Source organism: Variovorax sp. efr-133-TYG-130 (genome assembly GCF_030208835.1).
In the GTDB taxonomy this organism is placed as follows: Bacteria; Pseudomonadota; Gammaproteobacteria; order Burkholderiales; family Burkholderiaceae_C; genus Variovorax.
This window is the reverse complement of record NZ_JARVTD010000012.1, coordinates 110,104-166,373: the sequence shown is the minus strand read 5'-3', so window position 1 is coordinate 166,373 and position 56,270 is coordinate 110,104. Positions and strand designations below refer to the sequence as shown.

At 67.6% G+C, this 56,270-nt stretch carries 49 protein-coding genes, 1 pseudogene and 1 riboswitch (2 of these 51 only partly in view); of the genes and pseudogenes, 23 read left to right on the top strand and 27 right to left on the bottom strand.

All coding sequences use genetic code 11. The annotated features are described in order from the left end of the window. Positions 1 to 810: the 5' portion of an alpha/beta hydrolase gene (locus QRN67_RS16230; protein ID WP_285412626.1), read on the bottom strand. Its footprint begins 195 nt before the window's first position; only the first 810 of its 1,005 coding nucleotides appear in the window; its start codon is at positions 808 to 810; the stop codon falls past the left edge of the window. Positions 811 to 821: 11 nt separating this feature from the next. Beyond that, the gene (locus QRN67_RS16225; protein ID WP_285412625.1) at positions 822 to 1,145 is read right to left on the bottom strand and encodes a hypothetical protein; all 324 of its coding nucleotides are present in this window, start codon (positions 1,143 to 1,145) and stop codon (positions 822 to 824) included. Positions 1,146 to 1,211: 66 nt separating this feature from the next. Between QRN67_RS16225 and QRN67_RS16220 the strand changes: the two genes are divergently transcribed. After that, positions 1,212 to 2,150: a LysR family transcriptional regulator gene (locus QRN67_RS16220; RefSeq protein WP_285412624.1), complete on the top strand. Its 939-nt coding sequence runs from the start codon at positions 1,212 to 1,214 to the stop codon at positions 2,148 to 2,150. 229 nt (positions 2,151 to 2,379) lie between these two features. Here the strand turns inward: QRN67_RS16220 and QRN67_RS16215 are convergent, their stop codons facing one another. The 5 genes from QRN67_RS16215 to QRN67_RS16195 form a co-directional block, all read right to left on the bottom strand. After that, positions 2,380 to 3,696 carry a voltage-gated chloride channel family protein gene (locus QRN67_RS16215; RefSeq protein WP_285412623.1) on the bottom strand — a complete coding sequence of 439 codons (1,317 nt, stop codon included), beginning with the start codon at positions 3,694 to 3,696 and terminating at the stop codon, positions 2,380 to 2,382. Positions 3,697 to 3,782: 86 nt separating this feature from the next. Further along, a riboswitch (Fluoride riboswitch) is annotated at positions 3,783 to 3,854 on the bottom strand. Between the two features lie 69 nt (positions 3,855 to 3,923). Next, positions 3,924 to 4,352: a universal stress protein gene (locus QRN67_RS16210; RefSeq protein WP_285412621.1), complete on the bottom strand. Its 429-nt coding sequence runs from the start codon at positions 4,350 to 4,352 to the stop codon at positions 3,924 to 3,926. A 177-nt stretch (positions 4,353 to 4,529) separates the two neighbouring features. Further along, positions 4,530 to 7,151 (bottom strand): cation-translocating P-type ATPase, encoded by a 2,622-nt coding sequence (locus QRN67_RS16205; RefSeq protein WP_285412620.1) that lies wholly within the window; start codon positions 7,149 to 7,151, stop codon positions 4,530 to 4,532. Further along, a complete protein-coding gene (locus QRN67_RS16200; protein ID WP_285412618.1) occupies positions 7,151 to 7,579 on the bottom strand; it encodes a universal stress protein in 429 nt (142 codons plus the stop codon). Before QRN67_RS16200 ends, QRN67_RS16205 begins: the two co-directional genes overlap by 1 nt. 62 nt (positions 7,580 to 7,641) lie before the next feature. Continuing rightward, entirely contained in the window at positions 7,642 to 7,962 is a 321-nt protein-coding gene (locus tag QRN67_RS16195) for a hypothetical protein (protein ID WP_155742661.1), read from the bottom strand. Between the two features lie 293 nt (positions 7,963 to 8,255). Between QRN67_RS16195 and QRN67_RS16190 the strand changes: the two are divergent. Both QRN67_RS16190 and QRN67_RS16185 read left to right on the top strand, forming a co-directional pair. Beyond that, positions 8,256 to 8,396, top strand: a pseudogene (locus tag QRN67_RS16190) (twin-arginine translocation pathway signal protein); the annotation flags it as partial. 115 nt (positions 8,397 to 8,511) lie between these two features. Then, a complete protein-coding gene (locus QRN67_RS16185) occupies positions 8,512 to 11,715 on the top strand; it encodes an EAL domain-containing protein (RefSeq protein WP_285412614.1) in 3,204 nt (1,067 codons plus the stop codon). A gap of 10 nt (positions 11,716 to 11,725) precedes the next feature. On the opposite strand, the gene QRN67_RS16180 is transcribed toward QRN67_RS16185, so the two are convergent. The 6 genes from QRN67_RS16180 to QRN67_RS16155 all read right to left on the bottom strand — a co-directional run bounded on the left by QRN67_RS16180 (position 11,726) and on the right by QRN67_RS16155 (position 18,295). After that, positions 11,726 to 12,061 (bottom strand): hypothetical protein, encoded by a 336-nt coding sequence (locus QRN67_RS16180; RefSeq protein ID WP_081271038.1) that lies wholly within the window; start codon positions 12,059 to 12,061, stop codon positions 11,726 to 11,728. A 159-nt stretch (positions 12,062 to 12,220) separates the two neighbouring features. Beyond that, on the bottom strand, positions 12,221 to 13,519 hold the full coding sequence (locus QRN67_RS16175; protein ID WP_285412612.1) for a cation:proton antiporter: 1,299 nt from the start codon (positions 13,517 to 13,519) through the stop codon (positions 12,221 to 12,223). A 34-nt stretch (positions 13,520 to 13,553) separates the two neighbouring features. Next, positions 13,554 to 15,869: a xanthine dehydrogenase family protein molybdopterin-binding subunit gene (locus QRN67_RS16170; RefSeq protein WP_081271036.1), complete on the bottom strand. Its 2,316-nt coding sequence runs from the start codon at positions 15,867 to 15,869 to the stop codon at positions 13,554 to 13,556. Beyond that, positions 15,866 to 16,855 (bottom strand): FAD binding domain-containing protein, encoded by a 990-nt coding sequence (locus QRN67_RS16165; protein WP_285412611.1) that lies wholly within the window; start codon positions 16,853 to 16,855, stop codon positions 15,866 to 15,868. Before QRN67_RS16165 ends, QRN67_RS16170 begins: the two co-directional genes overlap by 4 nt. After that, positions 16,852 to 17,358 (bottom strand): 2Fe-2S iron-sulfur cluster-binding protein, encoded by a 507-nt coding sequence (locus QRN67_RS16160; RefSeq protein ID WP_081271034.1) that lies wholly within the window; start codon positions 17,356 to 17,358, stop codon positions 16,852 to 16,854. The genes QRN67_RS16165 and QRN67_RS16160 overlap by 4 nt, the downstream gene beginning before the upstream one ends. A gap of 154 nt (positions 17,359 to 17,512) precedes the next feature. After that, positions 17,513 to 18,295 (bottom strand): exodeoxyribonuclease III, encoded by a 783-nt coding sequence (locus QRN67_RS16155; RefSeq protein WP_081271033.1) that lies wholly within the window; start codon positions 18,293 to 18,295, stop codon positions 17,513 to 17,515. A gap of 217 nt (positions 18,296 to 18,512) precedes the next feature. Between QRN67_RS16155 and QRN67_RS16150 the strand changes: the two genes are divergently transcribed. From QRN67_RS16150 to QRN67_RS16120, 7 genes are all read left to right on the top strand, one after another. Further along, positions 18,513 to 20,816 (top strand): FdhF/YdeP family oxidoreductase, encoded by a 2,304-nt coding sequence (locus QRN67_RS16150; protein ID WP_081271032.1) that lies wholly within the window; start codon positions 18,513 to 18,515, stop codon positions 20,814 to 20,816. Positions 20,817 to 20,947: 131 nt separating this feature from the next. Then, a complete protein-coding gene (locus QRN67_RS16145) occupies positions 20,948 to 21,436 on the top strand; it encodes a hemerythrin domain-containing protein (protein WP_285412607.1) in 489 nt (162 codons plus the stop codon). Between the two features lie 98 nt (positions 21,437 to 21,534). After that, positions 21,535 to 22,044 (top strand): low affinity iron permease family protein, encoded by a 510-nt coding sequence (locus tag QRN67_RS16140; protein WP_155742663.1) that lies wholly within the window; start codon positions 21,535 to 21,537, stop codon positions 22,042 to 22,044. After that, a complete protein-coding gene (locus tag QRN67_RS16135) occupies positions 22,041 to 22,442 on the top strand; it encodes a response regulator (protein ID WP_081271029.1) in 402 nt (133 codons plus the stop codon). The genes QRN67_RS16140 and QRN67_RS16135 overlap by 4 nt, the downstream gene beginning before the upstream one ends. Before the next feature lie 7 nt (positions 22,443 to 22,449). Next, on the top strand, positions 22,450 to 25,062 hold the full coding sequence (locus QRN67_RS16130; RefSeq protein ID WP_285412606.1) for an excinuclease ABC subunit UvrA: 2,613 nt from the start codon (positions 22,450 to 22,452) through the stop codon (positions 25,060 to 25,062). 115 nt (positions 25,063 to 25,177) lie between these two features. Further along, positions 25,178 to 26,050 carry a glucose 1-dehydrogenase gene (locus QRN67_RS16125; RefSeq protein WP_106937920.1) on the top strand — a complete coding sequence of 291 codons (873 nt, stop codon included), beginning with the start codon at positions 25,178 to 25,180 and terminating at the stop codon, positions 26,048 to 26,050. 179 nt (positions 26,051 to 26,229) lie between these two features. Beyond that, positions 26,230 to 26,640, top strand: coding sequence for a hypothetical protein (locus tag QRN67_RS16120; RefSeq protein ID WP_081271026.1), 411 nt, complete (start codon positions 26,230 to 26,232; stop codon positions 26,638 to 26,640). A gap of 133 nt (positions 26,641 to 26,773) precedes the next feature. Here the strand turns inward: QRN67_RS16120 and QRN67_RS16115 are convergent, their stop codons facing one another. From QRN67_RS16115 to QRN67_RS16095, 5 genes are all read right to left on the bottom strand, one after another. Continuing rightward, on the bottom strand, positions 26,774 to 27,847 hold the full coding sequence (locus tag QRN67_RS16115) for an extracellular catalytic domain type 1 short-chain-length polyhydroxyalkanoate depolymerase (RefSeq protein ID WP_285412602.1): 1,074 nt from the start codon (positions 27,845 to 27,847) through the stop codon (positions 26,774 to 26,776). Between the two features lie 28 nt (positions 27,848 to 27,875). Beyond that, positions 27,876 to 28,301 (bottom strand): ribbon-helix-helix domain-containing protein, encoded by a 426-nt coding sequence (locus QRN67_RS16110; protein WP_285412600.1) that lies wholly within the window; start codon positions 28,299 to 28,301, stop codon positions 27,876 to 27,878. Between the two features lie 69 nt (positions 28,302 to 28,370). Next, positions 28,371 to 28,787, bottom strand: a complete 417-nt coding sequence (locus tag QRN67_RS16105; RefSeq protein ID WP_285412598.1) for a hypothetical protein — start codon at positions 28,785 to 28,787, stop codon at positions 28,371 to 28,373. 53 nt (positions 28,788 to 28,840) lie between these two features. Further along, entirely contained in the window at positions 28,841 to 29,215 is a 375-nt protein-coding gene (locus QRN67_RS16100) for a response regulator (RefSeq protein WP_285412596.1), read from the bottom strand. Positions 29,216 to 29,364: 149 nt separating this feature from the next. Then, positions 29,365 to 30,093: a glycosyltransferase family 2 protein gene (locus QRN67_RS16095; RefSeq protein ID WP_285412594.1), complete on the bottom strand. Its 729-nt coding sequence runs from the start codon at positions 30,091 to 30,093 to the stop codon at positions 29,365 to 29,367. 251 nt (positions 30,094 to 30,344) lie between these two features. On the opposite strand from QRN67_RS16095, the gene QRN67_RS16090 reads away from it, so the two are divergent. Further along, positions 30,345 to 30,668: a hypothetical protein gene (locus QRN67_RS16090; protein WP_285412592.1), complete on the top strand. Its 324-nt coding sequence runs from the start codon at positions 30,345 to 30,347 to the stop codon at positions 30,666 to 30,668. Positions 30,669 to 30,705: 37 nt separating this feature from the next. Here QRN67_RS16090 and QRN67_RS16085 read toward each other — a convergent pair whose 3' ends face one another. Then, positions 30,706 to 31,602 carry a LysR family transcriptional regulator gene (locus tag QRN67_RS16085; RefSeq protein WP_285412590.1) on the bottom strand — a complete coding sequence of 299 codons (897 nt, stop codon included), beginning with the start codon at positions 31,600 to 31,602 and terminating at the stop codon, positions 30,706 to 30,708. A 99-nt stretch (positions 31,603 to 31,701) separates the two neighbouring features. Here QRN67_RS16085 and QRN67_RS16080 point away from each other — a divergent pair, with 99 nt between their 5' ends. Both QRN67_RS16080 and QRN67_RS16075 read left to right on the top strand, forming a co-directional pair. Then, entirely contained in the window at positions 31,702 to 32,568 is an 867-nt protein-coding gene (locus QRN67_RS16080) for an SDR family oxidoreductase (RefSeq protein WP_285412588.1), read from the top strand. Positions 32,569 to 32,614: 46 nt separating this feature from the next. Next, the gene (locus tag QRN67_RS16075) at positions 32,615 to 33,322 is read left to right on the top strand and encodes an NAD(P)-dependent oxidoreductase (protein WP_285412586.1); all 708 of its coding nucleotides are present in this window, start codon (positions 32,615 to 32,617) and stop codon (positions 33,320 to 33,322) included. Positions 33,323 to 33,333: 11 nt separating this feature from the next. On the opposite strand, the gene QRN67_RS16070 is transcribed toward QRN67_RS16075, so the two are convergent. The 4 genes from QRN67_RS16070 to QRN67_RS16055 form a co-directional block, all read right to left on the bottom strand. Next, positions 33,334 to 35,082: a RecQ family ATP-dependent DNA helicase gene (locus QRN67_RS16070; RefSeq protein ID WP_285412584.1), complete on the bottom strand. Its 1,749-nt coding sequence runs from the start codon at positions 35,080 to 35,082 to the stop codon at positions 33,334 to 33,336. Beyond that, positions 35,082 to 35,414, bottom strand: a complete 333-nt coding sequence (locus QRN67_RS16065; RefSeq protein WP_081271019.1) for a hypothetical protein — start codon at positions 35,412 to 35,414, stop codon at positions 35,082 to 35,084. The genes QRN67_RS16070 and QRN67_RS16065 overlap by 1 nt, the downstream gene beginning before the upstream one ends. A 2-nt stretch (positions 35,415 to 35,416) precedes the next feature. Beyond that, complete coding sequence (locus tag QRN67_RS16060) at positions 35,417 to 35,863, bottom strand: DUF2934 domain-containing protein (RefSeq protein ID WP_285412581.1); 447 nt, start codon at positions 35,861 to 35,863, stop codon at positions 35,417 to 35,419. 182 nt (positions 35,864 to 36,045) lie between these two features. Further along, positions 36,046 to 37,218, bottom strand: coding sequence for a PAS domain-containing sensor histidine kinase (locus QRN67_RS16055; RefSeq protein WP_285412579.1), 1,173 nt, complete (start codon positions 37,216 to 37,218; stop codon positions 36,046 to 36,048). 125 nt (positions 37,219 to 37,343) lie between these two features. Here QRN67_RS16055 and QRN67_RS16050 point away from each other — a divergent pair, with 125 nt between their 5' ends. Continuing rightward, positions 37,344 to 39,782 (top strand): catalase, encoded by a 2,439-nt coding sequence (locus QRN67_RS16050; protein ID WP_285412578.1) that lies wholly within the window; start codon positions 37,344 to 37,346, stop codon positions 39,780 to 39,782. Positions 39,783 to 39,795: 13 nt separating this feature from the next. Here QRN67_RS16050 and QRN67_RS16045 read toward each other — a convergent pair whose 3' ends face one another. Next, positions 39,796 to 40,149 (bottom strand): hypothetical protein, encoded by a 354-nt coding sequence (locus QRN67_RS16045; RefSeq protein ID WP_285412576.1) that lies wholly within the window; start codon positions 40,147 to 40,149, stop codon positions 39,796 to 39,798. A gap of 167 nt (positions 40,150 to 40,316) precedes the next feature. Between QRN67_RS16045 and glgX the strand changes: the two genes are divergently transcribed. Beyond that, on the top strand, positions 40,317 to 42,461 hold the full coding sequence (gene glgX, locus QRN67_RS16040) for a glycogen debranching protein GlgX (protein ID WP_285412575.1): 2,145 nt from the start codon (positions 40,317 to 40,319) through the stop codon (positions 42,459 to 42,461). 5 nt (positions 42,462 to 42,466) lie between these two features. On the opposite strand, the gene QRN67_RS16035 is transcribed toward glgX, so the two are convergent. Beyond that, the gene (locus QRN67_RS16035) at positions 42,467 to 44,596 is read right to left on the bottom strand and encodes an ATP-binding protein (RefSeq protein WP_285412573.1); all 2,130 of its coding nucleotides are present in this window, start codon (positions 44,594 to 44,596) and stop codon (positions 42,467 to 42,469) included. A gap of 197 nt (positions 44,597 to 44,793) precedes the next feature. Here QRN67_RS16035 and QRN67_RS16030 point away from each other — a divergent pair, with 197 nt between their 5' ends. The 6 genes from QRN67_RS16030 (at position 44,794) to QRN67_RS16005 (ending at position 51,211) form a co-directional block, all read left to right on the top strand. After that, positions 44,794 to 46,485, top strand: a complete 1,692-nt coding sequence (locus tag QRN67_RS16030; RefSeq protein WP_285412572.1) for a lactonase family protein — start codon at positions 44,794 to 44,796, stop codon at positions 46,483 to 46,485. A 217-nt stretch (positions 46,486 to 46,702) separates the two neighbouring features. Beyond that, a complete protein-coding gene (locus QRN67_RS16025) occupies positions 46,703 to 46,894 on the top strand; it encodes a CsbD family protein (protein WP_081271009.1) in 192 nt (63 codons plus the stop codon). Positions 46,895 to 46,948: 54 nt separating this feature from the next. Next, positions 46,949 to 47,197 (top strand): CsbD family protein, encoded by a 249-nt coding sequence (locus QRN67_RS16020; RefSeq protein WP_285412570.1) that lies wholly within the window; start codon positions 46,949 to 46,951, stop codon positions 47,195 to 47,197. A gap of 29 nt (positions 47,198 to 47,226) precedes the next feature. Continuing rightward, positions 47,227 to 48,207, top strand: coding sequence for a hypothetical protein (locus QRN67_RS16015; protein ID WP_285412569.1), 981 nt, complete (start codon positions 47,227 to 47,229; stop codon positions 48,205 to 48,207). An 84-nt stretch (positions 48,208 to 48,291) separates the two neighbouring features. Then, positions 48,292 to 49,767: a helix-turn-helix transcriptional regulator gene (locus QRN67_RS16010; protein ID WP_285412568.1), complete on the top strand. Its 1,476-nt coding sequence runs from the start codon at positions 48,292 to 48,294 to the stop codon at positions 49,765 to 49,767. Positions 49,768 to 49,873: 106 nt separating this feature from the next. Further along, complete coding sequence (locus QRN67_RS16005; protein WP_285412566.1) at positions 49,874 to 51,211, top strand: methyl-accepting chemotaxis protein; 1,338 nt, start codon at positions 49,874 to 49,876, stop codon at positions 51,209 to 51,211. A 7-nt stretch (positions 51,212 to 51,218) separates the two neighbouring features. Here the strand turns inward: QRN67_RS16005 and ggt are convergent, their stop codons facing one another. Continuing rightward, positions 51,219 to 52,835 carry a gamma-glutamyltransferase gene (gene ggt, locus QRN67_RS16000; RefSeq protein WP_285412564.1) on the bottom strand — a complete coding sequence of 539 codons (1,617 nt, stop codon included), beginning with the start codon at positions 52,833 to 52,835 and terminating at the stop codon, positions 51,219 to 51,221. 17 nt (positions 52,836 to 52,852) lie between these two features. Continuing rightward, positions 52,853 to 53,839, bottom strand: a complete 987-nt coding sequence (locus QRN67_RS15995; RefSeq protein WP_106937901.1) for a Bug family tripartite tricarboxylate transporter substrate binding protein — start codon at positions 53,837 to 53,839, stop codon at positions 52,853 to 52,855. Positions 53,840 to 53,941: 102 nt separating this feature from the next. Between QRN67_RS15995 and QRN67_RS15990 the strand changes: the two genes are divergently transcribed. Both QRN67_RS15990 and QRN67_RS15985 read left to right on the top strand, forming a co-directional pair. Next, entirely contained in the window at positions 53,942 to 54,910 is a 969-nt protein-coding gene (locus QRN67_RS15990; protein WP_285412562.1) for a LysR family transcriptional regulator, read from the top strand. A gap of 321 nt (positions 54,911 to 55,231) precedes the next feature. Beyond that, positions 55,232 to 56,270, top strand: the 5' portion of a protein-coding gene (locus QRN67_RS15985; RefSeq protein ID WP_285412561.1) for an aminotransferase-like domain-containing protein. Its footprint extends 431 nt past the window's final position; the window shows 1,039 of its 1,470 coding nt (coding positions 1-1,039); the start codon lies at positions 55,232 to 55,234; the stop codon falls past the right edge of the window.

Genomic DNA, 56,270 nt, shown 5'->3' with positions numbered 1-56,270 from the left:
CGTCCAGACCGGATGGTCGGTGATGTGATCACCCCATAGGATCAGGTGAGGCGTCAGCCCGACCTGTGCCGACTGCAAAGCCTGAGAGAGCGAGACGCGGGGCGCGCCGGACGGCTCGAGCGCGACCACTGCGGCGAAGCTCTGCGGATGTCGGCGCGCGGCTTCCAGCGCGAACCCCCCGCCTTGACTGTGGCCTACGACGACGCAGGTTCCAACATGGGCCAGCAGTGCATCGTAGGCGCGCAATGTGATGTCTTCATGCCCTGCCCAACGCGGCACCCACTGCGATGCAAACGCGTCGAAAGCTTCGACTGGAAACTGTTGGTGCGCGTACGTGGTTCTTCGTTTTCCGTCGCTGTCGTAGCTGCCTGGGGGGCCCATGCGGAACATGTCCCATCCCTCGTTCAATGTGCGAAAAAGCGGCGCCTCGGCATAGATCTCCGGCCAGCGTGACCAGGAAGCGCGCCCGCGTTCGACAGCGTCGCAGACATAGACATCAAAGCCCGCGTGAAGGAATTCAGTGAGCCAACCGTGGCGGCCGTCTGGCGTACTCTCCCAGTTCGCGCCTGTCATGCCGCCGCCATGCCACAGCAGCACCGGCCAACGATGTCGCGGCTCAGCCTGCAGATAGGCCTGGACGTACATCTGGCCGGTCACGTGGTCGCCATTCGGATCGACGGCGCGTGCTGCCCCGTTCTGAGCGAAGCGGCGCATCTCCACAGGCAAATCGCGCAGGCTGCATACGCTTCCCCCTACATGGAAGCTACGGATGCTTCGAAGGCGCAGCGTGTGGTCTTGATCGTATGACATCGCGCCCGATCTCAATTGCGAGCAAACAGCGTCGCCTGATCGATTGCGAAGCAGCGAATGCGCGGCGTCGCGCCAAGCAAACGCCTGCACATCCGGTCAAGCGCGTCCATGAAGACGTCCATGACAGGGGCACTGCGATCATGCCTCGCGCGGTAGTGCACCTCGACGAGCACGGGGGCACCCCGCAGCATCAACGAATCGCCGTGCAGGGTCAGCTGGACTGCGTCGCTGCGCGCATCCATGCAGTTGACGCAGAGGGATTCGACTTCTTCGGCCATGGCAGCGCACGCTGCCGGCGAAGGTAGTTGGGCGAGGAATATTTTGATGATGGGCATGGTGTGAATTCGATTGTGCGAAGGGCTTGCTATTCGGCAAAATGCTCTTTTCTCCACAATCAATGCATGGCACGCATAAATTGCCGTACCGACGATCTGCGGGCCCTGCTGGCGCTGAGCACGACGCACAGCTTCGTGCGCGCGGCAGAGTTGCTTCACATCACTCAATCGGCGTTCAGCCGGCGCGTTGCGCAGCTCGAAGCGGCGGTGGGCGGGTCACTGGTGGAGCGCTCGACGCGACGGGTGACGCTGTCGCCGCTTGGACTGGATCTCGTGCGCGAGGCCGGCCCACTTCTGAGCGGCCTGGACGACGCTGTGGAGGAGGCCGGTCGTCGCGCGCGTGGCGAGGCCGGTCGCATCGTCGTGGCCTGCCTGACGACGGTGGCCTATGCTTTGCTGCCGATGGTCCTGGCCGAATTCCGCAAGCGCTATCCGCAGGTGAGGCTGCAATTGCGCGACGACACAGGCCAGCGTGTCACCGCATCGGTCTTGCAGCATGAGGCAGAGTTCGGGATCAGCGTGCTGGGCGACCCTACCGCGGATCTTTATGTGGAGCACGTGGCTGACGACCCTTATGTGATCGCTTTTCGAACTGGCCATCCACTGTCTTGCATGCGCGAGGTCGAATGGTCCGACCTCGCGCAATGGCGTCCAGTCTCACTGCGATCCACAAGTGCCAATCGCCAGCAAATCGACGATGCCCTGATGGCCGCCGGCATCGCGCTGCCGTGGTTCGACGAGGTGGAGCATCTTTCATCCATGCTGGGTCTTCTGCGCAGCGGCATATCCATTGCCGTTCTGCCGCGGCTGGCGCTGGACGCGGGAGGCGCAGAGTTGCAGACCCGCCCCCTGGTTCAACCGGACATCGTGCGGCGCATCGGCCTCGTTCGACGGACAGACGCGCATCTGTCCTTGCCTGCACAAGCGTTGTGGGACATGCTGTTCACGGCATTTCGAGAACTCGAAACCACGGTGCTTGACTCCGACACGCCGCGGGGCGGGTGACCGGACCACCCTCGCGAGTCATATGCTCGTCGGGATTGCTCGTGCATCGGGGTCTCCAGTCGACTTTTCCTGTGTTTCGGTTTGTCGGAGAGAAGCTTTGCCTCGATGCCGCGCATGGCACCGGCTGCCGCACGGATCGCATGATTTCCGTGTATCTATATGGCGGCCTTGCCCAGCGCGGAACTGGCCGCTTCCGTGAGCGATCAGGTCGTGCGTGCGTGCGCTGGCATCACTTCTTCTCCCCCGCGGCCGCCTTCTCGTCACTCGCCTGCCTGCGGAACTGGGCGATGTCGGCAATCCGCAGTTCCTCGGGCAAAGATCGGCGGTGCTTGCTGTGGCCGACGCGCTGGGCGTGATAGATGCCGGTGTGGCCCGAGACCAGGTAGCTTGCGATGCACGCGATGGCAGCGAGCGGGCCGACAGCTGGCCCGAACAATTCCATGGCCATGACGATGGTGGCGACCGGCGTGTTGGCCGCGCCGGCGAACACGGCGACGAAGCCGATGGCGGCCAGCATCGAGAACGGCAGGTGCAGCACCGGCGCCATGGCATTGCCCAGGGTCGCACCGATGTAGAACAGCGGCGTGACCTCGCCACCCTTGAAGCCGGTGCCCAGCGATGCAACGGTGAAGGCCAGCTTGCCCAGGAAATCCCATGGCGCGACTGGCGTCTGGAATGACTCGACGATGGTCGGAATGCCCAGGCCGATGTAGCGGTAACCGTCGATGGCCCAGACTGCCGTTGCAACCACGATGCCACCCAGGAGCGGGCGCAATGGTGGATACGCGATCCAGCGCTTCATCAGCGCGCCGAGCCGATGCGTGGCCGTCGCAAACACCAGGCCGGCCAGCCCGAACACGATGCCCGCGGCAACGACGCTAACCACGCTCCAGAAGGCGACCGGGGCCACGTCGGTGACGACATAGTGCGTGTGATGAACACCCCACGCCAGCCCGACCTGGTCGGCCACGATGGCGGCCACCATGCAGGGGAACAACGCGTCGTAGCGCATGCGTCCGATGGCCAGCACCTCCAGGCCGAAGATGGCGCCGGCGAGCGGCGTGCCGAACACCGAGGCAAAGCCCGCGCTGATGCCGGCCATGAGCAGGATGCGCCGGTCTTCATGCTTCAGGCGGAACAGATGCGTGAGCTGGTCTGCCAGCGCGCCGCCCATCTGCACGGCCGTGCCTTCGCGGCCCACGGAGGCCCCGAAGAGATGCGAGATCACCGTGCCTCCCAGCACCAGGGGCACCATCCGCAGCGGCACGACTTTCTTCGGATCGTGGATCTCGTCGATGAGCAGGTTGTTGCCGGCGTCCACCGGCTTGCCCAGGCGGTAGTAGATCCACCCCACGGCAAAGCCCGCCAGGGGCAGCAGCCAGATGACCTGGCGGTGTGCTTCGCGCCAGTTGGTGGCCCGTTCGAGGGCAAAAAGGAAAAAGGCGGAGGCGGAGCCGGCCAAGAAGGCGACGACGCTGGCGATGACGAGCCACTTGCCGATGTAGGGCAGAAGCTCGAGTTGTTCGGGGCGGCGAAAACGGGTCATGTGGATCAGGTGCAAGAAACAAGGGCCTGATCGACCAGCAAAGCGGTGTGTGAACGCGAACGCCTACAGCCCTGTGATGTGATCAGGTGTCTGTAGGCATCATCAGCTGCGGGCGATGCCGCTGCGGTTCATGGAGGAATGCCATCTCCAGCGGGGCAATGGTAACCGGCGTCTGTCGCAAAGCAAATTATTCGGTCAGTGCTGGGGGCTTGGACGATCGGCCGCCGTCACTTCACGATCACGACGGGCTGCTTTGCGTTCGCGAGCACGCGCTGCGCCACGGAGCCGAGCAGCAGATCCGCCAGCGCGCCACGGCCCTTCGAGCCCAGCACGATCATGTCGAAATTGCCTGTGTTCGCGCAGTCGACGATCTCTTGAGCCACGTGGCCGGTGCGGATCTCCATGTCGTAGCCGATGCCGTCGTCCTTCAGCAGCTTGCGGGCAGGCTTGAGCTCCTTCTCGCTGAGTTCGCGAAGATAGTCAGCGACTTCCGCCTTCCCGACAAAGGCCCTGGCATGGCGCAGGCCCGTGTCGTCATGCACGCTGATCAGCGTGATCTTGTTTGAAGCGGTGCGCAGGAGATGCGCAAGCTTGGCCCCGTACTTCACGGCGCGAAGCGAGTTCTTGGATCCGTCGACCGCGACAAGTATCTTCATGGTTTGGGCTCAATTGATTTTGGGTTCAAGGAGCCTATCGCGTGCGCGCCCGCTCGCGGCACCGCGCTCCGTGCCTTACTTGACGCAGATCAAGCGATCGACCGAAACAGTCCGCGGGAGTATTTGCCGCAGCACGACTGCACGAGATGCTCAGTTCCATTTTGGCGCGCGACTGGATCAGAAATTCGCTGGTGCCCCAGTGGCTTCTCTCGAGGGTATGGTGCTGAAATTTCTGCGACGAAGCATCCATTTGGTGAACTCGAACCAGAGCACACTCAGCACCGCCATTCCCAGGCCGGTCGCCAACAGCAGCGGTGACGGCGTCACAAACGAGAACAGACGACCCATGGCGGGTACCGCGAGCGCGACGCAAAGAACGGCAACGCTTCCCGCAGCGATCCAGCCGAACTGGCGGTTGGATGCGCTGGTGCCGTGCAAGGCCATGCGGCCCCAGGAGCGGTTGCTTTGGATCAAGCCCAGGTTGGACAGCACCAGCGCCACGAAAGTCAGCGCCCGTGCCGTGTCGTCCGGCACCGAAAACCAACGCGCGCCCGCATGGGTCAGCACAAGCAGCCCCAGCAATCCCGTGCCCTGGCACAGGCCTCTGATGAGGACCGATGAATCGAACAGTCGCTGGTCCGGGCGACGCGGCGGGACTTGCATGGCGTCCTCTTCAAGAGGCTCTGCCTCGAACACCACCGAGCAGGCAGGGTCGATGATCAATTGCAGGAACAGGATGTGCACCGGCATCAGAAGCATGGGCCAGCCGAAGACCACCGGCAGGATCGACAGCCCCACGATCGGCACGTGGACCGCCACCACAAAGACAATCGCCTTTCGAAGGTTGGCGAACACCCGGCGTCCGTAGCGGATCGCCGTCACCAGCGAGGCAAAGTCGTCGTTCAGCAGGACCAGTGCAGCCGCCTCGCGGGCGACCTCGGTTCCTCGCGCGCCCATCGCCACACCGATGTTCGCGGCTTTGAGGGCCGGTGCATCGTTGACGCCGTCGCCGGTCATCGCGACCACATCGCCGCGTGCACGAAAAGCCCGCACCAAACGAAGCTTCTGCTCGGGCTGCACCCGGCAGAAGATGGTCGTTGCGGCCAACCGTGCGGTGAGCGCGCCGTCGGTCAGCAAGGCCAGCTCGACGCCGGTCATGACAGGCGCGTCGATGCTCAGCCCGGCCTGTCGCGCGACCGCGATCGCGGTGGCTGGATGGTCTCCCGTCATCATCACGACCCGGATGCCGGCAGCGCGGCATTCAGCGATGGCCTGTGGCACGTCGGCCCGCACCGGATCTTCGAGGCCGACCAGGCCGAGGAAGCGGAAATCGAAGTCGTGCTGCAGTCCGGGCAGGACGTCGGCATCGAAGGTGGCCGACGCAACGCCGAGGACGCGCAGGCCGTCGGCCGCCATCGCCAGGACCTGGCTGGCGATGCGATCGGCGTGGTCCGCATCCAGGTGGCACAGATCGACGATGGCCTCGGGGGCCCCCTTGGCGGCAATGAGGAACGCGCGCTCGTCGGGTGAGCGCCATACGCGCGACATCGCCAGCATCTGCGGCGACAACGGGTAGTCGTCGATCAGCGTCCAGTCCGAATGCAGATGCTCCGTGCCGGCGAGCAGTTGTCCCGCGATGTCGACGATGGCGGATTCCATCGGGTCGAATGCACGGCGATGGCTGGCCAGCACCGCATACTCCAGCAGCGCGTGCAGTTCTTCCTGCAGGGCGGCGCCCCGTGCCTCCAGGGCGTCGTACCTCGCGCCGCCGGACCAGAGCCGCCGCACTGTCATGCGATTGGCCGTCAGCGTGCCGGTCTTGTCGACGCACAGCACAGTGGTCGCCCCGAGCAACTCGACGGCCGGAATGCTCCGGGCCAACACCTTCTCGCGCGCCAGCCGCCAGGCGCCCAGGCCGAGGAACAGTGTGAGCACCACCGGCAATTCCTCGGGGATGACAGCCATCGCGAACGTCAGCCCGGCCAACAAACCCTGCAGCCAGTCACCGCGAAGCATGCCGTAGGCTGACGCGAGTGCGGCGGCAAGCGCCAACCCCACAATGGCCACCCACTTGACGACGCTTCGCGTCTCCCGCTGGATCGGCGTGGCCTGCATGCCGATCGCGGCCAATGAAATTCCGATGCGTCCGAGTGCGCTGTGCGCGCCGGTGGCCGTCACCCGCCCACGCCCAGTCCCTTGCGTCACGAGCGTGCCAGAAAATGCCGTGCCGGCATCCGCAGCCCTGGCTTCCTCGCCGGCCACGGCCTGCTTGGTGACCGGCACAGACTCCCCGGTCAGCAACGATTCGTCGATGGCGAGGTTCGATGCTTCGGCGAGAGACATGTCCGCAGGCATGCAATCTCCTTCTGCCAGCAGCACCGTATCGCCAACGACCAGTTCGCGTGCGGCAATGCGTCGGATTGCACCGTCGCGCCGGACCAACGCTTGCGGACTGGACAGATCGCGCAATGCCTCCAGGGAGCGCTCGCTGCGCCGCTGCTGGACAAAGCTGATGCCCATGACGACGAAGACGAAGCACAGCAGCATGAGCGCTTCCTGTGCATCGCCCAACAGCATGTAGATGGCTGCGCAGGCCACGAGCAACAGAAACATCGGCTCCAACGCTACCTTGCGCACCAGGCGCAGCATGCCGTGCGGCTGCGAGACCGCAACTTCATTCGGCCCGTCCAACGCCAGGCGCTGTCGCGCCGCGGCTTCGGTCAGACCGCCAGTCGTTGCCGTGGCGGGCTCGCAGCGAGCCGTTTCCTTCTCTTCGAGCGCGTGGGGAGCGACTCGCACTACTTGACCAGTACGACAGGCTGCAGGGCAGTCGCCAACACGCGTTGGGCAACCGAGCCCACCAGAATATCGACGATGGCGCTTCGGCCCTTGGATCCCAGTACGACCAGGTCGAACTTCCCCTCCTTGGCGAACTTGACGATCTCCTGTGCGATGTGTCCCGTACGGATCACCGATTTGTGGTCGATGCCCGCCGACTTGAGAAAGGTCATGGCCGCCTTGAGCTCCGCGGTGCTTCGCTCATGCAGGTAGGCGATCACGTCTTCCGAGCCCAGGATCGAATTCGCGATGCGCATGCCCGTGTTGTCGTGCACGCTGATGAGCGTGATCGAATGAGAGGCTGGCCGCAGCAATGCGATCAGCTTGGCCGCGTACTTGACGGCGCGTAGCGCGTACTTCGAACCATCGGTTGCTACAAGGATTTTCATGCGGCCACACCTTTTTGCTTGCTGAAGCGGCCGATCTCGAATTCGAACGGCCAGATCGCCGGCTACAGCCCACGGAAGTCGAGAATTGCCGTGAGTGCTTGTTCGAGTTGCAGGCCCACCGCCTGCAAGGCCGAATTCAGGCCTTCACCGCGCTGAACTTTGCTCGGCCCATCTCCGTCCACCAAACCTCGGCGCAGTTCGTCGAGTTCTTGCGCCAGTTGCGCGCGGCTTTTCCTTACCTGGCTCAGCAGCGTCCGGAGTTCAGGCGCTGCCGACGCTTCGATGGGAGGTTGGCTGGCCTTGGCCATCAACTCGTCGATGTGTCGAAGGTGGCACTCCGATTCGCGGATATGTTGCTCAACAAGGCTGTCTATGCTTTGCATGGCTTCCTCCATGGTCGCGAATGCAAATGCATCCGGCGGATCGTGCGTGTCAGGGAATTGCGTTGGCAGGCGCCAGTATTCGCACATCGGCCCCGTCCAGGCTTGATCCGTGTCAATCCCGCATCGACGCGGTCGACGCTGTCTTGCATATCAGCTTCGCCCGCCAGTGGCCTGCCCGTACCCCGGCGGACAGACGCTGCTGTGCACACCGGCCCGATGGTGCCAGCGTTGGTCAGGACGGTGACCGACCCCTGTGATGTTCACGAGCACGGGGGGATCTGCTGCCGCAGTGCAAGGACGTGAGCGACTCGCTGGCGACACCGGGTCTCGTCGCATCGCCCTCGTCGCCCGCGAAAATGGCGGAATCGCAGCGCGCGCAGACCGAGCGCTGGGGCCCCTTGGTCAAGAAGATCGGTTTCACCGCGGAGTCCTGAGCGACGCCTTGCCGCCGCGGCGGCGCGCCCGGTGCGGCGCTTCGTCGAGCGATCTTTCGTCGTTCGACCCAACGAGGCCTAAAGATTGCATACATGCACCAGACCCTGGAGGGATATGGTGCATTTCATTACGCGTCGCCTCAGCCGGCTCAGCGTTGGCCGCAAACTGCTGGTCATCTACCTGCTCGACCTGAGCGCGGTCATCTTCATCAGCGGCATCCTCATCAACGAGAAGTTCATCGCGATCGATTTCGGCCGCAAGGAGATGGCGGGCGCGGCCTACATCGACCGCATGCGCCCGTCGCTGCTGGCCGCCGCCGGCTGGCACGGCGCCGAGCCTGCGCCGCCGCTGGCGCTCGAGCGGCTCGAGCAGCAGTACGGCGAGGGCTTGCAGAGCGCCGAGGTCAGCCAGCGGTTCCGCGAGGCGCTGGCGTCCGCCGCCCAGGCCGGCCCCGCCGGGCGCGAGACGGCCAGGCGCGCGGCGCTCGAGCAGGGGCGCGCACTGGTGACGCGCATCGGCAACCAGTCGAACCTGATCCTCGACCCCGACCTCGACAGCTACTACACGATGTCGCTGGTGCTGCTGCGCTTTCCGGAGTTGCTCGAACTCGGCGCCGACATGGCCGCGCGGCTGCACGCCCCTGGTGCCAGCGGGCTCGCCGCGACCGAGGCGCGCACGCAGTACTTCATCCTCGAAGGGCGCATCGATGCCATCGCGGCCAGCATCCGCAGCGACTATGCGGAGGCTTTCGCCGCCGCCAAGGGGCCGTTGCAGGCGCGGCTCGATCCGTCGCGTGCGCGCCTGCTGGCCAGCATCGAGGGGTTCAGGCGTGCTTCGCGCAGCGTGCTGGAATCGAGCGACAGCACCGACGCCGGCGCGAGCCACCGCGGTCTCGCGGCGTTCGACGCGGCCCAGCAGACGCTGTTTGCCGAGCTCGACGGCGCGTGGTCGGGCGCCATCGGCGAGCTCGACGCCATGCTCACCTCGCGCGAGCACGGCTTCTTCGCACGCATGTGGATGCACCTGGGCACGGCATTGTTCCTGCTGCTGATGATCCTCACGGCGGTGTTCTACGTGGCGCGCCAGATCTCGCTGCCGCTGCGCCGGCTGTCCGGCGTGGTCGACACCGTGCGCCGCACCGGCGACCACAGCCTGCGCGCGCACTGGGACAGCGGCGACGAGATCGGCCTGCTGGTGCTGGGCTTCAACGACATGCTCGCGCAGCTCGACCGCCAGCGGCAGGCGCAGCAGGAGCTCGCGGCCAGCGCCCGCGCGGCCGAAGCGCAGCGCGACCTGGTCGCGGCCATTCCGATCCCGCTGATGGTCACGGCCATTCCGAACCACGAAGTGCTCAACGCCAACCCCAGCGCGCTGGCGTGGCTTGGCGGGGGCACGCGCGACCCGTGGGCGCTGGGATTGGCGCCCGGCGTGCGCTCGCGCTTCTTCCAGCAGCTGGCCGACCGCGGCGCCGTCGACGAATTCGAGGTGCGCTGGCTCGGGGGCGCCGAGCCGTCGTGGGCGGTGCTGTCGGCGCGGCGGCTGGTCTACCAGGGGCAGGACGCGCTGCTCACCGCCTTCACGCCCATCAACCACCTCAAACTGATGGAGCAGCGGCTGATGCTCTGGGCCAAGGTGTTCGAGGCCTCGTCCGAGGGCATCCTGATCATCGACGGGCAGCATCGCATCCTCACGGCGAACCGGGCGCTGTGCCGCCTCACCGGCCACGACCTGAGCGATCTGGTGGGCGAGCCGCCCGAACAGCTCATGCGCGACGACACTGCGCATTTCGCCGACCTGTGGCCGGTGCTCGACCAGCGCGGCACCTGGCAGGGCGAGGTCAGCGTGCGCCGGCGCAACGGCGACAGCTACCCCGCCTGGCTGGTCGCCAGCGTGGTGCGCGACGGACCGGATCGCATCTCGCATTACATCTTCACGTCCATCGACGTGAGCGACCGCAAGCGCAGCGAGGCGCGCATCCGCTTCCTGGCCCATCACGACGTGCTGACCGAGCTGCCCAACCGGTCGCTGTGCATCGAGCGCCTGGGGCTGGCGCTGCAGCAGGCCCGGCGCAAGGGGCAGCGCGTGGGGGTGCTGTTCATCGACCTGGACCGCTTCAAGAACATCAACGACTCGCTGGGCCACCACGTGGGCGACGCGCTGCTGCGCTCGGTTGCCGCGCGCATGAGCCAGGCCGTGCGGGCCGGCGACACGGTGAGCCGCCTGGGCGGCGACGAGTTCGTCGTGGTGCTGAACGACGTGGCCGACGGCCAGGAGATCCTGTCGCTGGTCGAGCGCCGGCTCATCGCGCTGATCCGCCAGCCCCATGACATCGACGGCGCCGAGATCCATGTGTCGTGCAGCGTGGGCATCGCGGTGTACCCCGACGACGCGCAGGACATCGACGCGCTCATGCGCCATGCCGACGTCGCCATGTACCAGAGCAAGGCGAGCGGGCGCGATACCGCGCGCTTCTTCACCCCCGAGATGAACGAGCGCGCCCAGCAGCGGCTGCAGCTGGAGTCGAGCCTGCGCCATGCGATCGAGCGCGGCGAGCTGAGCCTGCACTACCAGCCGCGCATCGATGCGCACACCGGCGCGCTGATCTGCGTGGAGGCGCTGCTGCGCTGGCAGAGCGCGGAGCTGGGACAGGTGCCCCCCGCGCAGTTCATCCCGATCGCCGAGGAGTCGGGGCAGATCGTGGCCATCGGCGCGTGGGTGATCGAGCAGGCCTGCGCGCAGCACGCCGCCTGGCGCCGCGAGGGGCTGGGCGCGATCCGGGTGGCGATCAACATGTCGGCGCTTCAGTTGCGCGACGGCGGCTTGCTGGAGGTGCTGCGCGGCGCCATCGCGCTGCACGGCGTGTCGCCGGGCGATCTGGAGCTGGAGCTCACCGAGTCGACGCTGATGGACGCGGCCGAGCAGTCCCTGTCGCAGCTGCAGGGGCTGAAGTCGCTCGGCGTGATGCTGTCGATCGACGACTTCGGCACCGGCTATTCGAGCCTGAACTACCTCAACCGCTTTCCCATCGACAAGCTGAAGATCGACCGCTCCTTCATCCACAGGATGCTGGGCGACCCCACCGACATGGCCATCGCGCGAGCGATCATCGGCCTGGGCCATGCCCTGGGACTGCGCGTCGTGGCCGAGGGCGTGGAGCGGCGCGAGGAAGCGGACAGCCTGCGCGCCGCGCGTTGCGACGAGCTGCAGGGCTTTCTCATCGCCCGGCCGATGCCGCCTGGCAAGCTGGCGGGCTGGATCGAACAGGCGTCACCGCCGGCGTGGCGCGCGCACGGCGCCTTCGATGGCGCCCCGGCGTAGCGCCCCGCGCCTAGCGGTCGGCGGCGCCCGCTGCGCGAGCCTCGATCCAGGCCAGGCATTGCTCGCGCAGCAGGTCCATCGAGGCGAGCGCGTTGGCCTGGGGCTCGAAGATGGCGAGTTCGCCATGCGACTGGCCCTGGCAGTGGATCTGCGCCGAGCCCGTGAATTTCTCGAGCGACGGCACCAGCTGGTAGCGGAACTCCCACCCGCCGGGGTGGCGCTCCGACTCGCTGAATGAACCGGCGCACGCCGCGTCGGTAGCGGCGGCCGTGCGCGGTGCGGCGTTGTCGCGGTGTGCGCGAAGCGCGGGTCGTGTCGGGGGCGGCGGGAAATAGGCGGAAATCATGGATGTGTCTGTGGTCGGGCCTGCGTCTGTCCTGGCGTGCTCGTCCGGGCGCAAGGCACGGCGACGCAACGGCGAAGAATTTAGATCCGCTCCCGCGCAAGTTCTGTCGGAAGACATGCCGAGATGGGGTGCCGAGATGGCGTGCCGCACGTCGCCGTCTCAGCCTCTGCGTTGCGTCGCCGCCTGATAGAGGTTCATGAGCGGCGTGGCCGATATGCCGTGCACGATCACGGACACGGCCACGGTGACCAGCACGGCTTCGCCGATGGCGCCGATTTCCGACGGGCGTGCGCCGTGCGTCGACGCATAGGCGAGGTAATAGATGGAGCCCACCCCGCGGATGCCGAACCATGCGCCCAGCCGTCGCTGCGACGCCGTCCAGCTGCCTTTGGCCGTGGAGATGTAGATGGCGACCGGGCGGGCCACCGCGATCAGCACACCGGCAATCAGCAGGTTCCTCGCCGTCAGCATCTCGACCCGCAGCAGGCATCCGATCACCAGCATGGCCGCGAGCTCCACGAATTTCTCCAGTTCCTTGGCGAACTCGAGCACGTCGCGCGTCATGTCGTCCGCCGTCCTGGCCTGCGCGACGGCGTCCACCTTCGCCTGGGGACGCGCCTTCGACCGGCTGGCAAGCGCGGCCTCGCTTTCCACCTGGCGCTCGACATTGCGCATGCTCAGGCCGGCAACGAAGACGGCCAGGAAGCCGTAGACCGCGGCGTGCAGGGCGATGCCGTAGGTCAGCGCGATGAGGCCCAGCGCAAGAAAGCTCTCCATGCCGAGCGCCTGCTTTTTTTCCGTCTGGAGGAACAGCACGAGCCGGGTGAACGCGGCGCCGCAGGTCCATCCCAGCGCCAGGCCCCCGCCGATCGCCCACAGGACATCCAGCCCGAGCCAGCGCAGCCCCGCGGTTCCCAGGTCGTGCGCGTCGCTCAGCCCCAGCGCGAGCATCACGAACGGAAAGGCCGCGCCGTCGTTCAGGCCGCCTTCGGCGGTGAGCCCGAATCGCAGGTCGTCCCGGTCGTTCTCATGCCTGACCTGCACGTCGGACGCCAGCACCGGGTCCGTGGGAGCCAGGATGGCCGCGAGCAGCAGCGCGGCGCCCAGCGACAGCTTCAGTGCCAGCCCAGCGAGCGTCATCAGCATGATCGTGACGACCATGCCCACGCTGGCGAGCAGGACCGGCTGGACCCAGCTCGACAACCGCAGGCGGATGCGCAGCCGAAGGCCGACTGCGAAGAGCGAAACCAGCACCGCGACTTCGGTGATGGTTTCGATCAGCGCCGCATCCGCCCTGATGCCCAGCTTCAAAAGGTCGAAGCCGCCGGGCCCCACCGCAAAGCCCAGGCCCATGTAGAGCGCGGCCGCGCTGATGGGCAGCGTCTTGAGCAAGGTGCCGGACAGCGCCATCAGGATCAGCAAGGCGCCGACCAGCAGGTCCCAGGTCGCCGCGGTCATGAGCGGGGCTTCTCGGCGGGGCGGGCTGGCACCCTCAGCCCATCAGCTTGTCCAGGGTGATGGGCAGGGTGCGGACACGCTTGCCGCACGCGTTGAACACCGCGTTGGCCACGGCGGCGCCGACCCCGGTGATGCCGATCTCGCCGACGCCGTGCGCGCCCATGGGCGAGTGCGGGTCAGGGATGTCGGTCCACATCACATCGATCTGCGGCACGTCCATGTGCACCGGCACGTGGTAGTCGCTGAGGCTGGGATTCATGATGCGGCCGTTGCGTTCGTCGAACTGGGTCTCTTCCATCAGCGCGAGTCCCAGACCCATGACGATGCCGCCGCGGAACTGGCTGGCCGCGGTCTTGGCGTTGACGATGCGGCCGCAGTCGAACGAGCCCAGGAAGCGGGACACGCGCGTCTCGCCCGTCACCTCGTTCACCCGCACTTCGCAGAACATGGCGCCGTGTGAATGCATCGACCAGTGCTGCACCTCCAACGGCCTGGGCGCGTCGGCCTCGACCGCCAGCGTGTCGCGGCCGGCGCGCGCCAGGATGGCCGCATAGCGCTCGAACCGGGCAGGGTCGTCGGCCTTTGCCAGGCCCCCGTCGCGCCCGATGACCTCGTCCGGCTGCAGGCCGTGCAGGGGCGATTCCTTGCCGCAGAGCTTCAGCAGCGCGGCGAACAGTTCGTGCTGCGCCGCCATGACGGCGCTGCCGATCGACGCGGTCTGCTGCGAACCGCCCGCAAGCACCACCCCGGGGAAGGCCGAGTCGCCGTGGCAGAACCGGACCTGATCCATGGACAGCCCGAGCCGCTCGGCGGTGACCTGCGTCTGCGCCGTGGCGGTGCCCATGCCCATTTCATGCGCGGCGATCTCCACCGTCGCGTGGCCGTCGCGCGAGAGCGTGATGCGGGCCGCGCCGCCCGGCATGCGGTAGTACGGATACGTGGCGGTGGCGCAGCCCATGCCGATCAGCCACTCGCCGTCGCGGCGTGCCGCCGGCGTCGCGTTGCGCCGGTTCCAGCCGAAGCGCTGCGCGCCCGCGCGGTAGGCCTCGACGATGTGCCGGGACGAGAAGGGAACGCCCGTGGTCGGATCCTTCTCGGGCTCGTTGCGGATGCGCAGCTCGATCGGGTCCATCTTCATGGCGTGGGCCAGCTCGTCGATGGCGCTTTCCAGCGCGAAGGTGCCCACCGCCTCGCCGGGCGCGCGCATGAAGGTGTTGGCCAGCATGTCGAGCGTGGCCACCTCGACGTCGAGCTTAAAGCTGCCCGCCGCGTAGGCCGAGCGTGCCGGCAGCACGAACGGCTCCGGCATGTTGTTGTGCTCGGTCATGGTCACGACGCCGGTGTGGATTAGCGCGTCGAAGCGTCCGTCCGCCTGTGCGCCGATGGCCACGCGCTGCTCGGTGTTGGTTCGCCCGCCCACGACGCGATAGACCCCTTCGCGCGAGAGCATGATGCGCACCGGCCGCCCGGCGAGCTTCGAAGCCGCCGCCGCCAGCACCTGGTGGCGCCAGAGGGTCTTGCCGCCGAAGCCGCCGCCCACGAACTGCGAGGTCACGTGCACCAGCTTCTCGTCGATCCCGAAGATCTCCGCCATGGACCACGCCATGTGCGCCACGGCCTGCGACGCGTCATGGATGAACAGTTCGTCGCCCTTCCAGGCGACGGTCGCCGCGTGCAGCTCGATGGCGTTGTGGTTGTGGCGCGGCGTGGCGTACGTGACGTCGACCCGGTGCGCGGCGGCAGCCAGCGCCGCCTCGGCGTCGCCGATCTCCATCTTCAGCGGCTCGCCCTGGAAGGTGCCGGGCTTCGTCCCCTTGGCCTTCGCAGCCGCGAACGCGGTCGTGGCCGGCTCGCGGTCATAGACCACGTGCACCAGCGACGCGGCGTGATCGGCTTGCTCCTGCGTCCGGGCGAGCACGACGGCGATGGGCTGGCCGTTCCAGTGGACCTGATCGTCCTGCAGGATGGGCAGGTCGTCGCCGCCGGCGGCCTTGTCCTTGGACATGAACAGCGGCATGGGCTTCATGCGCGGTGCGTTCCCGTGGCTCATGACGAGCTCCACGCCGGGCGACGCCTCGGCGGCGGCCGTGTCGAGCGTGGCAATGCGCCCGCGCGCGACCGTGCTGTAGACCAGCGCGGCGTAGAGCATCCCTTCCAGAGGGAACTCGGCCGCGAACCGCGCCTGTCCCTGCACCTTGAGCGGCCCGTCCAGGCGCGAGACCGGCGCACCGACCAGGCCTTGCGCGCGCGCGATCAGCGGGTCCGGCGTGCCGCCGGGCATCCACGCGTCGGGCGCGGCCTCGATGGCTTTCTTCATGACCGCCTGGACGGTCTCCTGGATGATGCTCATGCTTTCATCTCCTTGAGTTCGGCAAGCACTGCCGCGATCGTTCGCCGGGCGAGTTCGACCTTGAATCCGTTGTGGCGCAGGGGCTGCGCCTGGGCGAGTTCCGCCTGCGCGGCGGCTCGGAATGCCTCGGCGGTCGCTGGCTGCCCGCGCAGCGCGTCTTCCGCCTTCCAGGCGCGCCAGGGTTTGTGCGCGACACCGCCGAGGGCGATGCGCACGTCCTTGACGGTGTCGCCGTCCAGTTCCAGGGCTGCCGCCACCGACACCAGCGCAAAGGCATAGCTGGCGCGGTCGCGCACCTTGCGGTAGGTCGAGCGAGCGCCGAAAGCCAGCGCGGGCAGCTCCACGGCGGTGATGAGTTCACCGGGCCAGAGGTGCGTTTCGAGCTCGGGCTGGTCGCCGGGCAGGCGATGCAGGTCGGTGAATGGCAGCGCGCGTTCGCCTTCGGCGTTGCGCAGGTGCACCACGGCACCCAGCGCTGCGAGCGCCACGCACATGTCGGACGGATGCGTGGCGACGCAGCTCGGCGAGGCTCCCAGGATGGCGTGATAGCGGTTGATGCCCTCCGCCGCGTCGCACCCCTGCCCGGGGTGGCGCTTGTTGCAGCGCGAGCCGCCGTCGTCGTCGTAGAAGTACGCGCAGCGCGTGCGCTGCAGCATGTTGCCGCCTACCGTCGCCATGTTGCGGATCTGCGCGGATGCGCCGGCGGTGATGGCCCGTGCCAGCACCGGGTAGCGCGCTCTCACCGCCGGGTGCGAGGCGAGGGCGGTGTTGCGGGTGGCCGCGCCGATCAGCAGGCTGCCGTCGGCGCGCTCTTCGATCTCGTGATCGAGCTGCGTCACATCGACCAGCGCGACGGGGCGCTCGATGGTCTCGCGCATCAGGTCGACCAGGTTCGTGCCGCCGCCGAGGTACTTGGCGCCGGGCCGGGCGCCGAGCTCGAGCGCATCGTCCACGTTCTGCGCCCGGCCATAGGTGAAGGGGGTCATGTGGGCGCCCTCTCGAATTCTTCGGCGATCGCCGCGGCGATGCCGTTGTACGCGCCACAGCGGCAGAGGTTGCCGCTCATGCGCTCGCGCAGTTCGTCGTGGGTGAGCGCAATGGCCGGCGTGCGCAGATCGGCGGTCACGTGGCTGGGAACGCCGCGGCGGAGTTCCTGCACCATGCCCACGGCCGAGCAGATCTGCCCGGGCGTGCAGTAGCCGCACTGGAAGCCGTCATGCGCGACGAAGGCCTCCTGCAACGGATGCATGCCTGCGTGCGGCGCGAGGCCCTCGATGGTGGTGACGGACTTGCCCTGGCACTGCACCGCCAGCGTCAGGCATGACAGCACGCGTTCGCCGTCGACGAGCACGGTGCAGGCGCCGCAGGCACCCTGGTCGCAGCCCTTCTTGGCGCCGAACAGATGTTGGTGCTCGCGCAGGAAATCCAGCAGCGAGACCCGTGGGTCGTCGGGCAACTCGGCTGTCGACCCGTTGATGGTGATTGGCATGTGCGTCCTCGTGGGGAAGAGGTGTTGTAAACAGTTGTCGCGACGCGCACGACGCGCGTCGGATGCGGGAACTGATTTCTTAACACGCGCAAGCCGGCGGTGGCGTCAGCCATTTCCTTCAGCACGCCGGGGCGCAGCGCCCTCGGCCCGGCAGTCAGGCCGCAGGCAGGTCGAGCTCGATCCAGGCGGGCGCGTGGTCGCTCGCGCCGGGACGTCCCCGCACGTCGCGGTCGACCCCGGCCGCGCGCAGCATGGGCGCCAGTTCCGCGTTCAGCAGCAGGTGGTCGATGCGCAGACCGGCATCCCTTGGGTAGCGGTTGCGCCAGTACGTCCAGAACGTGTAGGGCACGCGGTCGGGGTGGCAGGCGCGGATGGCGTCCGTCCATCCCTGCTTCATCAGCCGCGCGAAAGCCAGCCGGCTCTCGGGCTGCAGCAGCGCGTCCTCGCGCCAGGACGCGGGGTTGTAGATGTCGGCATCGGTGGGCACCACGTTGTAGTCGCCCGCCAGCACGACGGGCATGCCGCTGGAGAAAAGCTTCTTCGCATGCCGGTTGAACGCCTCGAACCACTGCAGCTTGTAGTCGAACTTCGGCCCGGGCTGCGGGTTGCCATTGGGCAGGTAGAGGCAGCCCACCACCACGCCGTGGACCACCGCTTCGACATAGCGGCTTTGCGGATCGTCGTCCATGCCCGGCAGGCCGCGTCCCGTTTCGATCGGCTCGCATCCGCGCGCGAGGATGGCCACGCCGTTCCACGCGCGCTGCCCATGGGCGACCACGCCGTAGCCTGCGCTGCGGATCGCCTCCAGCGGCAGCTTTTCGTTCGGCGACTTGAGCTCCTGCAGGCAGGCGACGTCGGGCCGGGATTGCGCCAGCCACTCCAGAAGGCGTTCCAGGCGGCTTCCGATGCCGTTGACGTTGAAAGTGGCGATCTTCATTGTGGCGCTCCCCCAGGAAAGAAAAAGCGGATCTTCATCCCGCGCCGGTTGCACGTGCGTGGGACAAGACATCCTCCCGGGCGGTGACAACGCTTGCAGCGCGGACCGGCGGGCTGGCCGACACCCCCTTTAGACGCACAGGCGCGCTCGGCGGCGGCCTACAGGCAGCAGCCGGCAACGGTATACGGTTGCGGCACTCTTGTTCTCGGGACCGCCAGTGACAGACAGCACGCGATTCGAACCCTATACCCACTCAGCGGGCGGCTGGGGTTCCCTGAAGGCCGTGAGCACCTACCTGCTGCGCGAGCGAATTCCCATCGTCGGCGCGGAAGCGCTCTGGAAGCAGAACAAGCCCGGCGGGTTCGCCTGCGTGAGTTGCGCGTGGGCCAAGCCCGAGCATCCACGTGCGGCGGAATTCTGCGAGAACGGTGCCAAGGCCACGGCGTGGGAGCTCACCGCCAAGCGTGCGCCCGCGTCGTTCTTCCTCGAGCACACGGTGAGCAGCCTGCTGGCATGGAGCGATCACGACCTGGAAGCGCAGGGCCGCCTGACGGTGCCGATGAAATGGGATGCCGACTCCGACCGGTACCTGGAGATCGGCTGGCAGGAGGCCTTCGAAGGCATCGGCGCCGAGATGCGTGCCCTGCATGCACAGGATCCCGCATCGGTGGTTTTCTATGCCTCGGGCCGGGCCTCGCTGGAGGCCAGCTACATGTATCAGTTGCTCGCGCGCCTGTACGGCAACAACAACCTGCCCGACAGCTCGAACATGTGCCATGAAAGCACCTCGGTGGCCTTGCCCGCGACCATCGGCGTGCCCGTGGGCACGGTCCGGCTGGACGACTTCGAGCTGTGCGATGCGATCTTCATCTTCGGCCACAACACGGGCGTGAGCAGTCCGCGCATGCTCCACCAGCTGCAGGACGCGCGCAAGCGTGGCGTGCCGATCGTCACATTCAATCCGCTGCGCGAGCGGGGGCTCGTGGAGTTCGTGAACCCGCAGTCGCCCACCGAGATGCTCACGCCGGCGAACACCCAGATCAGCACCCAGTACCTGCAGGTGAAGAACGGCGGCGATCTCGCCGCGCTCACCGGCATGTGCAAGGCGCTGGTCGCGGCCGACGACGACGCCCTGGCGTCGGGCCTGGTGCGCGTGCTGGACGCGACGTTCATCGCCGAGCACACCGACGGCTTCGACACCTTCGCGGCCTTCCTGCGCGAAGCGTCCTGGGACGACATCGAGTCGGAGTCCGGGCTGTCGCGCGAAGCGCTCGAAGCCGCGGCCGCCACCTTCGCCGGCGCGAAGGCGGTGATCGGCATCTACGGCATGGGCCTCACGCAGCACCGCAAGGGCGTGGAGAACGTGCAGATGGTTTCCAACCTGCTGCTGCTCGGCGGACACATCGGTCGGCCGGGCGCAGGCATCTGTCCCGTGCGCGGCCATTCGAACGTGCAGGGGCAGAGGACCGTGGGCATCACCGAGAAGCCGGAACTGGCCCCCCTGGACAGGCTGGCGACGATGTACGGCTTCGAACCGCCGCGCGAAAAGGGCCTGAACACGGTCGAGACCTGCGAGGGCGTGTTCAAGGGACAGGTTCGCGCCTTCATCGGGCTGGGCGGCAACTTCGTGCGCGCGGTGCCCGATTCCGACCGGCTGGAGCCGGCATGGCGCAACCTGCAGCTGACCGTGCAGGTGGCCACCAAGCTCAACCGCAGCCACCTGGTGCATGGGAAGGTGTCGTACCTCCTGCCTTGCCGGGGCCGCATCGAGGTCGACCGCCAGCAAAGCGGCGAGCAGACCGTGGCGATGGAGGATTCGACCGGCGTGATGCACGCTTCCCGGGGCGTTGCGGAGCCGGCGGCGGCCACGCTGCTGTCGGAACCCGCCATCGTCGCCGGCATTGCCAAGGCCAGCCTGCCACCGAACCCGAAGGTCCCGTGGGACGGCTGGGTGGCGGACTATGCCCTGGTGCGCGACCACATCGCGCAGGCTTTCCCGGAGATCTTTCACGACTTCAACGAGCGCCTGGAGGCGCCCGGGGGCTTCCCGCGGCCGCTGCCCGCCAAGGAGCGCGTGTGGAAGACACCCAACGGCAAGGCCTGCTTCAAGGGCTATGGCAACCTGCGCGCCGATCCGGACACGCCCGAGACCGGCCCCGAGGTGCTGCGGCTCATGACGCTGCGCAGCGACGACCAGTTCAACACCACGATCTACAGCCTGGACGACCGCTTCCGCGGCGTCTACGGCACGCGCCGCGTGCTGCTGATGAACCACGACGACATCCGGCGGCTCGGCTTCGCGGAAGGCGACAGCGTGGACGTGCACACCGCCGTCGATGACGGCCATGCGCGAAGCGTCCGGGGGCTGCGCGTCACGCCCTACGACATCCCGGCGGGCTGCGCGGGCGGCTACTACCCCGAATGCAATCCGCTCGTGCCGCTGGCGCACCACGCCGAGCACAGCAAGGTGCCCGCTTCCAAGGCCATTCCGATCCGGCTGAGCCCGTCTGCGAATGCCTGACGAAGGCGAAGCCGCTCGCGGCGGTGCTGCACTCGGTTCCGGCGGGACCGACTCCGGATCGGGAAGAGGTCCTACGAGCCTGCTTTCAACGCATCGCGATCGTTCGATGAACCAACCCATGGAGACCCCCGATGACCACCAAGCGCGCCCAACCCGATGCATGCTCCCTGCTGGATGCAGACCACAGGAACGTCAAGAAGATGTTCGCCGCCTATGAGGAGCTCACCAAGTCCAGAGCCGCCTCCGCGCGCGACAAGCGCCGCGACCTCGCGATGCAGATCTGCATGGAGCTCACGGTGCATGCGCAGATCGAGGAAGAAATCTTCTATCCCGCGGCTCGCGCGGCGATCAAGGAGACGGATCTCCTGGATGAAGCGGAGGTCGAGCACGCAGGTGCGAAAGACCTGATCTCCCAGATCCAGGAAGCAGCCGAGGTGGACGACATGTTCGACGCGAAGGTCAAGGTCCTGGGCGAGTACATCGACCACCATGTGAAGGAAGAACGTAACGAACTCTTCCCGAAAGCGAGGGCGGCGCGCAAACTCGACCTGGTGGCGATGCGCGACGAACTCGCCGCCCGCAAGGAGGAATTGATGGCCGAGATGTCGGTCATGGCCTGAGGGACGTGTTTTTCCTGCCCGCTTCCCTTGCCGGCAAAGCGAGCCGCCCTTCGGGCGGCTTTGTCGCATGTTGACCGGAGTCCGAACGTATGCCCGACATGACCTCATCAGATTGGCAGTCCGCCGACGATCCCGTCGGCTCGATGCCCGACACCGCCAGCGCTTCGTATGCCCGTCGGTCGCGCGTGCTGTCCGCGTTCGACCACTTCGCCAGCCGGGTGACGCGCTGGGCGGGCACGCCGCTGGCGTTCTGCATGGCGCTCTTGGCGGTGCTGTTGTGGGCACTCGTCGGCCCGCTGTTCCACTTTTCGGAGAACTGGCAGCTGGTGATCAACACGGGCACGACCATCGTGACCTTCCTGATGGTCTTCCTCATTCAGCAGAGCCAGAACAAGGACAGCGTCGCGCTGCATCTCAAGCTCAACGAACTGCTGGCAGCGAGCAAGGTCGCGAGCAATCGCATGATCGGCATCGAAGACCTGGACGAGCAGGATCTGCGCGAGGTCGCGGAGTTCTACGTGCGGCTTGCAGCACGTGCGCGCAACTCTGTCGCCTGCAAGGAGCGCCACTCGATCGACGAGCAGAATCTTGCGGAGCAGCGATCATGAAGTTCGCCGTTTTCCTGGTGGAGGACGAGCCTGTCATTCAGGAAAGCCTCAAGGTCGTGATCGAGGGTTTCCTGCGCGCGGAGGTCATCGGCGCGGCGCGTTCCGAAGCTGAAGCCGTGGCCTGGCTCCAGGCGAACGAAGGCGGCTGGCACCTGCTGGTGGTGGATCTGTTCCTCACGCAGGGATCAGGGCTCGGCGTGCTCTCCGCACTGGCGCAATGCGCGCGAAGGGGCGCGGTGGTGGCATTGACCAATGCGGCGTCGCCTGGCAACCGCACCGCCTGCCTGCGGCTCGGTGCGGACGCGGTCTTCGACAAGGCCGCCGAGATCAACGAGTTCCTGAGCTACTGCGAGACCGCGGCAAAGCGGCATCCGGGCCAGGCGCGCAGCCTGCCCTGAAGCGCACATGCCGGATCCAAAATTCGCCCCTGAGCGCTTCGTTCGCGTGCGCGGCGCGCGTGAACACAATCTGCGCAACGTGGATGTCGACATCCCGCGCGACGCGCTGGTGGTCTTCAGCGGCATCTCGGGCTCGGGCAAGTCGTCGCTCGCCTTCGGCACGCTCTATGCCGAAGCGCAGCGGCGCTATTTCGAATCGGTCGCGCCGTATGCGCGCCGGCTGATCGACCAGGTCGGCGTGCCCGCGGTCGATGCCATCGACGGCCTGCCGCCGGCGGTGGCCCTGCAGCAGCAGCGCGGCACGCCGGGCGCCCGTTCGTCGGTGGGCAGCGTCACGACGCTGTCGAGCCTGCTGCGCATGCTGTATTCGCGGGCGGGCGACTACCCCGCGCGGCAACCGATGCTGTACGCGGAAGATTTCTCCCCGAACACGCCGCAAGGCGCCTGCCCGACCTGCCACGGCCTGGGCCGTGTCTTCGAGGTCACCGAGCAGTCGATGGTGCCCGACGACACGCTCACCATCCGCGAACGCGCGATCGCCGCCTGGCCGCCCGCGTGGCACGGGCAGAACCTGCGCGACATTCTGGTGACGATGGGCATCGACGTCGACAAGCCCTGGCGCGAGCTGCCGAAAAAGACGCGCGACTGGATCCTCTTCACCGAGGAGCAGCCCACGGTGCCGGTGTATGCGGGCTTCACGCCGGCCGAGACGCGCGCCGCCCTGCGCAGCAAGATGGAGCCGAGCTACCAGGGCACCTTCATGGGGGCGCGAAAGTATGTGCTGCACACCTTCGCGACCACCCACAGCGCGTTGATGAAGAACCGCGTCGCGCGCTTCATGGTGGGTGGTGATTGCCCCCAGTGCCATGGCAAGCGGCTCAAGCCGGAGGCCCTGTCGGTACGCTTCGCGGGCCATGACATCGGCGAGATCGCGCGCATGCCGCTGCATCGGTTCGCGGATGTGCTGCGGCCCGTGGCACTCGGCGACGCCGCCGGCGCTGCGGCTCCGGGGCCGGTCCGGCGCGCCGCGCTTCGCACGGCCGGTGCGGGCGCGGGCAGCCATGCGAGCGCACCCGACGTGCGGCGCACGCCCAACCAGTCGCAGGAAAAGCGCATGGCCGCACAGCGCATCGCCCACGAGATGCTCGAGCGCGTGACCACGTTGCTCGAGCTGGGGCTGGGCTACCTGTCGCTCGACCGCAGCACGCCGACGCTCTCGCCCGGCGAACTGCAGCGCCTTCGGCTGGCCACGCAGATCCGCTCCAACCTCTTCGGCGTCGTGTATGTGCTCGACGAGCCCTCGGCCGGCCTGCATCCCGCGGACGGCGAGGCGCTGGTGCTCGCGCTCGAAACGCTCAAGCGATCGGGCAATTCGCTCTTCGTGGTCGAGCACGACCTCGACCTGATGCGGCGCGCCGACTGGCTGGTGGATGTGGGGCCGGGCGCGGGAGAAGAGGGCGGCGTCGTGCTCTACAGCGGGCCGCCCGAGGGCCTTCGCCATGTGGCGCAATCGCACACGGCCCGTTACCTGTTCTCGGCGCAGTCGGCGCCCGCCCGGGCGTCGCGCACGCCGAAGGGATGGCTGAAGCTGGAGGGCGTCACGCGCAACAACCTGTCGGGCGTGGCGGCTGCGTTCCCGCTCGGTGTGCTGAGCGCCGTGACCGGCGTGTCGGGCTCCGGCAAATCCAGCCTGGTCAGCCAGGCGCTGGTCGAACTGGTGGCCGCGCATTTGGGCCATGAGCCGCCGCCGGCAGAGGAAGAGCAGGGGGACGAGCCAGCGGTCGCGGGCCGCACGGGTGGACGCATCGTGCAGGGCATGGAGGGAATCCGGCGGCTGGTGCGCGTCGACCAGAAACCCATCGGCCGCACGCCGCGTTCCAACCTGGCGACCTACACCGGGCTCTTCGACCATGTGCGCAAGCTGTTTGCCGCCACCCGCGCCGCGAAGTCGCGTCGTTTCGACGCCGGGCGGTTTTCGTTCAACGTGGCCAAGGGCCGATGCCCGACCTGCGAGGGCGAGGGCTTCGTCAGCGTCGAACTGCTGTTCATGCCCAGCGTGTACGCGCCTTGCCCGGCCTGCCACGGCTCGCGCTTCAACGCGCAGACATTGAGCGTGCGCCTGCGCGGGCGCACCATCGCCGATGTGCTGGGGATGACGGTGGAAGAGGCATACGCCTTCTTCGAGGCCGACGCTGCCATCGAGCGGCCGCTGCAATTGCTGAGGTCCATCGGACTGGGCTACCTGCGGCTGGGGCAGCCCGCCACGGAATTGTCGGGCGGCGAGGCGCAGCGCATCAAGCTCGCCACCGAACTGCAGCGGGCGCAACGCGGCGATGCGCTCTATGTGCTGGACGAGCCGACCACGGGCTTGCATCCCGCCGACGTCGACAAGCTGACCGCGCAGCTCAACAGCCTCGTGGATGCGGGCAACACCGTGATCGTGATCGAGCACGAGATGCGCCTGGTCGCGGGCTGCGACTGGGTGATCGACATGGGGCCCGGGGCCGGCGGGGAAGGGGGGCGCATCGTCGCCAGCGGAACGCCAGGCGACGTTGCAAAGAGCACGCAGGGCCGCACCGCCCCCTATCTGGCGCGCTGGACCGCATCCGGGCGCGGCTGACGGGCGCTCGGAATCGAGCGCATCAGGTCGGGCGTTTGTCCGACGGCAGCGTGTTCCTCGGCGGGTAATTTGAACGGCAGACACGCCTGATTCACACCCCCCGAAGGAGCACACCATGACGGATCCACTGCACGCCGGTCCCCGACCGCCTTTCCACACACCCGAACAATCGCCGCCCGGACTCGAGTCGAAGATGGAGCCGCGGCCCGACTTCGGCGAGTCTTCCTATGTCGGCAGCGGCAAGCTGCAGGGCAAGGCTGCGCTGATCACCGGTGGTGACAGCGGCATCGGCCGTGCCGTGGCGCTTGCCTTCGCGCGGGAGGGCGCCGACGTGCTGATCTCGTACCTGGCCGACGAAGAATCCGACGCACAGGTGTGCAAGCAGCTCATCGAGCGCGAAGGCCGGGTGTGCGTGGCCGTGCCCGGCGACATCTGCGAGGAGGCGCATTGCAACCGGCTCGTCGCGACCGCCATCGAGCGCTTCGGCAAGCTCGACGTGCTGGTGAACAACGCCGCGTTCCAGATGAGCCACAAGGACCTGGGCGAGATCACGGCCGAAGAGTTCGACCGCACCTTCCGCACCAACGTCTACGCCAACTTCTTCCTTTGCAAGGCTGCCTCGGCACACATGCGGCCGGGCAGCGCGATCATCAGTACCGCGTCGGTCAACGCGGACAAGCCCAATGCCACGCTCGTCGCCTACGCCGCGACCAAGGGCGCCATCCAGAACATGTCGGGCGGCATGGCGCAGCTGCTCGCGGAGAAAGGCATCCGCGTGAATTGCGTGGCGCCGGGGCCCTTCTGGACGCCGCTGATTCCCTCCACCATGCCGCCGGAGAAGGTCAAGGAGTTCGGCAAGCAGACGCCGATGAAGCGTCCCGGCCAGCCGGCGGAGCTGCAGGCCGTGTATGTGCTGCTGGCCTCCGACCAGGCGAGCTACATCTCGGGCGCGACCATACCTGTCACGGGCGGCGTGCCGTTCATCTGAGGCTGCGGGAGATGGCGGCAGGCCCATGTGCACTTCCTGCCTGCGCGCGCGAATGGCAACGACCTAGCCCGCTTGAAGGCGTCGTCCTACCCGGAAGGTCTTTCCGATTTCCTACATTGATTTCACCGGAGACGCACAGTGCACTCCGCAGATCAATCAACTCCGTGAGGGACATTCCCATGAAAAAACATCTTCTCGTTCTCGCCATCGCTTCTTCCTGCTTCGCCATGACCGCTGCCAACGCAGCCGACGGCATGACGAAGGATCAATACAAGGTCGCCAAGGAAAAGATCTCGGCCGACTACAAGGTGGCCAAGGCCAAGTGCGACGCGTTGAAGGACAACGCCAAGGACGTGTGCATGAAGGAAGCCAAGGGCACTGAAAACGTCGCCAAGGCCCAACTGGAGCAGGACTACAAGCCGAGCGCCAGCCACGCCAAGAAGGTCGCCGAAGAGACCGCCACCATGAACTACGAAGTGGCCAAGGAAAAGTGCGACGACCAGTCCGGCGATGCCAAGAGCGCCTGCGTGAACCAGGCCAAGGCCGATCACGACAAGGCCAAGGCCGACATCAAGGCCATGAAGAGCTGATTTGTTTCAGCGACATCGGGGATTCGCCTGCACGCTGTGTAAATAGCCTGCAGCGGTCCCCGAAAAATGCCCTCCCGGCTTGAGCCCGGAGGGCATTTTTCATGGGCAGTCTGGCGTCTTTCTGCCGGGGCTTTTACCGCGCCAGCCGCTGGCCGAGGAAGAAGCGCAGCATCTCCCGGCTTGCATCGACGCCGTCGGGCTGCGTGTAGCTGCCTTGCGCACTGCCCCCCGACCAGGCGTGGCCCGCGCCGTGCAGGCGCCAATGCTCCGCCTGCCCGCGACCGGGCGATGCGGCGTAGAGCGTGCGGGTGTAGCGCCGGCCTGCCGGCGAACGGCCTTCGTCGACCGCCCCGGGCGCCGCGCCCGCCACGATGGCCAGGCCGTTGCTCGCATGCACCGTGGTGTCGGCGTCGCCATGAAAAACAATGGTCGGCGGCGAGGACATGTCGGGACCGGACCCGCTGGCCGCGGGCCCCGAGCGCATGGCGTTCAGCGCGCTCATCATGTCGTGCGCCGCGCCATGCGGCAGGCCCGAGTGCACGCCGATGGCCGCATAGATGTCCGGGTAGCAATGCCCGAGGATGTCGGCCATGGCACCGCCCGCCGACAGGCCGGCGACGTACACGCGCAGGCGGTCCGCGTCCTGCTGCGCGACGACGTGCTGCGTGAGCGCGGCCAGCAGCTCCGGCTCGCCGCGCCCGCGCTGCTGGTGCGGTGTCTTGAACCAGTTCCAGCACTTCTGGCCGTGCGCGCGTTGCGTCTGCTCGGCGTAGACCACGATCGCGCCGCTGCCGCGTGCGTGCTCGTTCATTTGCGTGCCGGCTGCGAAGTCGGCCGCCGACTGCGTGCAGCCGTGCAGCATCAGCACCACCGGGCGCGGCGTGGCGGCTTCGCCGGCGGCGCGCTTCGGCACGAAGAGCATGTAGTCGATGCTTCGGCCCTTGTGGGCGAAAGAGGCTCGGGTCCATACGTCCGCCTCGCCTTGCTCCTCGCGCGGCGGCGGGGTGTGTGCAGGCCGCTCGCGCTCGATCACTCGCGCCTCGACATCGATCACGTCGGCGTCGTCGGGACCCGTCGCTGGCGCTGCGGGTCGCGCGTTCGCTTCCCCGCGCAGCGCGCGCTGGATGGCTTCGGTGGCCTTGGCCAGCTGCCCGGTGCGCGTGAGCTCGGCGGCTTCGTTCATCAGGCCGGAGAAAAGTGGATTCATGGTGTGGGCCCGTGAGGTACCGGTGAGGTCAATGGACACGCCCCGCCAGCGCGGCTTTCACCGCGGGTGGAGCGTGGAATGCGCCGAGCACGGTCAGCGATTCGATGGTCGCCAGGGCCAGTGCGGGGGTCACGTCCGGCGCGATCACGGCCAGGCCGAGCACGCGGATCTGCAGCATCTCGCCTGCGGCGCGCACGGCCTCGAGATCCGCCGCCGAGAAGCTCTGCAAGCCCAGCACCAGCGTCTTTCTCGACACCGCCTGGCGCAGCGCGTCGGCATGCGACGCCAGGTGGGTGCGGATCGCCGTGCGGATGAAATCCGTGCGGTTCGAGTAGAACCCCTCGGCCACCAGCAGGTCGATGTGGCCGAGGTCCACGAAGCCCATGTTGATGGTGATCTTCTCGGACTCGGGGGCTTTGGCGAGAGGGAGTTTGGGCGCGGTCGTCGGTGACATGCGCCATCCTAGCACCATCCATATGGATGGTCTACGGATGTTTTTGGGATGGTGTGACGGCGGCCCGGCTCAGACTTTCTTCCAGCTGCGGCCGTCGACCGTGCGATAGGTGCCGCCTGTGGCGCAGCAGCCACCGGCACCGAAGGCCCGGCGCCCGAGCGTCGCGGTCAATGCGGTGCCATCGAAAGACAGCGACTGCCGTTCGCAGGAGGTCCAGAACGGATAGGGGTCGGGCTTGAGGACGCTTGTCCAACGGACCTCGCGGCCCGCGAGGTATTCGACCTGGAACACCTCGCAGTCATGGACCAGGAAATGCGCGGGCGCGCCGGCGAGGCGGCCTTGGAACACCTGCCCGGCGGGCGCGTCACGCGTGAAGACGGCTTCGGGGCTCAGTGCCGGCGGTGCGGCCGGTGCCGTAGACACGTCGCAGCCCGACAGCGCGCACACAGCCAACAAAGCGCAAAGAATTCGATCCGTATGGCTCATGGGCAGCGAGCATGCCATCGTTCAAGCCGGCAAGGGCGCGAGGGTGCCGAGCGCTAGAGCCTGTTCAACTGCTCGAGAAAATCCAGCAGTCCGTCGATCTCGGTCGACTTGTCGAAGACCGCATCCGCTCCCAGCAGCAACGCGCGGCGACGTACTTCCTCGGTCGCATAGTTCGAGAAGATGACGACCCGCTGGTGCGGCAGCCGTGCCCGGCAGCGGTCGACGACGTTGAGGCCCGAGCCTTCACGCAGGAAGAGGTCCACGACGGCAACGTCCCAGTGGGCATCGTGTGCTTCGAGCCACGCCATGGCTTCGGCTTCGGTCTCCGCGAAGCCGCCCACACGCGCGGCGGACAGGCTCTCGATGGTCGGAATGAGGTTGTCTCGAATGACTTGGTTGTCCTCGACGAGGAACGCAGTGACAGGCATGTTCCTAACCCTGTTGATCGACCTGACGAAGGCCGTTGAAGTCAGCCTAGGGTCAGGGTGTCGAGCCGTTGTAGGAGTCCGATGGCACCGCATGTGAGACGGCCTGCCAGCCGGGCAGGGGCTGGCGGCGACATGGCTGGCGAAGCCGCTCAGGCAGGTTGCGCGGCAGCGGCAGCGGGCGTTGCCAGCAGCGGCACGGCCGCGACTTCGGCGATGCGCTGCGCCACGGCGTTCAGCAACGCGCCCGCGAATCCGCCCGGCGCCCGCGCATCGGTGCGCGCGCTGGTCACCACGCGTGGCCGCGAACTCCATGCGACGCGCCGACCCGCCTTGACCAGCGCATCGACGAGCTCGGTATCTTCGCTGCATGCCAGGTGCCTGAAGCCGCCCACGCTGCGGTAGGCCTCGGCAGACACGCCGAGGTTCGCGCCGTGCACATGGCGGTGGTCCTCGCGATCGAAATACGTCTGCTGGAAGTGCGCCTGCAGCAGATCGGCATGGCATCCGTGGGGAGACCAGTCCTGCACGCACACCGTGCCGCAGACCACGTCGGCCTGCAACGACAGCTGGCTGGCCAGCCACTCTTCGGAAACCAGGGTGTCCGCGTCGGTGAAGGCCAGCCATCTCGCCGCGCGCGACAGCATGACCTGCGCGCCCACGGCGCGGGCCAGGCCCACGTTGCGCGCTCGCACGCTCACGGTCGCGGCACCGGCGTTCGCGGCGAGCACGCCGGTCGCGTCGGTGCAGTCGTCGAGCACCACGATCGTTTCCACCGGCTCGCCCATGAGTGCCGGATGTCGCGCGGCCAGCCGCGTGGCCGCCAGGCAATCGCGAATGACCTGCTCTTCGTTGTGCGCCGGGATGACGATGCCGATCATGGTGGGGCCCTCAATGGTGTTGCTGTTCTGGTGGAATCGACGATGTGAGCCCTGAAGGTAGATTCGCGGTCAAGGAGGCCGCGTCAGGCGACAAGCGGCTGGGGTGTAGGCGGCCTTCATGAAGCCCGCCCGCAAGAGGCGCCGAAGCGGGCCCACCTACAGGCGTTCCACATGCGCCCCGACACACGGTGCGAGCCGCGAATTGCCCAATGGCATCTCGACAAGTTGTCGACATGAAGCAGGAGAGCGAAATGGAACCGATGAAGCCCATGAAGCCCATGAAGCCCATGAAGAACATGGCCCCCATGAAGCCGATGGAGCCGCCGGACAGCAGCTGGTGGCCCGGCGGCCTGTCCGACCCCTCGAGCACCGGCAGCCAGAACGGCGTGAGCTACGCCTTCTTCGCGCAGCAGCGGCGGCTGGTCGTGAAACAGAATGGCACGGTCAGGCAGTACGACACGGAGGGGCACCGCATCACCGGCGTGAGCCAGCAGCAACAGAACGCCGAAGGCGGCGCTCCGACCTTCGCGAGCCAGGACGGACCGGTGAAGCTTTCGTCGCTGAAGGAGGTCTGACTCTCTCGTCGCACCGCGACGCCGCCGTGCCCGAGCCTCAATCGATGAAGGACGCCAGCTCGTCGGGCGTGCCGGCGGGAAATGCCTCTTTCAGGAAGTCCAGGAATGCTGAAACGCGCGGGCTCAGCAGCCTGCGCGACGGATAGAGCACCCACAGTGCGATTTCGGGCCCTTCGACGTCGCCCCAGTGCACCAGTCTGCCGGCGCTCAGGTCCTGAGCGACCAGCGACAGCGGCAGCTGCGCGGTTCCCACGCCAGCCCTGACAGCGTCGCGAACCATGAACAACGAGGACAGGCGCAGCACAGGTTCCACGGCGATGCGCCGCCTGCCGGACGCGGCGGCCACCTCCCAGCTCGAATGCGAGGCCGCCGCCCCGCCCGCGCGCATCACGGCCGGGGCGGCCGCGGTGCCCTTCGGGCGGGCGAGCGCCGGGCTCGCCACCACCACGAGCCGGTCACGCAGGAAGATTCGGCCCACCAGTCGCGCATCAGGGTCCGGGTTCACGCGGATCACCAGGTCGTAACCCTCTTCGACCATGTCGACCGGCCGGTCCTCGGTGGTGACCTCCAGGTGCACGTCCCTGTATTTCAGGGCGAAGCTGGCGGCGAGCTTGCCCATCGCGGCTTGCGAGAAAAGCAGCGGCGCGCTCACCCTCAGCCTGCCGCGCGGCGCTCCGCCGCCAGAGGCGATCTGCGCCGCGGTTTCGTCGAGTTCGGTCAGCAATACCGATGTCCGCTCGTGGAGGGCGCGGCCTTCCTCGGTGAGCTTCAGGGTGCGCGCACCCCTCTCGAACAGCCGCAGGTCGAGCGCGCTTTCCAGGTCGGCGACGCGGCGGGAAAGGGTCGCCTTGGGCCGCCCGGATTCCCGGGCCGCGCGCCCGAAGCCGCCGTGACGCGCCACCAGGTTGAAGTCGGTGAGGGCGAGGAAGTCCATGTGTTCCATCAGTGAGACGAGGTGTCCAAATATATGGGCTATCGGTCCATCGATGGAACTTTGAAGATCGAGGCTCCTTCAACGAACCGGAGTTCTTCCATGACCATCCTCATCACCGGCGCCAGCGGCGCCATCGGCCGCCAGGTCGTCCAACATCTCGTCGACCGCGGCGCCGCGGTGCGTGCGCTCGTGCGCGATCCTTCCAAGGTCGCGTTCCCGGCCGGCGTGGAGGTCGTGCAGGGCGACCTGCTGGACGTGCAGGCAACGCGCCGCGCCCTGGCGGGGGTGTCGACTCTGTTCCTGCTCAACGGCGTCGTGCCCGACGAATTCACGCAGGCACTCGTCACGCTCAACCTGGCGCGCGAGGCGGGGATCGCGCGCGTCGTCTACCTGTCGGTGATCCACAGCGACAAGTACCTCAACGTTCCCCATTTCGCGGGCAAGTTCGGGGTGGAGCGCATGCTCGAGCAGATGGGCTTCGGCGCCACCATCCTGCGCCCGGCTTACTTCATGCAGAACGACCTCACGGTCAAGGATGTCGTGCTCGGGCATGGCGTCTATCCGATGCCGGTCGGCGGCAAGGGGCTCGCGATGATCGACACGCGCGACATCGCGCAGATCGCCGCCATCGAACTGCTGCGGCGCGACGCGTCGCAACCGCTGCCGCTGCAGCGCATCAACCTGGTGGGCCCCGACACGCTGACGGGCGCCGATGTCGCCGGCCTGTGGTCGGCCGTGTCGGGTCGCCCGATTGCCTACGGCGGCGACGACACGGCCGCCTTCGAGAAGAACCTGCTGAACTTCATGCCGGGCTGGATGGCCTACGACATGCGCCTCATGAGCGAACGCTTCCTGTCGGAGGGAATGATCCCCGAGGCCGGCGACGTGGAGCGCCTCACCGCGCTGCTGGGGCGTCCCCTGCGCTCGTACCGCGATTTCGCCTCCGAGGTCTGCGCGGCGGCCTGAGCGCCGCGCCGGCCACCCACGCACACGCACACGAAAGGATCCCACCATGATCTATCCATCCGCCACAGAGACGGTCCCTGGCCGCGAGCAGGCGATGCGCGACGCCGCGGCCCAGGCCCGCCGCCGGAGCGTCCTGGTGCTCGGCGCCACCGGCGGCACGGGCCGGCTGATCGTCCAGCAGGCGCTGGCACGCGGGCATGACGTCCACGCGCTGGTGCGCTCGCCCGAGAAGGCGACCGGGCTGGAGGGCGCAACGCTCACTTTCGGGGACGCCCGCGACGAACGGGCGTTGCGCACCGCCCTCGAGGGCAGGGATGCCGTCGTCAGTGCGCTGGGCACGCCGGCCAGCCCGCTGCGGGAGGTGACCCTGCTCTCGGCCGCAACGCGTGCCCTCGTCGGCGCCATGCGCGCGGAAAGCGTCAGCCGGCTCGTCTGCATCACCGGCATGGGTGCCGGGGACAGCGCCGGGCACGGCGGCTTCTTCTTCGACCGGCTGATCTTTCCCGCGCTGTTGCGCAAGGTCTACGACGACAAGAACAGGCAGGAAGCGCTGGTGCGGCAAAGCGAGCTGGACTGGGTGCTGGTGCGGCCGTCGGTGCTCAACGACAAGGCCTCCGGACCGGTGGTGCGTGTCTTCACGGATCTCTCCGGCTTCCACGGCGGAACCATCGCGAGGGCGGACGCCGCACGCTTCGTGCTGGACCAGGTGAACAGCGACGCCTGGCTGCATCGTTCACCCCTGATCTCCTGGTGAAGTGGCCGGCGTCAGGCCGCCTGCGCGCATGCCGGCAGCGACTTCCGCACGGCGGCGGCGGCGCGCGCCACGGACCGGCGCAGGGCCGTCACATAGTCCGGATGAAAGCAGCGTTCGCTTCCGTCGTCGAACCCCACCGTGACCGAGCTGCCGTCCGACGCCACCACCGTGCCCCGGCCGAAGCGCCGGACCTTCACGGCGTCGCCGGCGCAAAAGGCCGACAGCGCCGGCGAGGCCTGTTGCACGTTGCCGGCGCTCACGACGATGGGTTGGGCCATGGCCGCCTCATGCGCCGCAATGCGCCGGCAGTTGTCGCACGTGCCGCAGCGCCGCATGCGCGCGGACTCGTCCAGATCGCCCAGTAGCATCTGCCATCGGCACTGGCCGGACTGCGCGTACGCCACCATGCGTTCGAGCGTCTCGCGGTCCTGCACGCGCCGCTGCGTGTAGGTCTCGAGCAAGGCGCGCAGGTCGGCGTCGGTGATCTCGGTCTTGCGCACCGACAGGCGTGCGCGCCGGTCGGCCCTGAGCACCTGTGCCTGCTTGAGCAGCGCGATGCCGGCCTGCAGCCGGGTGCGTGGCTGCTCCAGCGCGTCGAGCAGGCGGGCGGCCGTCCAGCCCGCGGGATCGGGCGGTGACGCCAGCAATTGCCGGTGGATCGCGTCGAGGTCCTCGAGCTGCGGATACTTGCCGGCAAGAAAGAACTGCTGCACCGTCCGGTCCTTGGCGTGGAAGAGCAGGGTGCAGCGCGCGCGCTCGCCGTCGCGCCCGGCGCGTCCGGCTTCCTGGTAGTACGCGTGCAGGCTCGAGGGCATCTGGCCATGCAGCACGAAGCGGATGTCGGGCTTGTCGATGCCCATGCCGAACGCATTGGTGGCCACCATGACCCGCACCTCGCCCGCCATGAAGGCCTCCTGCGCAGCGGTGCGCTCGCGCGAACCGAGCTTGCCGTGATATAGCGCCGCGGCCACGTCGCGTGCCTTCAGCGCATCGAAGGTGCGCTGGGCGGCCTTCACCGTCGCGGCATACACGATGCCGCTGCCTGACTCCTGCGCCACCAGCTCGACGGTGCGGCGCAAACGCTCGTCCTCGTCGGCCAGTTGCTCGACCGCAAACTGCAGGTTGTCGCGGTAGGCGCCCGTATCGACCAGGCCCGTGCGGGGAATGCCCAGCTGCTTCATCACGTCGGCGACCACCTCCGCGCCGGCCGTGGCCGTCAGCGCCAGCACGGCCGGGCTGCGCAGAGCCTTGATGGACGGTCCGATCTCCAGGAAGGCGGGGCGAAAATCGTGCCCCCACTGCGAAATGCAATGCGCCTCGTCCACGACGACCAGCGCCGTCGGATGCGCACCCATGCGTCCGAGGAAATCGGGCTCCGCCAGCCGCTCGGGCGTCGTCAGCACGATCCGCGCGCTGCCGTCGGCGATGTCGCGCTCGGCCTGCGCAACTTCCTCGGCGCCGAGCGCGCTGTTGACCTGCACCGCGTGGATGCCCAGCTGCCGCATCCGGTCGCACTGGTCTTTCATGAGCGCGATGAGCGGCGACACCACCACTGTCTTGCCCTCGAGCAGCAGCGCGGGCAATTGGTAGCACAGCGACTTGCCCGCGCCCGTGGGCATCACGGCGAGTGTCGGCAAGCCTGCCATGACGCGCTCGATCACCTCGGCCTGGCCGCGGCGCAGATCCCGGTGGCCGAAGACGCCGTGCAATACCTGCCGCACGCTGCCGTGGATGCCCTTCGCCTTCGTATGGCCTGCCATCAGATTTCCTCGGCGTCGCTGTCGTCCCCCTCATCCCCTGCGTCCTGCTCGCCTTCGGCCGCAAGCTCGTCGGCGCGAGCCGCATCGGGGTCGTCGATGGAGGTCGACGCTTCGAAGGCGTCATCGGGAAACACGCCCACCCGGTCGGGCAGGATGTCCGCGTTGGTGGCTTCCTCGAAGCCGGCCTCGCCACCTTCGTTGGCCGCGTGGTCGCCCGTGCCCAGGGCATCGCTGCCGCTGTCGCTCGAGTCGCTGGGGCCCAGGCTTTCTTCGTCGGTTCCCTTGGGGTCGAGGGGCGGGCGTTCGCCGCCCAGGATGCTGCTGGTCGCCATGGTCAGGTTCCTCGCGTCGGGTTGGAGGCGTTCGCCTTCCGGTCGATTTCCTGTTCGGCCTGCAGCCAGTCCTGCTCTTCGCTGCCGGCGCCGCCGCCTTCTCGCTCACGCCGCTGGTAGGCGTCGTAGGCGGCGCGGCGGATCGCTTCCTCGCGCGAGACTTCGCCGGGCGCGTCATCCGGCGCGTTGCCTTGGCCTGCACCGGGCTCGCGATTGGGCGCCGGCGTCAGGTCCTCGGTCAGGCCGAACGCCGCGGAGTCGTCCCGCTTCGTGGCGGCCACGTTCTTGCGCTTGTCCTGCATGCGCTCGGTCGGACCGGGACCGGACACGTCCTCGCCGGCGGCGGTCTTCCTGCCGGTGAAGCTCTTGCCCGCTCCCATGTTGTCGACGCCGCCGCTGGTGGCGGGGCGGGTTCCGTCGCCGGAACCGCTGACGGGGGTATCGCTCATGTCGTTCTCCTGTGTGCTGGTGTTCAGAGGTGCCGGCCAAGCGCCGTCGAGGGCCGTGCACGTCTGAAGATTCGAGCGCACGGGGATGCCGCGGCGTAGGCGCACTTCAGCACTGGCTGTATGAGATTGGAGTTCGTTGCGCCGCCGACCGCAGGTGCCGCGCGGCCCGGGACACCCGACGATCAGGCGTCGTCGCCCGGGTTCAGCGGAAGGCGAACGCTGAACTCGCTGCCGTGGCCCTTGCCGTCGCAGCGCACGTCCACGAAGCCGCCATGCGCGTGGACCAGATCCCTGACCAGCGACAGCCCGACGCCGAAGCCGCCTTCGGAGTGCTGCGGATTCTCCTGGGTGAACAGCTCGAAGATCACCGGCAGCAGGGACGGATCGATGCCGATGCCGGTGTCCTCCACCCTGATCACCGCATGGTCGATCTCGACCGTGCAGCGCAGCCAGATGCTGCCGCCCGGCGGGGTGTACTTGATGGCGTTGTGAAGAAGGTTGAACACGATCTGGTGAACCCGCTGCCGGTCCGCCACCACCGGCACGGGAACGGGCGGCACCAGCACCGAGACCACGTGCTGCTTCTTGTTCGCCTCCGAGAGCACGACGGCCGCGATCTTCTCGATCTCCGCCCCGAGGTCGAAGCGCGTCTTGCTCAGGCTGAGCTTGCCTGCGCCGAAGCGCACCACCTCGGCCAGGTCTTTCATCATCCGCTCCAGCAGGATGATCTGGTGATTGACCACGCCCGCGGGCGTGGCCAGTTCATCGGTCACCAGCCCCTTCCTGGCCATGATCTCGGCGGCCATGCCCATCGGCCCGAGGGCGTTGCGCACTTCGTGCACCAGCCGGCCGAAGAACGCGTCGCGGCCATGGATCGCATCGTGCGCGCCCTGCAGCCGGTTCTCCGTGGTCTCGATCTGCGCGCGCAGGTTGGTGCGGTCCGCCATCACCTTCACGAACCCGACATGCACGCCCTGTTCCCGCAGCGCGACCATGCTGCCGGTGACCCAGATGCGCGCCCCGTCCTTGCGCAGATGCCAGCGGTCGTCTTCCGAGCGGTTCGCGGAAACCGCGACCTGGCGCTCGAGCGCGGGCAGGCCCAGGGCGCGGTCCTCGGCCACGAACAACACATCGATGGGCTGCCCCACGATGTCGTCTTCGGCATAGCCGAAGAGCGCCGCAGCGGCACCTTGCCAGGCGGTGATCGTGCCCGCCGTGTCGAGCACGGCGAACGCGATGTCCGGCGACTGCTGCCAGAGCAGGATCGCAGCCCGTGCAGGGTCGACGGGCGTCGCGGAAGCCCGCGCACCGTTCGCAGGGGGGGTGGGAGGTGCTTCCTCGTCGGGCGGGGTCATCGGTCCATCGTAGACACGGCGCGTGCGCACCGCGTCAGCGCGCTTACCGCGCGCCGTGCGGCGGCCTCCTACATGGAGGCTCCGGATGCACGCACAGCATCGCCCGCTCACTTCACGAGTCAACCATGCCCAAAAAACCCCCAGTCAAGGCGGCAGCTTCAAGCGCAGCCGAAATCCTCGCGGCACGCGCCGCGGCACGCAACACCGACAGCGGGCCCGCGAGCCCGGCGCCCGCAGCCGCCGGCAAGGGCGACGCGCCCGCGCAGCGCGCGATCGACACGCAGGCGCTGGCCAGCGGCATGACCGCGAACGTCAACAAACCGCTCGAGCACGGCGAGGCCAACGCGCAGTCGACACCGGCAGGCGTGACAGTGGCGCCGCCTTCGCGCCTGCCTGGCGCCAGCACGCTGTCCGAAGCCAATGCGTCGGACAAGACCGGCGCCGTGGCGCCGGAGGCGCTCAACGCGACCATCGGCACGCTCGATCGCGTGCGCGTCGATTCGAGCGGCCAGGTGCTCACGACCAACCAGGGCGTGCACATCGCCGACAACCAGAACTCGCTCAAGGCGGGCGCGCGCGGGCCGGTGCTGCTCGAAGACTTCATCCTGCGCGAGAAGCTCACGCACTTCGACCACGAACGCATTCCCGAGCGCATCGTGCATGCACGCGGTTCCGGCGCGCACGGCTTCTTCGAGTGCTACGAGCCGCTCACGCAGTACACCAAGGCCGCGCCCTTCAAGGAGGCGGGCAAGGTCACGCCGGTGTTCGTGCGCTTCTCGACGGTGGCCGGCGAGCGCGGCTCCAAGGACACCGCGCGCGACGTGCGCGGCTTCGCCGTGAAGTTCTACACCGACGAGGGCAACTGGGACCTGGTCGGCAACAACATGCCGGTGTTCTTCATCCAGGATGCGATGAAGTTCCCCGACCTCGTGCACGCGGTGAAGCCGGAGCCGCACCACCAGATGCCGCAGGCCGCGAGCGCGCACGACACCTTCTGGGACTTCGTCTCGCTGATGCCCGAGTCGACGCACATGCTCATGTGGCAGATGAGCGACCGCGCCATTCCGCGCAGCTACCGCATGATGCAGGGCTTCGGGGTGCACACCTTCCGCCTCGTCAACGACGCCGGCGAGAGCGTGCTGGTGAAGTTCCACTGGCAGCCCAAGCTGGGCACGCATTCGCTGGTGTGGGAGGAGGCCGTGAAGATCTCCGGCGCGGATCCCGACTTTCATCGGCGCGACCTGTGGGAGGCCATCGACGCAGGCGAATATCCCGAGTGGGAGCTCGGCCTGCAGATCTTCACCGAGGAGCAGGCCGAGCAGTTCAGCTTCGACATCCTGGATGCCACCAAGCTGATTCCCGAAGAGCTCGTGCCGGTGCAGATCGTCGGGCGCCTGGTGCTCAACCGGAACCCCGACAACTTCTTCGCGGAGACCGAGCAGGTGGCTTTCTGCACGGCGCACGTCGTCCCCGGCATCGACTTCACGAACGACCCGCTGCTGGCGGGGCGCATCCACTCTTACGTGGACACGCAGATCAGCCGCCTGGGCGGCCCGAATTTCCACGAGCTGCCGATCAATGCGCCGATCGCGCAGGTGCACAACAACCAGCGCGACGGCATGCACCGCCAGGCCATCCATCGCGGACGCGTGGCCTACGAGCCCAACTCGCTGGCCGGCGGCTGCCCGTTCCAGGCCGGCGCGGCGCAGGGCTTCATGAGCGTGGCACGGCGCGTCGACGCCAAGGAGAGCGCGGACAAGGTGCGCATCAAGCCCGAGAAGTTCGCGGACCACTACACGCAGGCGCGGCTGTTCTTCGAGAGCCAGACCGAAGTGGAGCAGGCCCACATCGGCAATGCGTTCCGCTTCGAGCTGTCGAAGGTCACGGTGCCCGCCATTCGTGAGCGGGTGGTCTCCATGCTGATGAACGCCGCGCCCGACCTGGCGCAGCGCCTGGCGCAGGACCTCGGCATGGAGCTTCCGGCACCGATGCCGAAGGCGCTGGAAACGCCCGCCACGCCTGAGGTGGAACAGTCGCCCGCGCTGTCGCTGACGGCACGCCCGGGTGACGGCGGCATCCGCACGCGCAAGGTGGCGGTGCTGGTGGCCAACGGCGTGGAAGGCGCGTCGCTGGAGAAGGTGATTGCAGCGCTGGTGGCCGAGGGTGCGGTGCCGCGGCTCGTGGGTGCGCGGCTTGGCACCTGCGTGGGCGCCGGCGGAGAGAAGTTCGCGGTCGATGCGACCATGGAAAACTCCCCGGGCTTCCTCTTCGACGCGCTCGTGCTGCCCGATGGCGCGCAGGCCGTGGAGGCGCTCGACGCTGACGCGCACACGCTCGAATTCCTGCGCGACCAGTACTGGCACTGCAAGACCATCCTGGCGCTCGGCGCGTCGGAAGCTCTGCTCGCTCAAGCACAGATCCCGCTGACGATGCCCGAGGGGGAGCCAGACCCGGGGCTGATCCTGGCCGACGCCGCCAGTGTGGACGATGCCATCACCGCTTTCATCACGGCCGTGGGCGGCCCACGCCAGTTCGGCCGCGAGAACGACCCGCCACGGGCCTGATCGGCGCGGGCGATCAGGAAAGCCGGTCCTGGCCCTTTCGCGCCTTCGCGAACCCGACCAGCAGCAGCACAACGCCAAAGCCCATGAGGAACATGGCCAAGGCGTTGCCGCCGATCTCGCTGTTGTTGGCCGCGCTGATCGCCCTGGCTGCCGCGTTGGCGTCGGTCGCGGTCATCGCGGTCGCGAAGGCTGCTTCCTTGCACTGGGCGAGCAAGGCGGCGTCCGCGTTGCGGGCCGTCATGTTCGCGCGGCATTTCGCTTCCAGCGCGGCATCCGCCCCGGGCGGCCCGCCAGCAAAGGCGAGGAACGCGCCAATCAACAGCGCGACAGCGCCAGCAAGCATGAGCATTCGGGCGGGTTTGTTCATCGACTTTCCTTTTGTTGAAAACCTTGATTTTCGGGGGGTGCCGGCTCGGGCTTTTGTACTAACTGGACCGCATCCATGTGGTCCTACGTTTGCTCAGCGGTCTATCCGATGCCCGTTGCCGGGCCGTACGGTGACGCTCTCACCCTCTGAAACTCGGGTACGCCGACATGTCCACTGCTTCCGACGCCAACGCCACATATTCTGCGGAGGAGGGCCATGCTTATCCGCTTGGGGCCACGTACCGAGACGACGGGGTCAACTTCGCAGTCTTTTCGGCGCATGCGACCCGGGTCGACGTCTGCATCTACGACGAGGCCGGTGAAAAGGAACTGGGCTGTGTCACCCTGCCGGAATACACCGACGAGGTGTGGCACGGCTTCATCCCGGGCCTGCAGCCCGGCGCGCGCTATGGCCTGCGTGTTCATGGCCCCTATGAGCCGGAGAAGGGCCACCGCTTCAATCACCACAAGCTCCTGCTCGATCCCTATGCCAAGGCCCACATGGGCGAGCTCAAATGGGGCCCCGAGCTGTTCGGCTACACCGTGGGCCACCCGGACGGCGACCTGAGCTTCGACGAGCGCGACAGCGCGCCCTTCATGCCGAAATGCGTGGTCGTGGATTCGAAGTTCGCGTGGTCGCAGCCCCAGGGACCGATGGTGCCCTGGAGCGACACGGTGTTCTATGAAACCCATGTGCGCGGCTTCACGATGCGCCACCCGGGCGTTCCCGAGAACCTCAGAGGCACCTTTGCGGGCATGGCACAGGATGCGGTGATCGCCGGGATGCGTGAGCTGGGCGTCACCAGCGTCGAGCTGCTGCCGATCCAGTATTTTCTGAACCAGCCGTTCCTGACGGACAAGGGACTGACCAACTTCTGGGGCTACGACACGATCGGCTTCTTCGCGCTGGACCAGCGCTACATGGACGGTCCGCACATCGACGAGTTCAAGCACATGGTCGACCGTTTCCACAGCCAGGGGCTCGAGGTGATCCTCGACGTGGTCTACAACCACACGCCCGAGGGCAACGAACTGGGCCCGACCATTTCCTTCAAGGGCATCGACAACGCGAGCTACTACCGCCTGATGCCGAACGAGCCGCGCTACTACATCAACGACACGGGCACCGGCAACACCGTCAACCTGAGCCATCCGCGTGTGCTGCAGATGGTCACGGACAGCCTGCGGTACTGGGTGACCGAAATGCGCGTGGACGGCTTTCGCTTCGACCTGGCCACGATCCTGGCGCGCGAGCCGCACGGTTTCGACGAAGGCGGCGGCTTCCTGAAGAGCTGCCGGCAGGATCCGGTGCTCTCCAGCGTGAAGCTCATCGCTGAGCCGTGGGACATCGGCCCGGGCGGCTACCAGGTCGGCGGCTTTCCGCCGGGATGGGCCGAGTGGAACGACCAGTTCCGCGACACGGTGCGTGCATTCTGGAAGGGCGATGAAGCCATGGCGCCCAAACTGGCGTCTTGCGTCACGGCCAGTGCCGACCGCTTCAACAACCGCGGCCGCCGCCCCTGGGCGTCGGTGAACTTCATCAGCGCGCACGACGGGTTCACGCTGGCCGATACCGTGAGCTACAACGAGCGGCACAACGAAGCCAACGGCGAAGACAACCGCGATGGCCATTCGGACAACCGCAGCTGGAACTGCGGCGCCGAAGGTCCCACCGACGACCCCCAGATCCTTGCACTGCGCGCGCGGCAGCAGCGAAACCAGCTGGCCACGCTGTTCCTGTCCCAAGGCACGCCGATGCTGCTGGCCGGTGATGAGTTCGGGCGAACGCAAAAGGGCAACAACAACGCGTACTGCCAGGACGACGATATTTCGTGGGTGGACTGGGAGGCCGCAGGCACGGACGCTGCTCGCGCATTGCGCGGCTTCACGCAGAAGCTGCTGGCGCTTCGCAGGCAGACCCCCGTGCTGCGCCGCAATCGCTTCCTGACGGGAGCGACATTCGGAGGAGAGGGCGGCGCCAAGGACGCCGCCTGGTTCGCTCCCGACGGCAACGAGATGACGCCCGCGCACTGGGAAGACACGCAGACGCGGTCGTTCGCGCTGCTTCTGGATGGCAGAGCGCCCGTGTCGGCGGTCGACCGGCCCGCGCACGACACCAGCGCGCTCGTCATCTTCAATGGCTGGCAGGACGCGGTGCCTTTCAAGCTTCCCCCCGCACCCGGCGAACCCTGGACGCTGGCCATGGAAACGAACAACGACGCGAACGGTTCATCGAACGAGACCTTCGAGGAATATCTTGCGACCGGCCGCTCGGTCCTGGTTTTCCTGAGCGCGCCGCGTGCGTCCGAGTGATCGCCTCAGGGCTGCGCCAGCATCTCCTGCACCCGCGCCGCCAAGGCTTCGATCGGAAACGGCTTGGTCATCACGGCCATGCCGCGCTCGAGGTGTCCATTGCCCACCGCCGCGTTCTCGGCATAGCCCGTGACGAACAGGACCTTCAGGCCCGGGCGCGTGCGGCGCGCCGCATCGGCCATCTGCCGACCGTTCATGCCGCCCGGCAGGCCCACGTCGCTGATCAGCAGGTCGATGCGCACGTCCGACTCGAGGATCTTCAGGCCCGCCACGCTGTCGGCCGCCTCGATCGCGCTGTAGCCGAGTTCCTGAAGCACCTCGGTGACCAGCATCCGGACGGTCGGTTCGTCATCGACCACCAGCACGGTCTCGCCCTGCTCCGAGCGTGGAGCGGGCCGCACCTGCACGCCGTCGTCGTCGATTTCGCCCTCGGTGTGGTGGCGGGGCAGATAGATGCACACGGTGGTGCCCTTGCCCACCTCCGAGTAGAGCCGGACCTGGCCACCCGACTGCTTGGCGAAGCCGTAGATCATCGACAGGCCCAGGCCGGTGCCCTGCCCCAGCGGCTTGGTCGTGAAGAACGGCTCGATGGCCCGCTCCATGACCTCGGGCGTCATCCCGGTGCCGGTGTCGGTCACGCACAGGGAAACATACTGGCCCTCGGGAAGATCATGGCTGCGCGCGCCATGTCGATCGAGCCACTTGTTCGCCGTCTCGATGGTGATACGGCCGCCGTCCGGCATCGCGTCGCGCGCATTGATGCAGAGGTTCAGCAGCGCGTTCTCGAGCTGTGACGGATCGACCAGCGCGGGCCAAAGTCCCCCGGCGCCGACCACTTCCAGCTCGATCGCCGGGCCGACGGTGCGCCGCACCAGTTCCTCCATCCCGGCGACCAGCCGGTTGATGTTGGTCGGTTTCGGATCGAGCGTCTGCCGGCGCGAGAACGCCAGCAGCCGGTGCGTGAGCGCCGCCGCGCGTTTCACGGCGCCTTGCGCCGCGCCCATGTAGCGCTCGATGTCGTCGGGCCGGCCCTGCGCGACACGGATGCCGATCAGCTGCAGCGCGCCGGAGATGCCGGCCAGCAGGTTGTTGAAGTCGTGCGCAATGCCGCCGGTCAGCTGGCCGACGGCTTCCATCTTCTGCGCCTGGCGCAGCGCCTCCTCGGCCTGGATGAGTTCCGAGGTGCGCTCGATCACCCGCTGCTCCAGCTGATCGTTGAGATTGCGCAGCATCGCAATCGCGCGATCCCGTTCGGCCTCGACCGCCCGGCGCTCCTCGACGTCGATCAGCACGCCCGGAAAACTGGCCGGCGTGCCGTCGTCGGCGTGATCCACACGGCCGTTGGCCTCGACCCAGTAGTAGCGGCCGTCCCTTCGCTTGACGCGGTACTGGTGCGCATAGGCCCCGCCGCGCGCAATGGCGGCCTCGATCGCTTCCAGCAGGCCGCCGCGGTCGTCCGGGTGCACCGTGGCGACGATCTGCGCGAGCGGAATCCCGGTACGCCCGAGCGCAGGGTCGATGCCGAAGCTGTTGGCAAATGCTTCGTCGATGGTGAAGCTGTCGCTCGGCAGGTCCCAGAACCACGCCCCGATGATCGCGCCCGCGTTGAGCGCCAGCTGGACGCGTTCTGCGTTCACGCGGGCGCGCTCGTGTTCGGACGCCGCTCGCCGCTCGGCCAGAACACGCTCGGTCGTCTCGACGACGATCGCGATCACGCCGAGGACCGCGCCCGCTTCATCGAGCGCCGGCGAGTATTCGAGATCGGCCCACAGCACGCGCGGCGTGCCGTCGCGCACGAGCGTGAGCTCCTGGTCCCGATAGGAAAGCGTGCCGCCCTCCCGGTACACCTTCTGCAGCACGTTGGCGTTGAAATCGGCCACCTCGTGCCACCCCTCGAGGACGTCGCTGCCGAGCAGTGCGGGATGCCGGTTGCCGGCGAATCGGCGGTAGGCGTCGTTGTAGATCATGACGCCGCTGTCGCCCCAGAGCGTCACGATCGGCGTGGGACTGCGCAGCACGAAGGCGAGCACCGACTTCATCTCGTAGGGCCAGCGGTCGATCGCTCCGATCGCGGTGGAGGACCAGTCGAAGCCTTCGATGAGGCCGCCGAGTTCGCCGGCATTCCTCAGGAACATGCGGCTCGGCGGGCGGGGCGGCGGCGGGGTGTCGTTCATTGGACCCCGACTATCCCAAATTGATGGCTGGCAGGGTAGGCGTCCAGGCGACGCGCCATGCATGTTCGACGAGATTCAGGTCCCGGCTGACGCAGCGCCTGCGCGTCGGCCGACTAAAGTAACATTGTTGCGCCAATTGTTTCTTAGAGTAAGTCGATATGCCTTTGACCAGCAGCATCCGCGCCGCCACCTCTTTGCGTCTTTTGCGAAAGGCATCGCTGCTGCTGGTGCCGCTCGCCGTGCTCTCGTGCGGCGGCGGTGGTGGCGGAGGGTCCGGGTTTTCGGCCTTCCCGCTGCCGATCGGGGGCGCTGGCAGTGGCGGCACGCCCGCGGAGCAGGCGTCCACGTACGCCGTCGGCGGCAGCGTCAGCGGCCTCCTGGGCAGCGGGCTGGTGCTGCAGCAAGCCGGCTCGGCCGACGTGGTGGTCGCGGCGGACGGCCGCTTCGTTTTCGGGGACCGTCGTGCCAAGGGCGCCAGCTACGCAGTCACGGTGAAGCAGCAACCCGCCAACCCGCCGCAGACATGCACGGTCAACCGCGGCGCGGGCACGGTGGGCGAGGCCGACGTGGGCAACATCGCGGTCGTGTGCTCGGTTGCCGCGTTCAATGTGAGTGTCAAGGTCACGAAGCTTGCGGGCGGCGACCGGGTGGTGCTGCAGAACAATGCGGGCGACGACCTGACGGTCACGGCCAACGGCACTTTCAGCTTCGCCACGCCGGTGGCCAGCGGTGCCGGGTATGGCGTCACCGTGAAGACGCAGCCCGCGGCGGCGCAGACGTGCGTGGCGCACGGTGCGTTCGGCACCGTGGGCGCGTCCGACGTCACGTCCGTCGAAGTGCGTTGCACGGACGTCGGCCTTTCGCGTTTCGCCTACACGCCCAACGAAGGCTCGAACAATGCGAGCGCATTCGAGATCGGCGCTGGCGGCTCGCTGCCGGCGCCCACGACGGTGGCCGCAGGCAGCTCGCCGCAGCACATGACGGTGGACCCCTCGGGGCGCTACGCGTATGTCGCCGGCTTGCTGAGCAGCACCGTCTTCGTGTTCTCGATCGACCCGGGCACTGGCGCGCTGCTGCTTGTGCAGACTGTCTTCGTCAACAGCGCCAGGTTCATTGCCATCGAACCGCAGGGCCGTTTCGCCTATGTGCTGGGCAACCGCAGTGTCGTGCAGTTCGCGATCGACAGCGCCACGGGGCAGCTTGGCGCGGCAACTTCCTTCGCCACCGGTGGCTCGCCCAACGACTTCTGGATGGCCATCGATGGCGATAGCCGGTTCGCGTACCTTCCGCACCTCGATGGCAGCGTCGACGTGCTCGCCATCGATGCGACCTCCGGCGCATTGAGCGGGCCCGTGCAGAGCGTCGTCCTGCCGGTCGGACTGCAGGCATTCAACGTTGCGCTGGAACCCTCCGGACGGTTTGCCTACGTGGCGGCAACAGCCCCCAACCCGGCGCCTTCCAGGCTCATCGCGTATGCCATCGATCCGCGGGCGGGCACGCTGACGCAGGTTGCCTCGGCCGATACCGGAATGGCCGGACGCGGCCTCGGCATCGATCCGACGGGGCGATTCGTCTACGTCGCCAACGTCAACGCTGCTAACGTGTCGGCGTTCGCCATCGACGCACGCACCGGCGTTCCGACGCCGCTGGCCGGCAGTCCCTTCGCCACCGGAGGGTCGGGGCCGACGTCGATCAGCGTGGACCGCACCGGCCGCCGTGTCTACACCGCCAACCAGATATCCGACTCGGTCTCGGTCTTCGACATCGATCCGGTCACCGGCGCCTTGTCGAGCCCGGTCCAGTTTCCGTCGGGCGGCACCAGTCCCCAATACGTCGCTCTCACGAAGTAGGGCCATCAAAACCGGCCGTGGGCGTGGCTCCCACGCATGGGCTGCCGGTCGTCCTACGCTCGCTGAAGAGTCACGTCCCGAATCGGGGCAAATGCACTACGTCTTCTAGTGCATCTGTCTGTGTTTCGAAGCCCTTCGCGAATCTACGATTTCTCCATTCGCTGCTGATGCGAACGCCTCGGGCAATTCCGCACAGGCAATCTTTGGAGATCACGAGATGAACAAGGACACGGTCGACGGCAATCTCAAGCAGGTCAAGGGATCGGTCAAGGAAGCGCTGGGCAAGGTCACCGGCAACAAGCGCCTCGAGGTTGAAGGCGCGGCCGAGAAGCTGGCCGGCAAGGCCCAGGAAGGCGTCGGCAAGACGCAGGAAGCGGCCAAGGACGCCGCCGACAAGCTGCGCAAGTAGTTCAGTGGCTCACCGATATCCCATCCACATCAACTCACCACGAAGGAAATAGTCATGTTTGAAAAAGCTGAAGGAACGATGCAGAACATCGCAGGCCGCGTCCAGGACGCATTCGGCGCCGCTACCGGCGACACCGCGACCCAGCTGGAAGGCAAGGCCAGGAAAGTGGCCGGCAAGGCGCAGCAGGGCTACGGCGCCGTGCTCGACCAGGTGCGTGAGTCGGCGGTGGTCAACCCCGTCGCGACCCTCGCGGTGGTCGCCAGCGTGAGCTTCGTCCTGGGCGCCCTCTGGGCCAAGCGCTGAGCCGCGTGCATTCCACGGGAGAGAAAAACATGACAACCACAACTGCAACGGTGCTCCTGCCGCATTCCGCCGAGGTCTATCGGGGGCGCGTGTCCTGGGGCGCGGTCTTCGTCGGCCTGTTCCTCGCGCTGGCGACTTACCTGTTTCCGGGCGTGCTTGGCACGGCCGTGGGCACCGGCTCCATCGACGCGCTGCGCGAGCGCAATCCGCTCGCGGGCTTCGGCATGGGAACCGGCCTGTGGGTCGGCGCCTCCACGCTCATCGCGCTGGCCGTGGGCGCCTTCTTCGCAGGGCGCTCGGCACCGGGCAAGGGCATCCTGCATGGCGTGCTGTGCTGGGCGGTGACGACCCTGGTCACGGTCTATGCCCTCTCGATGCTCGCAGGCGGCGTCATCGGTGCGGCCTCGGGTGTGGCGAGCACCGGCCTGTCGCTCGCCGGCCAGGGCGTGGCGGCCGCCGCGCCCACGCTGGCTTCGGGCGTGAAGGACCAGCTGCAGAAGAACGGGATCAGCTTCGACATGTCGGACGCCCGCGCCCAGCTGGAAACCCTGCTGCGCCAGACCGGCAAGCCCGCGCTGGACCCTGACAAGCTGAAGGCCGACGCCCGCGCGGCGGCCAGCGACGGCAAGGCGACCGCCGCCGACGCGGCCACCGCGCCGCAGACATCGGCGGACGACCTCGCGGCCTTCTTCGATCGCCTGCGCCAGAAGGCGCAGCCCGGCCTCGATGCGGCGGACAAGGACGCGCTGGTGAACATCATTGCGGCGCGCACCGGCAAGAGCCGCGCCGAAGCCCAGCAGATCGCCGACAACTACGAGCAGAGCTTCAACCAGGCGGTGGCGAAGTACGACGCCTTCAAGCAGCAAGCCGAGCAGAAGGCCCGCGAGGCCGGTGATGCCGCGGCCAAGGGCGTGAGCCATGCGGCCTGGGCCGGCGTGATCGCGCTGCTGCTGGGTGTCCTGGTGTCGGGCGGCGCGGGCTTCCTGGGCCGGCGCAGCGTGCGCGACTGACGCGCGAGGCAACGCAAGCTCCCGCATCGCGAGCCGGGTTGTAATGGCGCGCATGCGGGACTTCCGCCGATCAAGACCTACACCATGAACGATCGCGTTCTACAGACCCAGACCGACAGGCGCCAGCTCCAGCAGATCATCACCGGGCTCACCGAGGGTGTGATGCTGATCGAGCCCGATCAGCGCATCGTCTGGGCCAACGAGGCGGCCCTGAAGATGCACGGCGTGGACAAGGTGGCCGAACTGGGCGCCGACGTCACGCAGTACCGCGAGCGGTTTCGCCTGCGATATCGCAACAACCATCCGCTGCAGGAAGGCCAGTACCCCATCGAGCGCGTGATCGCCGGCGAATGCTTCAGCGACGTGATCGTGGAGGTGTTTCCGGCGCACGACGACAGCGTCAACTGGGTGCACCGAGTGCGCAGCCTGGTGCTGACCAACAGCGACGGCGAGCCCGACTGCCTGGCGCTGATCCTGCACGACGCCAGCGAGTGGGCCAGCGCCGAGAACCGCTTCGAGAAGACCTTCAATGCCAACCCGGCGCCGGCCGTGATCTGCCGGCTGAGCGACCAGCGCTACATCAAGGTCAACCAGGGCTTCCTGGAGATGACCGGCTACGTGCGCGAGCAGGTCATCGGGCGCTCGGTGTACCAGCTCGATGTTTTCGAGAATGCCGACAGGCGCGACCTGGCAGTGGAGCGGCTCGGTGAAGGCGGTACCATCCCGCAGATGGAGGCCGAGCTTCGGCTGCCCGATGGCGGCCACAAGCCGGTGGTGGTGGCGGGCCAGCCGATCGACATCGGTGAAGAGGCCTGCATGCTCTTCACCTTCATGGACCTGGAACCGCGGCGCAAGGCCGAGAGCACCCTGCGCCAGAGCGAGGAACGGTTCCAGAAGGCGTTTCGCATGCTGCCCGTGCCCAGCGCGGTGCTCAGGGCGGAGGACCTGGTCTTCCTGGACATCAACGAGGCGTTCAGCGCCGCCACAGGCTACGCGAGCGAGGACGTCGTGGGACGGGCCGGCGAGGAGGCCGGGGTCTGGCCGGGCGAAGTCCCATCGAAGATCGCGCAGCGGCTCGCTCCGGGCGGCAGCGTGAGGAACGCCGATTTCAGGATCGGCCGCAAGGAGGGCGATGCGATCGACGCGCTGGTGTCGGCCGAGACGGTCACCATCAACGGCCAGGATTGCGTGCTTCTCGCGTGGCTGGACATCACCGATCGCAAGCGCTCCGAACTCGAACTGGTCAGCGCCATCGAGACGGTGATGCAGGACGCCTCCTGGTTCAGCCGATCGCTCATCGAGAAGCTGGCGAATGTGAAGCGCGCCGGCAACTCCGCAGAACTCGGGGATTTGACGAAGCGTGAACGCGACGTCTTCGATTCGCTGTGCCGGGGGCATTCGGACAAGGAGATCGCGAAGGAACTCGGCGTGGCGCTGAGCACCGTGCGCAATCACGTCGCGACCATCTATGCCAAGCTGGATGTCCACAGCCGTGGCGAAGCGCTGCTCTGGGCGCGCGACCATGGATGCTTCGTGGCGTCGAAGCAGGCGCAGAGCTAGGCCCGAGGAACGCCCGCCGTGGGGGCGGCGTGAGCCTTTGCGCTCGTTTCCTACACCCAGGCCAACCGTCGATGAGTAGATTAATCAAATCGTACTCAGATCGACCATGACCTCCTTCCGCTCCCTGGTTTCGTTCCTTTCGGGCCGGCGTGTTTCCGCACGGCGCCAGCTCCAGTCGCTCTATCGCAACCAGGCCGTGATCGAGTTCACGCCGCAGGGTGACGTGGTGTTCGCCAATGAGCCCTTCCTGTCGCTGATGGGCTATTCGCTCGACGCAATCAAGGGCCGGCACCACGGCATGTTCGTCGACCCGGCCGAGCGGCACTCCGGCGACTACGCACAGTTCTGGAACCGGCTGCAACGCGGCGAGCCCTTCGTCGGGCGCTGCAGGCGCATCGCCGGCAACGGCGGAGAAGTCTGGTTGCAGGCCAACTACAGCCCCGTGCTCGATGGCGCGGGCAAGGTGGTGCGGGTCGTCAAGTACGCCATGGACATCTCCGGGCAGGTGCTGCGCGACGCGGAATCGCAAAGCCAGCTGGCCGCGGTCGGGCGCGCGCAGGCCGTGATCGAATTCGACCTCCAGGGCCGCATCCTGCGTGCCAACCGCAACTTCCTGGATGCGATGGGCTACCGCCACGAAAGCGATGTCGTCGGCCGGCACCACAGCATGTTCGTGCGCCCCGAAGAACGCCAGGGCGCCGCGTACAAGGCCTTCTGGCAGCACCTGGCGCGCGGGCAGTTCCACCAGGGCCAGTTCGAGCGTGTCGGCCGCGAGGGCAACACGGTGTGGATCGAGGCCAACTACAACCCGGTGCTCGACCAGGCCGGCCAGCCGTTCAAGGTGGTCAAGTACGCCACCGACATCACCGCCCGCTTCGAAGCGACGCGCATGGTGCAAGGCGCGTTCGAGGAACTGAAGCAGCTGGTCAGGCACAGCGCCAGCCAGGCGGGCGACGCCCATTCGCACACCCGCCAGGTGGCCAGCGTCGCGCTCGATGGCGCGGATGCCTCGGCGGACGCCATGGCGGCCATGCAGCAGATCCAGGCCGACTCCAAGCGCATCGCCGACATCGTGGGCCTGATCGACGGCATCGCCTTCCAGACCAACATGCTCGCGCTCAACGCGGCGGTGGAGGCCGCGCGCGCGGGCGAACAGGGCCGCGGGTTTGCCGTGGTCGCGGGCGAGGTGCGCAGCCTCGCGCACCGCAGCGCCGCCGCCGCGCGAGAGATCGGCGGGCTGGTCTCCGCCTCGACGGCCCGCGTGCAGGCCGGCAACGAGAAGGTGCAGGCGTCGGGCCGCGTGATACGGGAGATCCAGCAATCGGCTCAGCAGGCGTCTCGGATCATGGAGGCGATCGTCGACGCCTCGCGCAGCCAGGATGTGCGCCTGGGCGCGGTTCACGAGGCGATGGCGCGGCTGGAGGCCGCGGACAGCCGGGCCTGAACGGGCGTCAGCGCAGACGGTACGCCACGCCATCGCGGCCGGGGTCCGCGCCGCCATGCAGGCCGTCGGCCTGCACCTGCACGCCGTGCACCCAGCCGATCGTGTAGTTGTACGGGTTGCGGCCGATGGCGTAGCCCTGTGCTTCGAGCGCGCGCGTGGTGGAACGCGGAATGCGGTTGCACACGTCGATGGCATTGCTGGTGGACGAGAAGCGCGGCGCCGACACGGCGGCCTGCATCTCCATGCCGTGGTCGATCACGTTGAGCAGCACCTGCAGCACGCCCATGGCGATCTGCGTGCCGCCGGGGGCGCCGAGCACCACGTCGAGCGCGCCGTCCTTGAAGGTCATGGTGGGGCACGACGATGTGAAGCGGCTCTTGCCCGGCCGGATGCTGCCGGCGCGGCCCGGGCGCGGGTCGAACACGCCCATGCAGCCGTTGTACAGGAAGCCCATGCCCGGGGTGATGATGCCCGAGGGCATGGCCAGCGAGTGGGTCAGCGAGACCGCATTGCCGTCGGCGTCCACCACGCTCAGGTGAGTGGTGTCGCGGGGCACGGGCGCGCCGGGGTTCACGCGCTCCACGTTGAAGCGGTGGCCCGTGCGGATCTGCTCGGCCGCTTCGCGCGCCATGTCCTTGGACAGCAGCTGTTCCAGCGGCACGTCGAAGAACTTCGGATCCCCGATGCAGCGGTCCTTGTCGATGGTCGCCTTCTTCATGGCCTCGCACACCCGCTGCAGGTAGCCGGGGCTGTTGTGCTCCATGCCCGCCAGGTCGAAGTGCTCGAGGATGTTGAGCATCTCCAGCAGCATGGCGCCGCCGCCCGGCGGCTGGTTGGTGGTGACGGTGCGGTCGCGGTAGCGGCCCACCAGCGGCGGGTTGCGCTGCACTTGGTACCGGGCCAGGTCGTCGAGCGTGAGCAGCGCGCCCAGCGACTGCAGGTGCGCCACCATCCGCTGCGCCAGGTCGCCTTCGTAGAACGGCCGCGCGCCTTCTTCGGCAATCTGGCGCAGCACGGCGGCCATGCCGTCGTTGCGCAGCGGCGCGCCGATGGGCTTGGGGCGCCCGTCGGGGCGGCAGTAGAGCTGGCGGCCCTCGTCGCTGTATTGCAGGCGTTCGAGGTTGCCGACGCGGCCCATGGCCGGCTCGTCGATCCAGAAGGCGTGCATGCCGGGGCGCACGAAGTAGCCGTCCGCCGCCCAGCGGATCGCCGGCTCCACCACCTGGCGCCACGGCAGGCGGCCGTGCGCCTGGTGCATCGCCTCCAGGCCCTTGAGCGTGGCCGGCGTGCCGATGGACTGGGGGCCGATGTCGTTGACACGGCCCTGGAGGATGAAGCCGAAGCCGTCCCGCGTCTCGCCCTCCAGCAGGTGCTCCCACATGTCCTCCCTGGCGGCCAGCGGCGCGGGCGAGTGGAAGTCGAAATATTCATGCACCTGGGCGCCGGGCAGGTAGACGGCGGCGGTACCGAAACCCGCGATGCCGCACATCAGCGGATCGACCACCGTCTGGGCCAGCGCGGTGGCCACGGCGGCATCGACCGCGTTTCCGCCCGCGCGCAGGATGTCGATGCCCGATTCGGCGGCCTCCGGCTGCGGGCAGACCACCATGGCTTCTTTTTTCATGGGCGTTGCTTGCCGGGTCATTTGGCGCTGAGGTTCAGCGCTTCGAGCGTGGGGCCCCATGCCTTGGCGTCACGCACCGTCGTCTCCATCACCAGCGCCGAAGGGCCCGACAGGGGGATCACGCCCATGCTCTTGAGCTTGGCCTGCACGTCGGGGCTCTTATGGAAGGCTTGCGTGGCCTTGTTGAGCTTTTCCACGATGTCGGCCGGCGTGCCGGCGCGCGCCACCACGGCGCTCCAGCCCATGTTGTCGAAACCCTTCACGCCCAGTTCGCCCAGCGTGGGCACATCGGGCAGCTCAGGGGTGCGCTGCGGTGCCAGCACGGCCAGCGGATTGAGCTTGTGGTTCTTGATGTGGGGCAAGGCCGTGCCATACACCGGCGCCATCACCTCCGTCTGCCCGCCGATGGTGGCCAGCACGCCGTCGGCCTCGCCCTTGTAGGGGATGTGGGTCATCGAAATGCCCAGGGCGTTGTCCACCAGTTCGACGGCCAGGTGCGTGGAGTTGCCCAGGCCGGCGGAGGCGAAGTTCAGCTTGCCGGGCGCCGCCTTGGCTTTTTCCGTCAGATCCTTGAGCGTCTTGATGCCCGTGGCCGGGTTGGCCGACAGCACGAAGGGCACGGTGGTCAGCATGGACACGCCCACGAAGTCCTTCTCGGGGTTGTAGGGCAGCGGCTTGTAGGTGAACTGGTTGAGCACCATCAGCGAGACGCTGCCCAGCAGCAGGGTGTAGCCGTCGGCGGGCGCATTCAGCGCGTTCTGCGCGGCGATGAGGCCGCCCGCACCGGGCTTGTTCTCCACCACGATGGTGGCGCCGATGGCCTTGCCGGCGTGTTCGGCCCACAAGCGCGCGATGGTGTCGCTGCTGCCGCCCGGGGCTTGCGATACGACCAGGCGCACCGGACGGCTGGGGTAGCTCGCCTGCGCGTACGCGGTGGCGGCCGCGACGGCCGCGAGCGCGGCACCGATCAGGATCCTGGAGATGTGCGTGATGGGTTGGGGCACGGGGGCTTCCTCAGAGGGCTGTCATGAAAGATGAAGGTATTTTCATGACGACCCTGTCGCTCTCCTAGTGAAAATGCAAAATGGGTGCATGAAGGTTTACTCATGATTGATCGATCGGAGGGCGCGTCCTGGGCGCGGAGCATCAAGGTGCGGCACCTGGAGTCGTTCCTGGTGCTGGACGAAGCGGGCACGCTGACCGAGGCGGCGGCGCGGCTGCACATGACGCAGTCGGCCATGTCGCACTGGCTGGCCGAGCTGGAACGCGTGGCGGGCACGCCGCTGGTGGTGCGCGGGCGCAAGGTGCAGCTCACGCCGGCCGGGCACCTGCTCAGGCGGCTGGCGCTCACGGTGCTGGGCGACGTCGCCCGCACGGGCCGCGAGATGCATGCGGTGGCGGCGGGGCGCGTGCCGCGCCTGAACGTGGGCAGCGTCTGGGCAGGCATCGCCGGCGGCCTGCCCGAGGCGGTGGCCGCTTTCCAGCAGCGGCACGCCGACGTGGCCGTGTCCATCCACGACGGGCCGTTCGACAACCTGCTCAAGGGCCTGGAGACGCGTGCCATGGATGCCGTCATCGGTGTCCTGGATGCGCGGGCGCACCAGCCGCAGCTGGCGCACCAGGTGCTGTTCGACGACCGGGTGAGCATCGTCATCGGGCAGGGCAGCAGGCACTGGGGCAGCAACCGGGTGCTGGACTTCGCCGACGTGCTGCGCGAGAAGTGGGTGATGCCGCCCGTCGGCACCCTCACGCGCATCCAGATGGATGCCTACCTCATCGAGCAACAGGCGTCGTGGCTGGTGCCCAAGGCGGAAACCGCCTCGCTGGCCATGATGCAGGCGCTGCTGCAAAAGGGCGACTACGTGGGCGCGTGTTCGGAATCCATGGCGGACTACATGGCCTCGCTGGGGCTGTTCAGGAAAGTCGCGGTCGATTCGAACATCCGTTTCGGCCCCATCACCGTGGTCTGGAACCGCGAGCACGCCTCGGCCACCCTCATCGACTTCGTCGCCTGCCTGAAGGCGCATGCGCGGGGCGTGCCTGGTGTGCCGGTGCAGGCGCCGCCTGGCGCTTAGCGCCCACGCCACTCTCCTCGAACGCGCGGCTTGCGGTGCGTCACGGCCCGGTACGTTCGAACGCAGGCGCGATCCGATCGGCCTATGTGCGTCTGCCGGGTCCGGCGCTCAACGGCACGGACATGGCGGAGCTGGGACGGCTGATTCAGCGGCTTGAGGACCGGCTGGCTGCCGGGCGTTGATCGCGGCAGACGCGAGCTTGCCACCGCGCCGTTGGATGCCTGGCATCGTGAACGCTGCTTGCATCGCAGGGCGCAATCGATAGACTGCCAGAAACCCACCCACCCAGCCGGCAGTCGACCGAGGCGCGGTGCCCACACCATGCCCCATCGTCCGGACGCTGCTTCGACGCGGTACGAACTTCTGGCTCTGGAGCTCGAGCAGCAGATTGCCGGTGGCGTGCTGCGCCCTGGCGACCGCCTGCCTTCCGTGCGCCAGGCCTGTTCCAGCCGGGGCTTGAGCGCGAGCACGGTGTTCCAGGCCTACTATCTGCTCGAATCGCGCGGCCTGGTGCGTGCGGTGCCACGGTCGGGCTACTTCGTCACGGCTCGCGCCGACGGCACGTCGCTGCGGGAACCGGAAATCTCGCAACCGCGATCCGGATCGCAGCCTGTCGAGATCAACGACCTGATCTACGCGTGCCTCGGCTCCGCGCGCGCGCGCAACATCGTGCCTCTGGGTTCTGCGTTCCTCAGCCCGACGCTGTTTCCGCTGGACAGGTTGCGGCGCGCCCTGGTCTCCAGCATGCGGCGGCTCGACCCCTGGCGCATGGTCGAAGACCTGCCGCCCGGCAATCAGCAGCTCAAACGCGAGATCGCGAAACGCTATCTGCGCCAAGGCTTTGCCGTGGCCACCGACGAGATCGTGCTCACCCACGGAGCGATGGACGCATTGAACCTGTGCCTCAATGCGGTGGCGCGGCCCGGCGACGCTGTGGTGGTGGAGTCCCCCACCTTCTACGTGGCCTTGCAGGCGCTGCAGCGGCTGGGCCTGCGCGCCATCGAAGTGCCGACCCATGTGCGCGAGGGCATCGATCTCGGTCGTCTGGCGCAGGTGATGGCGCTCCACAGTCCGAAGGCCTGCTGGCTGATGACGACCTTTCAGAACCCCCTGGGCAGCCTGATGCCTGAAGCGAAGAAGCGCGACCTCGTCGCGCTGCTCGCCCGGCACGATGTGCCGTTGATCGAAGACGACGTCTATGCCGAGCTCTACGAAGGCAAGGTCGCCCCGCTGCCGGCCAAGGCCTTCGACCGGCGCGGCCTGGTGCTGCACTGCTCGTCGTTTTCCAAGTGCCTGGCTCCAGGCTACCGCGTGGGCTGGGCCGCGCCCGGCCGTTTCACACGCGAGGTCGAGCGGCTGA

Coding starts and splice junctions, on each gene's coding strand:
- QRN67_RS16045 (WP_285412576.1), bottom strand. CDS start 40,149: ATGAACAAACCCGCCCGAATGCTCATGCTTGCTGGCGCTGTCGCGCTG.
- QRN67_RS16055 (WP_285412579.1), bottom strand. CDS start 37,218: ATGACCCCGCCCGACGAGGAAGCACCTCCCACCCCCCCTGCGAACGGT.
- QRN67_RS16035 (WP_285412573.1), bottom strand. CDS start 44,596: ATGTTCCTGAGGAATGCCGGCGAACTCGGCGGCCTCATCGAAGGCTTC.
- QRN67_RS15990 (WP_285412562.1), top strand. CDS start 53,942: ATGATTGATCGATCGGAGGGCGCGTCCTGGGCGCGGAGCATCAAGGTG.
- glgX (WP_285412575.1), top strand. CDS start 40,317: ATGTCCACTGCTTCCGACGCCAACGCCACATATTCTGCGGAGGAGGGC.
- QRN67_RS16025 (WP_081271009.1), top strand. CDS start 46,703: ATGAACAAGGACACGGTCGACGGCAATCTCAAGCAGGTCAAGGGATCG.
- QRN67_RS16085 (WP_285412590.1), bottom strand. CDS start 31,602: ATGGACTTCCTCGCCCTCACCGACTTCAACCTGGTGGCGCGTCACGGC.
- QRN67_RS16180 (WP_081271038.1), bottom strand. CDS start 12,061: ATGATTTCCGCCTATTTCCCGCCGCCCCCGACACGACCCGCGCTTCGC.
- QRN67_RS16100 (WP_285412596.1), bottom strand. CDS start 29,215: ATGCCTGTCACTGCGTTCCTCGTCGAGGACAACCAAGTCATTCGAGAC.
- QRN67_RS16120 (WP_081271026.1), top strand. CDS start 26,230: ATGAAAAAACATCTTCTCGTTCTCGCCATCGCTTCTTCCTGCTTCGCC.
- QRN67_RS16090 (WP_285412592.1), top strand. CDS start 30,345: ATGGAACCGATGAAGCCCATGAAGCCCATGAAGCCCATGAAGAACATG.
- QRN67_RS16110 (WP_285412600.1), bottom strand. CDS start 28,301: ATGTCACCGACGACCGCGCCCAAACTCCCTCTCGCCAAAGCCCCCGAG.
- QRN67_RS16065 (WP_081271019.1), bottom strand. CDS start 35,414: ATGGCGACCAGCAGCATCCTGGGCGGCGAACGCCCGCCCCTCGACCCC.
- QRN67_RS16010 (WP_285412568.1), top strand. CDS start 48,292: ATGAACGATCGCGTTCTACAGACCCAGACCGACAGGCGCCAGCTCCAG.
- QRN67_RS16170 (WP_081271036.1), bottom strand. CDS start 15,869: ATGAGCATCATCCAGGAGACCGTCCAGGCGGTCATGAAGAAAGCCATC.
- QRN67_RS16105 (WP_285412598.1), bottom strand. CDS start 28,787: ATGAGCCATACGGATCGAATTCTTTGCGCTTTGTTGGCTGTGTGCGCG.
- QRN67_RS16070 (WP_285412584.1), bottom strand. CDS start 35,082: ATGGCAGGCCATACGAAGGCGAAGGGCATCCACGGCAGCGTGCGGCAG.
- QRN67_RS16020 (WP_285412570.1), top strand. CDS start 46,949: ATGTTTGAAAAAGCTGAAGGAACGATGCAGAACATCGCAGGCCGCGTC.
- QRN67_RS16140 (WP_155742663.1), top strand. CDS start 21,535: ATGACCTCATCAGATTGGCAGTCCGCCGACGATCCCGTCGGCTCGATG.
- QRN67_RS16125 (WP_106937920.1), top strand. CDS start 25,178: ATGACGGATCCACTGCACGCCGGTCCCCGACCGCCTTTCCACACACCC.
- QRN67_RS16165 (WP_285412611.1), bottom strand. CDS start 16,855: ATGACCCCCTTCACCTATGGCCGGGCGCAGAACGTGGACGATGCGCTC.
- QRN67_RS16155 (WP_081271033.1), bottom strand. CDS start 18,295: ATGAAGATCGCCACTTTCAACGTCAACGGCATCGGAAGCCGCCTGGAA.
- QRN67_RS16145 (WP_285412607.1), top strand. CDS start 20,948: ATGACCACCAAGCGCGCCCAACCCGATGCATGCTCCCTGCTGGATGCA.
- QRN67_RS16195 (WP_155742661.1), bottom strand. CDS start 7,962: ATGCAAAGCATAGACAGCCTTGTTGAGCAACATATCCGCGAATCGGAG.
- QRN67_RS16005 (WP_285412566.1), top strand. CDS start 49,874: ATGACCTCCTTCCGCTCCCTGGTTTCGTTCCTTTCGGGCCGGCGTGTT.
- QRN67_RS16115 (WP_285412602.1), bottom strand. CDS start 27,847: ATGAATCCACTTTTCTCCGGCCTGATGAACGAAGCCGCCGAGCTCACG.
- QRN67_RS16080 (WP_285412588.1), top strand. CDS start 31,702: ATGACCATCCTCATCACCGGCGCCAGCGGCGCCATCGGCCGCCAGGTC.
- QRN67_RS16220 (WP_285412624.1), top strand. CDS start 1,212: ATGGCACGCATAAATTGCCGTACCGACGATCTGCGGGCCCTGCTGGCG.
- QRN67_RS16030 (WP_285412572.1), top strand. CDS start 44,794: ATGCCTTTGACCAGCAGCATCCGCGCCGCCACCTCTTTGCGTCTTTTG.
- QRN67_RS16050 (WP_285412578.1), top strand. CDS start 37,344: ATGCCCAAAAAACCCCCAGTCAAGGCGGCAGCTTCAAGCGCAGCCGAA.
- QRN67_RS16225 (WP_285412625.1), bottom strand. CDS start 1,145: ATGCCCATCATCAAAATATTCCTCGCCCAACTACCTTCGCCGGCAGCG.
- QRN67_RS16175 (WP_285412612.1), bottom strand. CDS start 13,519: ATGACCGCGGCGACCTGGGACCTGCTGGTCGGCGCCTTGCTGATCCTG.
- QRN67_RS16185 (WP_285412614.1), top strand. CDS start 8,512: ATGGTGCATTTCATTACGCGTCGCCTCAGCCGGCTCAGCGTTGGCCGC.
- QRN67_RS16215 (WP_285412623.1), bottom strand. CDS start 3,696: ATGACCCGTTTTCGCCGCCCCGAACAACTCGAGCTTCTGCCCTACATC.
- ggt (WP_285412564.1), bottom strand. CDS start 52,835: ATGAAAAAAGAAGCCATGGTGGTCTGCCCGCAGCCGGAGGCCGCCGAA.
- QRN67_RS16160 (WP_081271034.1), bottom strand. CDS start 17,358: ATGCCAATCACCATCAACGGGTCGACAGCCGAGTTGCCCGACGACCCA.
- QRN67_RS16200 (WP_285412618.1), bottom strand. CDS start 7,579: ATGAAAATCCTTGTAGCAACCGATGGTTCGAAGTACGCGCTACGCGCC.
- QRN67_RS16130 (WP_285412606.1), top strand. CDS start 22,450: ATGCCGGATCCAAAATTCGCCCCTGAGCGCTTCGTTCGCGTGCGCGGC.
- QRN67_RS16095 (WP_285412594.1), bottom strand. CDS start 30,093: ATGATCGGCATCGTCATCCCGGCGCACAACGAAGAGCAGGTCATTCGC.
- QRN67_RS16135 (WP_081271029.1), top strand. CDS start 22,041: ATGAAGTTCGCCGTTTTCCTGGTGGAGGACGAGCCTGTCATTCAGGAA.
- QRN67_RS16015 (WP_285412569.1), top strand. CDS start 47,227: ATGACAACCACAACTGCAACGGTGCTCCTGCCGCATTCCGCCGAGGTC.
- QRN67_RS16210 (WP_285412621.1), bottom strand. CDS start 4,352: ATGAAGATACTTGTCGCGGTCGACGGATCCAAGAACTCGCTTCGCGCC.
- QRN67_RS16060 (WP_285412581.1), bottom strand. CDS start 35,863: ATGAGCGATACCCCCGTCAGCGGTTCCGGCGACGGAACCCGCCCCGCC.
- QRN67_RS16075 (WP_285412586.1), top strand. CDS start 32,615: ATGATCTATCCATCCGCCACAGAGACGGTCCCTGGCCGCGAGCAGGCG.